General features: G+C 40.5%; 47 protein-coding genes (2 of these 47 cut by a window edge). 25 read left to right on the top strand and 22 right to left on the bottom strand.

The annotated features are described in order from the left end of the window. On the top strand, positions 1-93 hold the end of the coding sequence (locus AWW68_RS01755; RefSeq protein ID WP_068215942.1) for a hypothetical protein. Its footprint begins 483 nt before the window's first position; 93 of the gene's 576 nt are visible here — the last part of the coding sequence; the start codon falls outside the window, past its left edge; it ends in the stop codon at positions 91-93. Here AWW68_RS01755 and AWW68_RS01750 read toward each other — a convergent pair. After that, positions 90-1,034, bottom strand: coding sequence for a hypothetical protein (locus AWW68_RS01750; protein ID WP_068215940.1), 945 nt, complete (start codon positions 1,032-1,034; stop codon positions 90-92). The two genes, AWW68_RS01755 and AWW68_RS01750, sit on opposite strands and share 4 nt — an antisense overlap. Positions 1,035-1,190: 156 nt before the next feature. Continuing rightward, entirely contained in the window at positions 1,191-2,060 is an 870-nt protein-coding gene (locus tag AWW68_RS01745) for a hypothetical protein (protein ID WP_068215938.1), read from the bottom strand. Positions 2,061-2,168: 108 nt separating this feature from the next. Here AWW68_RS01745 and AWW68_RS01740 point away from each other — a divergent pair, with 108 nt between their 5' ends. Genes AWW68_RS01740 through AWW68_RS01730 form a run of 3 tightly spaced genes read left to right on the top strand, consistent with a single transcriptional unit; the run spans position 2,169 to position 3,240 of the window. Continuing rightward, the gene (locus tag AWW68_RS01740; RefSeq protein WP_068215936.1) at positions 2,169-2,402 is read left to right on the top strand and encodes a type II toxin-antitoxin system ParD family antitoxin; all 234 of its coding nucleotides are present in this window, start codon (positions 2,169-2,171) and stop codon (positions 2,400-2,402) included. Next, a complete protein-coding gene (locus tag AWW68_RS01735; RefSeq protein ID WP_068215934.1) occupies positions 2,402-2,713 on the top strand; it encodes a type II toxin-antitoxin system RelE/ParE family toxin in 312 nt (103 codons plus the stop codon). The genes AWW68_RS01740 and AWW68_RS01735 overlap by 1 nt, the downstream gene beginning before the upstream one ends. Then, positions 2,710-3,240 (top strand): hypothetical protein, encoded by a 531-nt coding sequence (locus tag AWW68_RS01730; protein WP_068215932.1) that lies wholly within the window; start codon positions 2,710-2,712, stop codon positions 3,238-3,240. Before AWW68_RS01735 ends, AWW68_RS01730 begins: the two co-directional genes overlap by 4 nt. A 254-nt stretch (positions 3,241-3,494) precedes the next feature. On the opposite strand, the gene AWW68_RS01725 is transcribed toward AWW68_RS01730, so the two are convergent. Next, a complete protein-coding gene (locus AWW68_RS01725; RefSeq protein ID WP_084375538.1) occupies positions 3,495-5,861 on the bottom strand; it encodes an ABC transporter permease in 2,367 nt (788 codons plus the stop codon). A 286-nt stretch (positions 5,862-6,147) separates the two neighbouring features. On the opposite strand from AWW68_RS01725, the gene AWW68_RS20385 reads away from it, so the two are divergent. Continuing rightward, positions 6,148-6,465, top strand: coding sequence for a DUF6660 family protein (locus AWW68_RS20385; RefSeq protein WP_317038743.1), 318 nt, complete (start codon positions 6,148-6,150; stop codon positions 6,463-6,465). 123 nt (positions 6,466-6,588) lie between these two features. Here the strand turns inward: AWW68_RS20385 and AWW68_RS20020 are convergent, their stop codons facing one another. After that, positions 6,589-6,765: a hypothetical protein gene (locus AWW68_RS20020; RefSeq protein WP_157717485.1), complete on the bottom strand. Its 177-nt coding sequence runs from the start codon at positions 6,763-6,765 to the stop codon at positions 6,589-6,591. A 21-nt stretch (positions 6,766-6,786) separates the two neighbouring features. On the opposite strand from AWW68_RS20020, the gene AWW68_RS01720 reads away from it, so the two are divergent. The 14 genes from AWW68_RS01720 (at position 6,787) to AWW68_RS01650 (ending at position 27,685) form a co-directional block, all read left to right on the top strand. Then, the gene (locus AWW68_RS01720) at positions 6,787-11,199 is read left to right on the top strand and encodes a CusA/CzcA family heavy metal efflux RND transporter (protein ID WP_068215928.1); all 4,413 of its coding nucleotides are present in this window, start codon (positions 6,787-6,789) and stop codon (positions 11,197-11,199) included. A 37-nt stretch (positions 11,200-11,236) separates the two neighbouring features. Continuing rightward, the gene (locus AWW68_RS01715; protein ID WP_068215925.1) at positions 11,237-12,442 is read left to right on the top strand and encodes an efflux RND transporter periplasmic adaptor subunit; all 1,206 of its coding nucleotides are present in this window, start codon (positions 11,237-11,239) and stop codon (positions 12,440-12,442) included. Positions 12,443-12,454: 12 nt separating this feature from the next. After that, positions 12,455-12,886 (top strand): Fur family transcriptional regulator, encoded by a 432-nt coding sequence (locus AWW68_RS01710; RefSeq protein ID WP_068215923.1) that lies wholly within the window; start codon positions 12,455-12,457, stop codon positions 12,884-12,886. 1 nt (position 12,887) lies between these two features. Continuing rightward, positions 12,888-15,386, top strand: a complete 2,499-nt coding sequence (locus tag AWW68_RS01705) for a heavy metal translocating P-type ATPase (protein ID WP_068215921.1) — start codon at positions 12,888-12,890, stop codon at positions 15,384-15,386. 5 nt (positions 15,387-15,391) lie between these two features. Continuing rightward, positions 15,392-16,183 (top strand): cation transporter, encoded by a 792-nt coding sequence (locus AWW68_RS01700; RefSeq protein ID WP_185101176.1) that lies wholly within the window; start codon positions 15,392-15,394, stop codon positions 16,181-16,183. A 487-nt stretch (positions 16,184-16,670) separates the two neighbouring features. Beyond that, the gene (locus tag AWW68_RS01695; RefSeq protein WP_157717483.1) at positions 16,671-17,132 is read left to right on the top strand and encodes a hypothetical protein; all 462 of its coding nucleotides are present in this window, start codon (positions 16,671-16,673) and stop codon (positions 17,130-17,132) included. Positions 17,133-17,356: 224 nt separating this feature from the next. Next, positions 17,357-17,815: a YybH family protein gene (locus tag AWW68_RS01690; RefSeq protein ID WP_068215916.1), complete on the top strand. Its 459-nt coding sequence runs from the start codon at positions 17,357-17,359 to the stop codon at positions 17,813-17,815. A 15-nt stretch (positions 17,816-17,830) separates the two neighbouring features. Then, a complete protein-coding gene (locus AWW68_RS01685; protein ID WP_084375537.1) occupies positions 17,831-18,283 on the top strand; it encodes a DUF2231 domain-containing protein in 453 nt (150 codons plus the stop codon). A gap of 28 nt (positions 18,284-18,311) precedes the next feature. Next, on the top strand, positions 18,312-19,070 hold the full coding sequence (locus AWW68_RS01680; RefSeq protein ID WP_068215913.1) for a hypothetical protein: 759 nt from the start codon (positions 18,312-18,314) through the stop codon (positions 19,068-19,070). A 91-nt stretch (positions 19,071-19,161) separates the two neighbouring features. Continuing rightward, positions 19,162-21,504 carry a multicopper oxidase domain-containing protein gene (locus AWW68_RS01675; RefSeq protein WP_084375536.1) on the top strand — a complete coding sequence of 781 codons (2,343 nt, stop codon included), beginning with the start codon at positions 19,162-19,164 and terminating at the stop codon, positions 21,502-21,504. A gap of 11 nt (positions 21,505-21,515) precedes the next feature. Beyond that, the gene (locus AWW68_RS01670; protein ID WP_068215909.1) at positions 21,516-22,817 is read left to right on the top strand and encodes an APC family permease; all 1,302 of its coding nucleotides are present in this window, start codon (positions 21,516-21,518) and stop codon (positions 22,815-22,817) included. Between the two features lie 16 nt (positions 22,818-22,833). Next, positions 22,834-25,332, top strand: coding sequence for a heavy metal translocating P-type ATPase (locus AWW68_RS01665; RefSeq protein WP_068215908.1), 2,499 nt, complete (start codon positions 22,834-22,836; stop codon positions 25,330-25,332). 991 nt (positions 25,333-26,323) lie between these two features. Then, the gene (locus AWW68_RS01655) at positions 26,324-26,980 is read left to right on the top strand and encodes a hypothetical protein (RefSeq protein WP_221405961.1); all 657 of its coding nucleotides are present in this window, start codon (positions 26,324-26,326) and stop codon (positions 26,978-26,980) included. A gap of 30 nt (positions 26,981-27,010) precedes the next feature. Next, positions 27,011-27,685 carry a hypothetical protein gene (locus tag AWW68_RS01650; protein WP_068215898.1) on the top strand — a complete coding sequence of 225 codons (675 nt, stop codon included), beginning with the start codon at positions 27,011-27,013 and terminating at the stop codon, positions 27,683-27,685. Between the two features lie 4 nt (positions 27,686-27,689). On the opposite strand, the gene AWW68_RS01645 is transcribed toward AWW68_RS01650, so the two are convergent. From AWW68_RS01645 to AWW68_RS01615, 7 genes are all read right to left on the bottom strand, one after another. Further along, positions 27,690-28,163: a hypothetical protein gene (locus tag AWW68_RS01645; protein ID WP_068215896.1), complete on the bottom strand. Its 474-nt coding sequence runs from the start codon at positions 28,161-28,163 to the stop codon at positions 27,690-27,692. A 20-nt stretch (positions 28,164-28,183) separates the two neighbouring features. Next, complete coding sequence (locus AWW68_RS01640; RefSeq protein ID WP_068215894.1) at positions 28,184-28,531, bottom strand: hypothetical protein; 348 nt, start codon at positions 28,529-28,531, stop codon at positions 28,184-28,186. Then, complete coding sequence (mobF, locus tag AWW68_RS01635; protein ID WP_068215892.1) at positions 28,524-31,283, bottom strand: MobF family relaxase; 2,760 nt, start codon at positions 31,281-31,283, stop codon at positions 28,524-28,526. The genes AWW68_RS01640 and mobF overlap by 8 nt, the downstream gene beginning before the upstream one ends. 112 nt (positions 31,284-31,395) lie before the next feature. Next, on the bottom strand, positions 31,396-32,157 hold the full coding sequence (locus tag AWW68_RS01630; protein WP_068215890.1) for a hypothetical protein: 762 nt from the start codon (positions 32,155-32,157) through the stop codon (positions 31,396-31,398). 93 nt (positions 32,158-32,250) lie between these two features. Continuing rightward, a complete protein-coding gene (locus AWW68_RS01625) occupies positions 32,251-33,009 on the bottom strand; it encodes a hypothetical protein (protein WP_068215888.1) in 759 nt (252 codons plus the stop codon). A gap of 27 nt (positions 33,010-33,036) precedes the next feature. Further along, positions 33,037-33,705 carry a hypothetical protein gene (locus AWW68_RS01620; protein WP_157717482.1) on the bottom strand — a complete coding sequence of 223 codons (669 nt, stop codon included), beginning with the start codon at positions 33,703-33,705 and terminating at the stop codon, positions 33,037-33,039. Continuing rightward, a complete protein-coding gene (locus AWW68_RS01615) occupies positions 33,695-34,156 on the bottom strand; it encodes a hypothetical protein (RefSeq protein WP_157717481.1) in 462 nt (153 codons plus the stop codon). The genes AWW68_RS01620 and AWW68_RS01615 overlap by 11 nt, the downstream gene beginning before the upstream one ends. A gap of 185 nt (positions 34,157-34,341) precedes the next feature. On the opposite strand from AWW68_RS01615, the gene AWW68_RS01610 reads away from it, so the two are divergent. Together AWW68_RS01610 and AWW68_RS01605 are read left to right on the top strand one after the other, a co-directional pair. Then, positions 34,342-35,691 (top strand): hypothetical protein, encoded by a 1,350-nt coding sequence (locus AWW68_RS01610; RefSeq protein WP_068215882.1) that lies wholly within the window; start codon positions 34,342-34,344, stop codon positions 35,689-35,691. Between the two features lie 32 nt (positions 35,692-35,723). Continuing rightward, positions 35,724-36,089 (top strand): hypothetical protein, encoded by a 366-nt coding sequence (locus AWW68_RS01605; RefSeq protein WP_068215880.1) that lies wholly within the window; start codon positions 35,724-35,726, stop codon positions 36,087-36,089. 5 nt (positions 36,090-36,094) lie between these two features. On the opposite strand, the gene AWW68_RS01600 is transcribed toward AWW68_RS01605, so the two are convergent. From AWW68_RS01600 to AWW68_RS01570, 7 genes are all read right to left on the bottom strand, one after another. Then, positions 36,095-37,621, bottom strand: coding sequence for a type IV secretory system conjugative DNA transfer family protein (locus tag AWW68_RS01600; protein ID WP_068215878.1), 1,527 nt, complete (start codon positions 37,619-37,621; stop codon positions 36,095-36,097). 14 nt (positions 37,622-37,635) lie between these two features. Further along, a complete protein-coding gene (locus AWW68_RS01595; protein ID WP_068215875.1) occupies positions 37,636-37,938 on the bottom strand; it encodes a hypothetical protein in 303 nt (100 codons plus the stop codon). Positions 37,939-37,940: 2 nt separating this feature from the next. Then, complete coding sequence (locus AWW68_RS01590) at positions 37,941-38,207, bottom strand: helix-turn-helix domain-containing protein (RefSeq protein ID WP_084375602.1); 267 nt, start codon at positions 38,205-38,207, stop codon at positions 37,941-37,943. Positions 38,208-38,341: 134 nt separating this feature from the next. Beyond that, entirely contained in the window at positions 38,342-40,531 is a 2,190-nt protein-coding gene (locus AWW68_RS01585; RefSeq protein WP_068215871.1) for a DEAD/DEAH box helicase, read from the bottom strand. Then, on the bottom strand, positions 40,528-41,838 hold the full coding sequence (locus AWW68_RS01580; RefSeq protein ID WP_221405960.1) for an ATP-binding protein: 1,311 nt from the start codon (positions 41,836-41,838) through the stop codon (positions 40,528-40,530). Before AWW68_RS01580 ends, AWW68_RS01585 begins: the two co-directional genes overlap by 4 nt. After that, positions 41,835-44,018 carry a tellurite resistance TerB family protein gene (locus AWW68_RS01575; protein ID WP_068215869.1) on the bottom strand — a complete coding sequence of 728 codons (2,184 nt, stop codon included), beginning with the start codon at positions 44,016-44,018 and terminating at the stop codon, positions 41,835-41,837. The genes AWW68_RS01580 and AWW68_RS01575 overlap by 4 nt, the downstream gene beginning before the upstream one ends. 207 nt (positions 44,019-44,225) lie before the next feature. After that, positions 44,226-45,566 carry a site-specific integrase gene (locus tag AWW68_RS01570; protein WP_068215867.1) on the bottom strand — a complete coding sequence of 447 codons (1,341 nt, stop codon included), beginning with the start codon at positions 45,564-45,566 and terminating at the stop codon, positions 44,226-44,228. A gap of 256 nt (positions 45,567-45,822) precedes the next feature. On the opposite strand from AWW68_RS01570, the gene AWW68_RS01565 reads away from it, so the two are divergent. Further along, the gene (locus AWW68_RS01565; RefSeq protein WP_068215865.1) at positions 45,823-46,077 is read left to right on the top strand and encodes a GIY-YIG nuclease family protein; all 255 of its coding nucleotides are present in this window, start codon (positions 45,823-45,825) and stop codon (positions 46,075-46,077) included. A gap of 367 nt (positions 46,078-46,444) precedes the next feature. Then, positions 46,445-47,653 (top strand): hypothetical protein, encoded by a 1,209-nt coding sequence (locus AWW68_RS01560; RefSeq protein WP_068215863.1) that lies wholly within the window; start codon positions 46,445-46,447, stop codon positions 47,651-47,653. Positions 47,654-47,705: 52 nt separating this feature from the next. Here AWW68_RS01560 and AWW68_RS01555 read toward each other — a convergent pair whose 3' ends face one another. The 3 genes from AWW68_RS01555 to AWW68_RS01545 all read right to left on the bottom strand — a co-directional run bounded on the left by AWW68_RS01555 (position 47,706) and on the right by AWW68_RS01545 (position 52,842). Further along, positions 47,706-48,431 carry a LytR/AlgR family response regulator transcription factor gene (locus tag AWW68_RS01555; protein WP_068215861.1) on the bottom strand — a complete coding sequence of 242 codons (726 nt, stop codon included), beginning with the start codon at positions 48,429-48,431 and terminating at the stop codon, positions 47,706-47,708. After that, positions 48,421-51,225, bottom strand: coding sequence for a sensor histidine kinase (locus tag AWW68_RS01550; RefSeq protein ID WP_068215859.1), 2,805 nt, complete (start codon positions 51,223-51,225; stop codon positions 48,421-48,423). The genes AWW68_RS01555 and AWW68_RS01550 overlap by 11 nt, the downstream gene beginning before the upstream one ends. Positions 51,226-51,660: 435 nt before the next feature. After that, positions 51,661-52,842, bottom strand: a complete 1,182-nt coding sequence (locus AWW68_RS01545; RefSeq protein ID WP_068215857.1) for a Pycsar system effector family protein — start codon at positions 52,840-52,842, stop codon at positions 51,661-51,663. Positions 52,843-53,012: 170 nt separating this feature from the next. Here AWW68_RS01545 and AWW68_RS01540 point away from each other — a divergent pair, with 170 nt between their 5' ends. Further along, a complete protein-coding gene (locus tag AWW68_RS01540) occupies positions 53,013-55,556 on the top strand; it encodes a BamA/TamA family outer membrane protein (RefSeq protein WP_157717479.1) in 2,544 nt (847 codons plus the stop codon). Between the two features lie 63 nt (positions 55,557-55,619). Continuing rightward, a complete protein-coding gene (locus AWW68_RS01535; RefSeq protein WP_068215853.1) occupies positions 55,620-57,152 on the top strand; it encodes a GH3 family domain-containing protein in 1,533 nt (510 codons plus the stop codon). On the opposite strand, the gene AWW68_RS01530 is transcribed toward AWW68_RS01535, so the two are convergent. Then, on the bottom strand, positions 57,145-57,671 hold the 3' portion of the coding sequence (locus AWW68_RS01530; protein ID WP_068215851.1) for a M48 family metalloprotease. 61 nt of this gene lie beyond the right edge of the window; 527 of the gene's 588 nt are visible here — the last part of the coding sequence; its start codon lies beyond the right edge, outside the window — the gene reads right to left on this strand; it ends in the stop codon at positions 57,145-57,147. The genes AWW68_RS01535 and AWW68_RS01530 overlap by 8 nt on opposite strands.

Below are 57,671 nucleotides of genomic sequence, written 5' to 3'. Positions count from 1 at the left end.
GAGAAAAACGGTCTTGTGGTGGTAAACCACATTCCAGATTCAGACAAATCCAATCAGGTTGTTGCTTCAAACAATCTAGAAAATAATCTTTAAAGCTTCATCCCTTTTGTCATGGACTGGCCGCTATATGTGGCGTCTTCCGACTGCTTTAATTCACCTGTGAGATCTACATCAGAAGTCATAGTGGTCATACCACCGGCCTGATTGAAAGATTGTGTAATGCTACCGGCAGAGGCGGCAAACTGATTTCCATCATCCAGCGTATCGGCAAAAGAAGATGAAGAGAATTCATCAAAAGCCGAAAAGTCTTCGAATTCAGCTTCAAACTCCTCACCTTCCGAGAGTGCCATTGAATCTGTTGCTTTACTAAGCACACTTGAATCCCAGCCCGTAACCTCTCTAGCATCAGCTTTGGCATTTTCTACATCCAGATGCCCCGCCTTAGCATCTATCCTTACAATCTCAGCCTGACTTGCGGTTTCATATTCCCTTTTCAGGCGCTCCTGATCCTCTTTTGAGAGCATTTGGAATGTGTCACTGTTCAACTTGTCCTGCAAGGCCTGATCAACCTTGATATATTCATTTTTCAACTGATCATATGTAAGCTTGTCTTCCTCAATGTGATTTTCGAGGGCTTCAGTCTTTTGATCGTCACTCATCCCATCAATCTTTTCCTGAGAGTAGTTGTGCTCACTCATCAGTTGGAAGGTAATGGCATCCATGCTGCCGCTCTCAAGGGCTGCTTTGCCCTTGTTAATACGGTTTCCGACCTTGTCCATTTCTTCGCGTATCTCTTTTAAACGATCGAGCATGTCGCCCACATCATTTTTGAAATCCTGAATGAGCTGAAGCAATTCCCAACTCATATCTTTCTTCTTCTCTTTTGAGTCCTGCTGATTATCCAAGTTGCCATCTGCGGCATTTACTTTGCGAACACCAGCGTTTTCAGCCTGACCGTTGACGGTGAGGTCAAACTGCTGCCGGCTCAAATGTTCGGCCTGTTTATGGACTTTATTTATCTCTACATCTGACACGGAATTTCCCCTTCATTTGCCCCATGACACGATAATTGTGACAGAAAAAGATGAATTCAGCGTAAATTATGTCAACCAGTTTTAGCTAAATTTTAAGGGTATTTATCTAAAATTTTATCTATCTGGCAAAATGGAAGTGTTAGCGAAGGAGTAGGGCTATCCATTGCTCAATTCATTTTGAACATTAGATAATAAATATTGCTTTCTTGCCCATTTTCGAATGTTTTCTGTTGAGAACATAATCTTCTTCGTAATGGGGTTTTGATATTTCGTACCAGCAAACCATGCAAAATCATTGTCGGTAAACCCCAAAAGTTGGGCAATTCGTTTGTGGCTGTCGTAATCGTCTAAAGGCGGATAATTCTCAACACCGACTTCATAATATCGTGCGAATAACTCCTTTCCTTCAGCTGTCTTGCTGCTCTGAGCATAGACCTGAACCAAGTCATGAGTTTGGAAATCACTAGCACCTAATTGACCACGCTTCACCGCTTGTTCCAACTCATCTTTCATGGGCATGCCTTCATCTATCCTTAAAGGCTCTAGCGATGGAATAGTGCCTTCAAGAACAGCTATCATGTTGGGACTTTTATATCGTTCATATAGTGCTGTTTTCATGACTGACATTCGGCTGTGTAATATTTGAGCCCAGTCCTTGGCAGTCTCATCAAGTTCTGAAAGCTTGTAGAATTTGACCAGCTTGTTTACATCCTCTGCGCCAGGCTCAATTTTTGAATTCATATAATCTTCAAGTATTCTTGAGATTTTTACGGCTTCCTCCTTTACAAGGGGTGTGTGATAAATTCTGTAAGTTTTCGTGAATTTCTCCTCACCGACTTTGACAATCATCCCTGAATCTATTTTTGTCTGTAATGTTGAATCAATGTCGTGAGGTGACATAATTGCTACTGGTTTTGCGCCTGCACACAGTAATTCGGCTTCATAAGGCGTATGCGGATTACCCAATCCGTGTTTTGATATGGCCTTAAAAATGGGTTTCAGGTATTTCCTTGCAAGCCGGTTCATTGTGATATTTTACCGTAATGATGATGTCGGGGTCTAGCTTAAAACTATATCCATATTTGCTAATTTTGGACATAGTTGATATATTGAAGTATAGACAAAGGAGTCGTTATGAATGTTAGCCTTACAGAGAAACAACAGGAATATATAGCCGCTCAGATCGGATCAGGAGATTATCAAAATGCCAGCGAATTGGTGCGTGATGCCCTTCGCTTGCATCAACTCTACCGCGATAAGGTCATCAGGGATTTGCGACTGGAGATTGAAAAGGGCTGGAACAGTCCTGACAGCAAAAGGGGCGTTCAGGATATTATTGCGGCAAAGAAATCGGAAGGGCAGTACTGATGGGGCAATTAAGGCACTATGTGCTTTCTCAACCGGCTGACCATGACCTTGAAGATATATTCGACTACACGGCACAAGAATTTGGAATGGATCAGGCTGTATCTTACCTGAACGGTCTTGATGAGCTTTTTCACATGCTTTTGGATAATCCGGAGTTAGGCCGGTTGCGGCCTGAACTTAAAGCGGATTTAAGAAGCATAGCCAAAGAAGCGCATGTCGTTTTCTACTCTGTCAACAATGATCATATACGTATTATCCGTGTTCTGCATGGCAGTCGAGATATGATCAACTTTCTGGGAGAGCATGAGTGAGGATCAAAAGAGGCTATGTCCTGATTACTTCTGATATTCGAGAGCAGATAAATGCTGAAAATGAGCGCACTGGAACAGGCCCACAAAGGGCTTTGAAGGGAAACAAAGAAGCTCGTCAAATTGGTTTAACATCGGGAATTATCTATCGGCTAACGGGTCAAAATGGCAAGTCAATTACAGCAAAGACTGAGCATGTAGAACTGGCTTTGAAACTGTGGAATGACCTTCCCGACAAAGACATCGAGCCTTCAAAACCAAAGCCCCATAACCCTGGGCCTATTATGATTTACAAGAATCCTCATTACGGCTATGAGCCGATTACACCCGAATTTTTAGAAAAGCTAGAGAGTGAAGAATTACGCACTGGAGTCAAAGCAGAAGACTTGGTCAAAGAAGCAGGAATTGATGTTAAACCGCATGTAATCAGGGCTTGGAAGAGCGGAAAAACCAAGAGTGGTGATCCTGACGTCATCGACTCGGTTTTGCAGGCTTTTAAGGGCCTTTTTAACATGAAAATCAGCATCTAGGATTGATAAAGACTACTCAACTCAAATAATTCACATCTCCCACTTTCTTTCCTTAGGCAGTCAATTGCTAAGCCCACGAAATAAGCTATGAGGAAACGGAATAAACATGCATAGCCTTTTTTGGCCCCTGATTTTATAAAGGAGTCTTGCTGTTAACTGACGGAGACTGCTTAATAATATGATTAAGCAAGGTTCGAACATTTTTTTGCAGGACAACCAAACATTTTCCGATAAAGGGATTGATTATCTATTGTCTATAGATCCCTTAAATACTTAATCGGATTGTTACCTGCTTGTCTGACCAACAAGGCTCCTACAATAACCAAAAACAAGACTGACACAATAATTACAGGAGCCACATAGACCCAAACATCAATTTCCGGTCGATAAGGGAAGTTCCGCAACCAAAACTCTATGGCCACAAAGCCTAACGAAGAAACCAACATGGCTCCAAAGAGCAAATATTTCCAGACAACTCCAGCGGTACTTCTTAAAACAAGAAGTGGGCTGGCTCCAAGGACCTTGCGTATACTGAATTCCCGTGCCTTGCTTTTTCTTAAAAGTGTTGCATGACCAATCAGTCCGATAACAGCAATAAACACGGCAACGCAGACCAAAATATTAATAGAATGTAAAACGCCCTTTTCATAGCTATAGAGCTTTAAATTGTCATCTTCCAGAAGACTGTATTCCATCGGATATTTTTCATACCTCTTTGACCAAACCTCGGCCAGGTTGTCGATTTTCTCCCTATTAAATCCGGTAGCGGAGCGTACCGACACATAACGGAGCGTAGGTAGAAAATTGTAGATGATGACCGGTTCAACCAAATTGTGCAAAGAATTAACCTGAAAATCTTCTACCACCCCCACAACTTCACCTGTTATTTTGCCACTCACCTGTTTGCCTATTGGTTCATCAAGCTCCAGAAAGTCGACTGCTGATTGGTTCAAAAGTATTCCCACATGTCCATCGCTTGATGAAAGGGAGTTTAAGCGTCCCCTGATCAGCTTAATATCATAGAGCTTACAAAAAGATTCATCTGCTATTACAGTTGTGAGGGCCACATCAGCCTTATTCGCACCAGAAATGGTGTAGGTATAGGTCAATGCATTACTGCTTCCCGGTGTGGAGGATGAGAATGAGGCACCGTCTATTCCTGAAACGGACTCAATCTCACTCAATATTGTCTTGTAGTCTGCATTATGAGTACGGTCTTTAATTGGTATCACCAAAATGGAAGCCCCGTTAAAGCCAAGAGAGGTCTCCTGTAGAAAGTTTAGCTGTTGGGTAACCGCCAGCATGGCCATAATGAGCAGAGAGGATATGCCCAATTGTGTGAAAATTAGCCAATGGGCACTTTTCGCCTTTGGTTTCAGTCCTTTATCAACCGCAAGGTTATTGTTTCGCAATAGCCTGAACGCTGGTGGAATACCCGAAAGCACCCCGGTACCCAGTGCTATTAAAATGGCAAGCAGCCAGAACCACGGCTCATAGAATTGAGTTAGGTTTTTACCCGTTAACTGGCCTATTTCTTCGATGGAAAGGCTAACTGTGGTCATCCCAATAACCAAAGCCAACATGCTCACCAAAACAGATTCGGCAACAAGGCTGATCAATAGTGCTGTCTTTTTAGACCCTAGAATCTGTCTAATTGCTATCTCCTTGATACGCGACATATATATGGCGTATGACAGGTTGATATAATTGAAAGAGGCGACAACCAAAATCAAAAGAGCGGCTGAAATAAAAACCAAATAATAGGTACTGTTGCTATTTGGTCTCAACTCACTTTGGCGGTTAGAGCCTAAATGGATGGATTCAATAGGTTGAAGTTTAAGTGTTATTTTCTCTGAGACCCATTCAGGTGCTTGTGAGCTTAAAAAGCCCGTCATTTTTGCTTCAACATCCATTTTTATGGAGCCATCAGCAATCTTGAGGTAGGTGTAATGATCGAATTGCCCCCAATGGTTTAGTCGTGAATCTGCAAAAATATCATCCAATAAATTGAACGAAACAAGCACATTGAATTGGATGTGAGATTGAGAAGGAGGGTTTTTCGCTATGCCAGTCACTTTAAGATCAAACCGATCATCGAAACGCACGATCTTTCCGATAGGATTTTCGTCACCAAAATACCTGCGGGAGATCTCTTGTGTTAAAACAATTCCGTTCTTTTCTGCCAATACATCATCAACATTACCCGCTATCAATTGAAATCCAAAGAGGTTAAAAAATTCTGGTTCAACCATCAGTAAATCTGGTTCATAGAAAGGAACCTTACCGATTGTAATCAGATCAGTACCGGGGTTCTTCCTTATTCTCACCCTTTCAGTAATTTCAGGAATTGCGCCATCTGCAACTCGGCCAACGGGAAAACTGGACCTCGCCCAGTTTCTTTGAACCCCATCGCCATCCCAGTCTACAACCAATCGGTATATTCTGTCGTGTGATGGATGGAACTTATCATAGGAAACTTCATCTATACTATATAGGGAGGCCACTAAAAAACTGGCAAGCCCCACGCTTAACCCTAAAATATGGATTGCGCTATACCCGAGTCTCTTACCAAAAATTTGCCTAATGGATGTGCGGATAAAATATCTTGCATTTGAAAGCATGATTTATTCTTAGAAGATATAAAAAATACTCCTTAAAACTTGAGATGATAATTTTTAGGCAGGTCAATTTAAGCAACTCTTTATTAACTGAAGCATCTACGTGTGACTTTTCAATTTCCCATTGATGTAATGAGTAATTTCACTCCCAGACGGAAAAACAGCTTAATCTGAAATGCAATATGATTCCAAAAGAAGATAGATCTAGAAAAAGTTTAGGTTAGAAATCAATGTCGAATCTAGACTTTGCAATGCCATTGCATTGTTTAGCCGCGTATATTTGCGTGAAATGAAAATAGGGTGCTTCATATTAAGTTTTTACTTTATGGCTCTCGCAGGGCTAGCATGTGCGGACACGCAACCCTTAGACACTAAAGAAGACACAGTTTCAATTTTTGAGGGCAATGATGGTGACCATAATAACCAGCAGAGTAGTTGGGATGGATGTTCTCCGATATGTGTATGTCACTGCTGCCACGCTCATTTTCTATCAATATCAGCATACAACTTCACGCTGCCTGTTAAATTACCTGTGACTTTCTCATCTTATTTTCAAGATTTCAGAAGTGTTGAAATCTCTGAATTCCTCAAGCCTCCAAGGTCATAATTTTCAGTGTTTAGGAGGAGAAGTATGTCTCATCGAAAAAGTCTTTAAACAAGATTTCAAGTCAGCAGTCATTCTGATAGCCTGTTAGCACTCCTTCAGATGTCTTTTCTCAAAGGCATCCTTTCATTCAATGTTCAATACTATTTGTACAGCTTGAAAAAACTGAATAGGAAAAAAAGAAAAAAGAGAAGGAATAAAATCACTGCCAAATGGGCAATCAAATGGTTTTTCATTGTGCTGTTCTGCCTCATCCTGCTCGCAGCGATGGTGGCTCGTGTCCATCACTTCTTTTCTGTCCATGTCAAATAATTAATAACTCGTATGATCAATAAAATCATTTCTTTTTCAATAAAGAATAAATTCATTGTGGGCTTGCTTACGCTGGCCCTCATCGGGGTAGGTATCTACTCCATGTCCACGGTCAACCTGGGCTCTGTTCCCGATATCACCAACAATCAAGTGCAAGTAATCACTGTCTCTCCTAACCTGGCCACCGAGGATATAGAGCAGTTTGTTACCTATCCTGTAGAGCTTGCAATGGGCAACCTACCGGGGGTAGATGAAATCCGGTCTATTTCCAGGTTTGGCCTATCGGTAGTGACCATTGTGTTTGAAGACGATATGGGTACCTATCTGCCTCGGCAACTGGTGCAGGAAAAACTGAACGAATTAAAAGAAACCATTCCAGAGAAATTCGGAAGCCCATCAATGGGTCCTATTTCTACTGGTTTAGGCCAAATCTACGAATACACCATTCAACCGCAAGAGGGTTTTGACTCACTGTATTCTCCTATGGAGTTACGGACCATTCAGGATTGGATTGTCAAGCGCCAATTGACATTGCTGGATGGAGTAGTTGAAGTCAATTCATTCGGGGGCTATATCAAGCAATATGAAGTGGCCATCAACCCGGAAAAACTCAATGCACAGAATGTGAGCATCTCTCAAGTGTATGAGGCACTGGCCAGAAACAATGTAAATACAGGTGGGGCTTACATTGAGAAGAACAGAATGTCCAATTTTATACGTGGAGAAGGCTTGGTGCGATCTCTGGATGATATCAGAAAAATCGTTATTAAAAATGAAAACGGTATTCCTGTAACCATAGGGGGCGTGGCTGAAAAAGTTCATTTTGGGAGTCAGGTACGTTACGGAGCTTTCACACAGGATGGAAAAGAAGCTGTCGGGGGCATTATTATGATGCTGAAAGGCTCTAATCCCAATGCGGTGATCCAAAATGTAAAAGAGCGAATGGTTGAGGTAGAAAAGTCACTTCCCGAAGGGCTAGCGATTAACTCAATCATAGACCGAAGTGACCTTATTTCCAGAACTACAGATACCGTAAAAACCAACCTATTGGAAGGCGCATTAATTGTGATTTTTGCTCTGGTAATACTTTTGGGTAGCGTCCGTGGTGGCATTATCACCGCCACCACTATTCCGCTTTCCTTGCTTTTTGCTTTTATCCTGATGAAACAGTTTAATGTCTGGGCCAACCTCATGAGCCTGGGGGCTATTGACTTTGGGATTATCATAGATGGGGCGGTGATCATTATTGAAGGTACGGTATACGAAATCCAGAAGCGCATCCGCTCCGGTAAAATCAAATTCAATCAGGGTGTGATGGATGAAGTGGCTTATGATGCAGGAAGTACCATGATGAGTTCGGCTTTCTTCGGCCAGATTATCATTCTTATTGTATTTGCCCCTATTTTATTCCTCACCGGTGTGGAGGGTAAAATGTTCCAGCCCATGGCCTACACCTTTGGGTTTGCCATGATTGGTGCCATTATCCTGTGCCTGACTTATGTGCCTATGATGTCGGCTTTATTCATGAAGCCCATTCAAAATAAAAAGAACTGGTTTGGCCGGTTTGAACGCTGGCTGGAAAGGGTAAGTGATAAAATCATTGGTGGTATTCAAAAAGCCTACCTGCCCCTGCTAAAAAGTGCCCTGCGTTTTAAAGCAATAGTGATTATCGTAGCTATAGTTCTGCTGGGAGTAGCCGGATTCATTTTTTCACGGATGGGAGGTGAGTTTGTTCCTCAGCTTGATGAGGGAGATATCGCCATGCAGGCACTCATCAGGCCCGGAAGTTCCCTTAGCGAATCAAAAGAAGTATCCATCAAGATTGAGAACCTGTTGCTGGAGAGTTTTCCCGAAATAAAAACAGTAACTGCCAGAATCGGAGTGGCGGATATTCCTACTGATCCCATGCCCATGGATATCGCGGATATGTACCTCATATTAGAAAAAGATAAAGACAAATGGGTTTCAGCAGAAAGCAAAGATGAACTGATTGAGGCCATCAAGAATAAGCTGGATGAGCAACTGACTGGTGTAAACCTGGTATTCACCCAGCCCGTAGAGCTGCGTTTTAACGAGTTGTTGGAAGGAGTACGGGAAGACATAGCTGTAAAACTCTATGGCGAAGACCTGGAAGTGCTTTCTGCAAAAGTGCAGGAAATGGCTGATATCATTTCTACCGTGCCCGGGGCTGGTGATGTGAACCCTGAACGGACATCAGGACTCCCCCAAATGACCGTTCGTTATAACCGAGATAAAATTGCACAATACGGCCTGGATATTCAAAAGCTCAATGAGTATGTAAGTTCTGCTTTTGCCGGTGGTGTTGCCGGAGTAATCTTTGAGGGAGAAAAAAGGTTTGATCTGGTCATCCGCTTTGATGAAAAACACCGGAAGAGCATTGACGACTTGCGTACACTTTATATTGATTTGCCGGATGGTACACAAGTTCCTATTAAAGAAGTTGCAGATATCAGCTATGTGCCGGGCCCCATGCAGATCTCCCGTGATAACACGTATAGACGAACCTATGTTGGAGTCAATACCAGAGGCCGTGATGTGGAATCAGTGGTCAATGATATACAGGACAAACTGGATGCACAACTAGACTTGCCTCCTGGCTATTACATCACTTATGGCGGTGAATTTGAAAACCTGGAGCGGGCGAAAAGCCGGTTGCAGATCGTAGTGCCTATTGCGCTCTTCCTGATTTTTGTGCTGCTGTACTTCGCCTTACAATCCTTTTCACAATCTATCATGATTTACATCGCCATTCCACTGGCAGCCATCGGTGGTGTATTTGCCTTATGGATTAGAGATATGCCATTTAGCATTTCAGCGGGTGTGGGCTTTATCGTTCTTTTCGGAGTAGCGGTGTTGAATGGTTTGGTCTTGATTAACCGATTCAATTCCCTGAAAGAAGAAGGGGTCACTAGCATCAGAGACCGCATTCTTACCGGTACCAAAGAAAGGATCAGGCCGATCATGCTTACAGCTACTACAGATATATTCGGCTTCTTACCGATGGCATTTTCAGGTTCTGCCGGAGCTGAGGTACAAAGGCCGTTAGCCACAGTGGTAATTGGCGGAATGCTTACAGCTACACTGCTCACATTGGTGGTGCTTCCGGTGCTTTACACTTTTGTGGAAAGCAGAAGTGACAAAAGAAAAAGCCTGAAAGGGCCAAATGCCAACGTGATTATTGTACTGCTGGTTTGTGGAGGTCTATTCGGGCTGCCTGCCTTGGCCAATGCCCAAAACCAACAACAACCACAAGACAGTTTGCCAACGATCACGCTGGATCAGGCCAGAAAACGAGCGGTAGAAAGCTATCCGAAAATCCAATCGGCAAGACTAGAGATAGAAAACCAGGAAGTGCTTAAGAAAACAGCCTGGGACTTTGGGAATACGCAGGTATTTACCGGAAAGGAAGAAGTGGGCAATGGCTCTGATGGAGTTTACACACAATTTGGAATTCAACAACAACAGATAGATGTGTTTGGAATAGCCCCAAAGCTGAAATTGCAAAAAGAACGGGTAGCACTTGCCGAGAAGGCACTTGACCTATCCGTCATTGAACTGGAGCGGGAAGTAAGCCAAGCCTGGGCTAGGGTTTATGCTACCAAAAACAACTACCAGGTTTATGAACAGTTGGATTCGGTATTTTCAGATATTGAAAGAGCGGCCAGGATTCGCTTGGAAACGGAAGCCACATCTAAACTGGAATATCTGGCTACTTCCAACCAGGCCAATCAGGTACAGATACAAAAAGAGCAGGCATATCGGGATTATCTGAGTGCCTTACAGCGCCTGAACCTTTGGTTTGCCAATGACACGCTGTATACCGTACCGGATGTCCCAACCAGTCAATTGGACGAACCGCTCAATTATGTAGCTGATTCATTGATGAACCATCCTTTGCTGAATGTATCAAAGCAACAGGTAGATGTAGCGGATGCCACCATAAAAGAGAGGCGTTCGCAGTTCTTGCCTCAATTACAGGGGCAGTATGGGCGACAGCAGATTGCCGGGCAATCTGGATTTTATCAGTACCAGGTAGGTGTCAGAATCCCTTTGTTTTTCGGACCTGAGCTGGGCAGGACACAGTCGGCCAAAATCCAACGGGATATTGCCGGTCAAAACCTGCGCCAAAACCAGTTGGAACTGAATGCCGCCTATCAGAACATGAGAGAACAATACCTGAAGTGGCTGAATTCATGGAACTACTACCGGGATGAAGCACTCCCGCTGGCTCAGGAGCAACGGGACGGAGCTATTTTGGCTTACCGGGAAGGGGCTATTGATTATGTGACCTTCCTGCAAAATATCCGGGATGCCATTCGCATAGAAGTTGATTCCTGGAATGCCTTTGGTAGTTACCTGGATAGCCGCTACCAATTGGAATACTACTTAAGAACATCAAACTAAAAGTAAACTGATCATCAGATATAAAAATAGAAGCACAATGAAAAAGCAAATCATATATATAGTGGCACTGGCACTTATGGTATCGGTATTTACGGGCTGCGGCAGCAAGTCGGCTGACACTGAGGATAAACAAGAAAGCCATACCGAAGAGGAAGGAGGTCATGGTGAAGAAGAAATGGGAGTGGTTCATTTGTCGGCTCTCAAGTTTAACAGCCTCAGGATGAAAGTGGACAGCTTGCCTACCCGGGCGCTGACCGGCACAGTAGAAGCCAACGGGCAACTGGAAGTCCCCCCTCAGTATGAGGCCACGGTAACGGCCATACTTGGTGCAAACGTGACTTCAATTAAAGTAATCGAAGGAGATAAGGTTAAAAGAGGGCAGGTATTGGCCTACATTTCTCATCCTAATATTACCCAGTTGCAAACCAATTATGTTAAAGCTTATAGTCGACTGCAATACCTTGAGAAGGAAATGCAGCGGCAAAAAAGGCTATATGAAGAAGAAGTAGGTTCGGGAAAAGCCTATCAGGAAACCCTGGCCGATTATCAGTCTATACAGGGTGAGGTAAAAGGACTAGAGGCTCAGTTAAAACAATTGAGTATCAATGTTAAAACAGTGAGAGAAGGTGACATTTACCAAAATGTGCCGGTAGTCAGCCCCATTGATGGCAACATTGAAAAAGTGCTGATACAGATAGGGCAGTTTGTAGAACCCCAAACCAAAATGTTCATGATTGTTAATACAGATCATGTGCATGCCGACCTTATGGTATTTGAGAAAGATGTATATAAAGTGAAAGAAGGACAGAAAATTTCCTTTACCATAGAATCTGTGCCGGACTCTCAGCTTTCGGCAGAAATTTATTCGGTAGGTAAAAAATTTGAGCAAAATCCCAAGGCGGTGCATGTGCATGCCGAAATAAAAAGCAAAGAAGATTTTCTAATACCGGGTATGTACATCAATGGAAAAATCCATACTGAAAGTAAAACAGTTAAGGCGCTACCGGAAGAAGCCATTATTGAAGAGGAAGGTAAGCCCTACATCTTTCTGGCTGAAGCACGAAAAGAAGAAGAAACAGAATGGGAATTTAGGGCGATAGAAATAAGAACTGGTGTTAGCAACGATGGTTGGGTAGAGATCAACCTGTTGGAACCTTTGCCGCAGGGAGCGAGGGTAGCCTGGAACAATGCTTATTATCTAATTGCAGAAATGAAAAAAGGCTCAACTGAGCATGGCCATTAATATAGAAAAATCATGATCAGAGCATTAGAAGAAAATTTAAAATCACACAGTATCAAGCCAACAGCCATGCGCCTGCTGGTTTTGGAATACTTGCTTGAAAGAGAAGCTGCCGTGAGCCTTACAGATATCTATGAGGCATTTGAGAAATCTGACCGGACAACCCTCTATAGAACATTGAAGGTGTTTGAAGAAAATGGGATGGTACATAGTATTGATGATGGTACCGGTGTGCCCAAGTATGCTTTGTGCGAAGATGGTTGTAAATGTGAAATAGAAAGGGATTTGCATTTGCATTTTCACTGTAGAATATGCGGACAAACCAAATGCCTGACCAGCTACAAAATACCCAATATAGAATTGCCTGAACGATATCAACCGGAGGAAGCCAACCTGGTAGTGAAAGGAGTTTGTGATGTCTGTTCAACCATTCCAAAAAACAACTAACATGAAAAAACTACAGATAAAAATACCACTCATCCTGCCCGAAGTGCCTGATGAAAAAGACCAATGCGTAGATAAACTGATCCGCCAGCTTCAGGACAAAGATGGGCTTGAAAAAGTACATGTGGCTGATGAAACCGACAATGGTGTGCCACAACTCTGCTTCCATTATGATCCTCAGGTAATATCCATTGACCGGATCCAAAAACTGGCGGAGCAAACCGGGGCTGAGATCACCGGGAAGTTTGGTCATAAACTCATAGAAGTAGAGGGAATAAGGCATACACGCCATGCCCGTAACATAGAGCGAAACCTTAGAAACAAAGCGGGCATTCTGGAAGCTTCCGTCTCGGGTTCCGGCATGGTGCGTTTGGAATTTGATACCACCGTAATAGTTGAAGCGGAGATACTTAAATCGTTAAGGAAAGAAGGTCTTGACATACCCGATACGCAGGTAAGTGCTGAGCGATTTCTTCAGCAAGCCAAGAAACCTGAACAAAAGGAAACCCAAGAAAAAGAGGATGAGCATTCACATGAGGAAGGTGAAGATCACGACCACTCACACGGTGGTATTTTTGGCAAAAATACCGAGCTGATCTTTTCCATCATCTGCGGGGCATTGCTCGGCATTGGTTTTGGGCTGTCCTTTGTTGAAGCTATACCTTCATGGGTAAGCTTGGCGCTCTACATCGCAGCGTATTTCTTTGGAGGCTTTTTTACGGCTAAAGAAGCCATTCAAACAGTTGCCAAAGGCGGTTTTGAGATAGATTTCCTAATGCTGGTAGCAGCCATCGGTGCGGCTATTCTGGGTGAATGGGCAGAAGGTGCCCTGTTACTGTTCCTCTTTAGCATGGGTCATGCTCTGGAGCATCATGCCATGAACAAGGCCCGTAAATCTATTGCTGCTTTGGCAGAACTGGCCCCTAAAACCGCCTTGCTCAAGAGAAATGGAAAAACAGAAGAAGTAGGTATAGAAGAACTGAGCATTGGAGACATCATCGTAGTGAAGCCTAATAGCAAAATTTCAGCCGATGGTGTGGTAGTAGATGGTCGGAGTAGCGTAAATCAAGCACCTATTACCGGGGAAAGTGTGCCCGTAGATAAAGAACCTGTGGATGATCCCAATAAAGACTGGTCACAGGAAAAAGACATCAAAGACGAGAACCGTGCCTTTTCCGGTACGATCAATGGCAATAATACACTGGAAATTAAAGTGATGAAAGTAGCGAAGGACTCTACGCTCTCCCGCCTTGTGAAACTGGTGAATGAAGCCCAGACCCAGAAATCGCCTACCCAACAGCTTACCGATAAGTTTGAGAAATATTTTGTGCCTGCTGTATTGGTTCTGGTGGTGTTGCTCAATTTCGCATTTCTAGTCCTTGACGAAACTTTTAGTGAAAGTTTCTACCGCGCCATGGCCGTGCTGGTAGCAGCCAGCCCATGTGCATTAGCCATTGCAACTCCAAGTGCTGTGCTCAGTGGAGTAGCCCGGGCAGCCAAAAGTGGGGTGCTTATCAAAGGTGGCCGTCCATTGGAAGATTTAGGCGTACTTACTGCCCTGGCTTTTGATAAGACCGGCACACTAACAGAAGGGAAGCCTAAGTTAACCGAAGTGGTAGTCCTGGGTGATGTGAAAGAAGAAGAATTACTGAAAATAGCAGTGGCAGTAGAGGGTCTTAGTGATCACCCACTGGCAAAGGCCGTAGTGCGTGACGGAAAAGAGCGACTGAAGGGTGCTGACATACCTGAGGCGAAAGACCTGGAGGCAGTGCTTGGGAAAGGGATCAAAGCCACATTGGGAAGTGACAAAGTCTACATTGGCAACCTGGATCTGTTTGAGTCACTGGACGACAAAAAGCCATCCAATGAAATAGAAGAAAAAGTAAAGTCACTTGAGTCAGATGGCAATACTACCATGCTGATCCGTCAAAATGACGATTACATAGGCATCATCGCCTTGATGGATACGCCAAGAGAAGAAGCGAAAAATACCTTAGCGCAACTGAAAAAGATTGGTATCAAACGCATGATCATGCTCACCGGTGATAACCAGAAAGTGGCCGATGCAGTGGCCAAAGAAATTGGCCTTACAGATGCCTGGGGCAGTTTGCTGCCGGAAGAAAAAGTAGAGGCCATTAAGGAGCTTAGAGAAAAGGAAGACAAAGTGGCGATGGTGGGTGATGGCGTAAATGATGCCCCGGCAATGGCCAACAGTACCGTAGGAATTGCTATGGGAGCGGCAGGAAGCGATGTAGCCCTGGAAACAGCCGACATTGCCCTGATGGCCGATAAGCTGGAAACCTTACCTTTTGCAATCGGTTTAAGTAGAAAGGCCAAAGGCATTATCAAGCAAAATCTCTGGGTGAGTTTGGGAATAGTGGCTTTGCTCATTCCTTCAACCATTTTTGGTTTGGCCAATATCGGTATTGCAGTGCTTATTCATGAAGGTTCAACCTTGGTTGTAGTCTTTAATGCGCTGAGATTGTTAGCTTATAAAGAATAAGAAAATTGAATAAAAGTACTTTCATAATAACCAAAATGGACTGCCCCTCTGAGGAGCAAATGATCCGCATGAAGCTGGAACCTCTCAGCCAGGTAAAACACCTGGAGTTTGACATTCCCGCACGTAAGCTGGAAGTCTTCCATCAGGATGAAGTACTGCCTATACAAAATGCCATCAGTGAATTAAACCTCAGTGATCAACTCCAAGGTACTTCTGAGGCAGAAATGCCCATTGCCGAAGACGAGACCAAACACAAGAAAATACTCTGGTGGGTGCTGGGCATCAATTTTGGATTTTTTGTAGCCGAAATGACCACCGGCTGGATATCCAGCTCCATGGGCCTGATAGCCGACTCGTTGGATATGCTGGCTGATTCTATTGTTTATGCTCTGAGTCTATTTGCGGTGGGGGCAGCTATTTCCCGTAAGAAAAAAGTAGCAAAGATCAGTGGTTATTTTCAGATGGGGCTGGCACTGCTTGGCTTTTCGGAAGTATTACGCAGATTTTTCACCCAAAGCGAAACGCCTCTATTCCAGTGGATGATCATTGTATCGCTGCTCGCTTTAGCAGGTAACCTTGTCTCGCTATGGCTGATCAACAAGGCAAAAAGTAAAGAGGCCCACATGCAGGCCAGTGCAATTTTCACTTCTAATGACATCATCGTCAACGGAGGGGTGATACTGGCCGGGGTACTAGTTTACTGGCTGGAAAGCAAATGGCCTGACTTGTTCGTAGGCGGGGTCGTTTTTGGTTTCGTGATGCGCGGAGCTATCAGAATATTAAAGTTAGCAAAGTGATGCTTATACTCTAAATAAGTGAATGGATGGTTATGGGTGGGAGGCTGCTCACTTTGAGATGGAAATTTAAAAATGGACTTATCCCATGCTGACGACTATGAAAAGATAGCCGCCTCGGCATCATTGCCCTGATGGCCGACAAACTTGAAACTTTGCTCTTTGCTATTGGGCTGGGCAAAAATCAAAAAGTAGAATCAGGCAAAATCTATGGACGAGTTTTGGTATTGTGGCCTTATCAATTCCTGCTACAGTTTTCAGGTTTGCCAACATCGGCACCGCGGTCTTAATCCATGAAGGCTCTACACTGGTGCTAGTCTTTAATGCTTTGAGCTTGCTGTAATAGACATAATCATAGAGTAAAACATGAGCATGGCAGAAGATATACCTCATGGCGATGGAATTCTACCAATGAGAAAAATTCTTCAGAAACTATATCTAAACTGTCGAAATTGTAAGATTGTAGGCATCCTTCTTTTAAAAGCCAGTTTTGCTCAATATATTTAACTGGATGATTAACCTGAATAGCAAATCGAAGACTGGAATATCCGCATTTCTGACCTTAACGGTGTCAGCAGTTTTTCTTTTGAATATTCTATGTGGTTTTGAGGTTGGCCTAACCCATCAGCACGAAGGTTCTCATCCTGCAAATAATCAAGAGGCACATAGCCATGAACATTCCGATCACTCAGATGGCCACAACCATGGTTCTGAGGATGATGACGACTGCTGTGAAGATGTAACCAAACAGTTCTTTGCTCAACTGTTCAAAGAGCAGGGCAAAACCTACACCTTTCTTCATATAGCAAAGGTGTTTTATACTGGGTTCCCTCCTTCAACTAAGGTAGTGGCCCCGGTAGAGCAAGGTAGGAACTTAGAACATTACTTTAATTTACCTCCACCATTTCAGGATCGAAGCAAACAAGTCCTGTTTCAAACTTTCATAATATAGAATCCCCTCCAAGAGTTTTTGGGTGAATAATATTATATCCACCATTTAAAAACCATTTTTTCCTGCATTTGCTCAATGCAATTAAATCTGCAGGACACAATCATCTATTCATCATTTGCTACAAGGATTTTGCATAGCGGCAATTCCTTGAAGCAGTTAGTCTGGGCGAGTGCTTTAACAAAGCGGTTATTCGACCTGGCCTATGAACCGTTAATTACAAAAACATGAAAACGAAAATATTGATACTAATAGCCTTATTTACATTAGGGGCCAGCATGCTCAATGCTCAAATTAGCAATGAAGTCAAAGCTGTAGAACAAGTATTGAAAGACTACAAAAAGGGGCTGGAAAGCCTAAAAATTACTGGCCTTTCTGACCTTTTTACCACCGACTCACAAATATTTGAATCGGGAGGTGTGGAAGGTACATTTGTCCACTACCTGGAGCATCATTTGGGGCCGGAACTTGGTCAATTCAAATCTTTCAAGTTCTCGGATTATAAAGTAGAGACAAAGCTGGATCTACCTTATGCTTTTACTACCGAAACCTACATCTACACCATAGTATTACCCGAAGGCGATAGAACAATAAAGAAATCAGGTGTGGCCACTTCTATTCTAAAGAAGGAAAATGGGGAATGGAAAATAATGATGACCCATACCTCTTCAAGAAATGCCAAATAATTAACCCAGATCGACATGGATTTTATACCAGATTGGGCTCCGAACTTGCATCCAATGATCATCCACTTTCCAATAGCATTATGGATGTTGGCGGTCCTGTTCGATTTTTCTTTGGTTTTCAGAACTAAAGAATGGCTTAGAAGGGCTGCTATATGGATGTATGTTATAGGAGCCATTTCAGCTTTGGCAGCTTTTCTAAGTGGTAGCCAGGCCATTGACTTGGTTTCTGTACCCATGCAAGGGGAGGTAACAGCCAGCAAGCATTCTGACTGGGCACATTATACGCTGTATTACCTGGGTGGCTATGCCCTGCTGCGATTATTTATCTTTTGGCAGCGACTCGATAAGAAAAAATGGGTGCTGATCCTTCTGTTCATACTTGGTGCAACGGGCATGGTGCTGGTTGCCAAAACAGCCGATCTGGGAGGAAAGCTGGTCTATAAGTATGGAGTGGGTACAGCAAAATAATTTTAACGAAAATCTAATTACATCAACGATGAAAAAAGGAACAACAATAGTTTATACAGTACTGTTTTTAGCGGGCATTTTGAGTTTGAGCTCCTGTAACGGTAAAAAGAAGACCGATAGCTCATCTATGCCTGAACATGAGGAAGCTTCGGCTCACCATCAACCCGAGAATGAGACTGCCGAGCATGCACATGGTGAAGAAATGGGTGGACATGCACATGGCGAGGAAGCACCGGACAATGGAGGTTCCAGTATTTGGACTCCTAGCGGTGATGCTGTTGCCTTGCTGGCCTCAGACTTTCACTACATAACAGGAGCAACGCAGAACATTGCACCTAAAATGGTGCAAACCGAAGGTGTTAGTACACTGGAACTTACGGCAGATGGAACTCCAACAGCCTTTGTATTCCACAAAACCTACGGCAACATTGGTATGATTGCCGCTGTTGATCCCAGCAATTTTAATGGAACATTGAAACTGATACACCATGCCAAAAGCACTGAGAATTATGAGTTTGTATCAATAAATGGTAACCACCTGAAGTTGGGGAGAATTGTAAATGGAAAGGAAACCATTTTTGATGAGGGTGATTTTGAAAGCACATCCGGCTGGATAAACCTTCGTGCATCTGCCGCTGGGACACACTTTAAAGGTTACCTCAACGATAAGATGGTTACGCATGGTCATGGCGACAAAATGCCAAACGGATTTGTTGGGATCATGCTAGAGGGTACCGGAAAACTAATGTTGCGTTCAATTGAAATTGCGCAGTTAGAAGACGAATAACCCTTGAGTAAAGGTGAGGTTGCAAAGTGCAGCCTTGCCTCTCATAATCAATATCCATAGTTGAACAGTTACCAATTAAAGACATTGAAGAATGAAAACATTACAAATATACGCCAGCCATTTGAAAGCCATTCGCTATATCTGCTTCCTATATATCCTATCGCTTGGCTACGTTTCCATCGCCCACGCCCAAACAGATACTGTCACATATCATTTGACCATTCGGAAAGAAATGGTGGACAAAGCCGGTAAGCAGGTTATGGGGATGACTTTGAATGGTGGAATCCCTGGTCCAACGCTTACTTTTAAAGAAGGGGGCTACGCTGTGATCTATGTGAAGAATGAAATGGATGTGGAGACTTCAATACACTGGCACGGGCTCTTACTTCCTAATTTTTATGATGGTGTTCCTTATCTTACCACACCTCCCATAGAGCCCGGGCATACCCAAAAGTATGAGTTTCCCCTGAGGCAGTCTGGTACATATTGGTACCACTCCCATACCATGCTCCAGGAACAGAGCGGGGTATATGGTTCTATCGTTATTCAGCCTAAGGAAAAAAGCCTTCAATATGAAAAAGAACTTGTGGTCGTTCTGTCTGACTGGACAAATGAAAAACCTCATAACATTCTACGCTTTTTAAGGGGCGGGACCGAGTGGTACAACATAAAAAAAGGCACGGCAACCCCGCTCAATCAAGTAATAGCAAGAGGGGGGCTGAAAGCCCAATTGAATTTTTGGAAACAACGGATGGAAGGAGCTGACATTGCAGACATTTACTACCCTGCTTTTTTAACCAACGGAGCCACAACCCAAGAATACCCGGATTTTAAGCCGGGAGAAAAAGTCAGGCTCAGGGTGATTAATGGTGCTGCCTCAACGTCATTCTGGATGACATTTGGAGGAGAATCCCCAACCTTGGTCTCTGCGGATGGTCTTGATGTTGTGCCGGTAAAACATGATAAAACCTTTATAGGAGTAGCCGAAACCTACGATTTTATCGTCACCATACCTGAGCAAGGAAAAATTGAGTTCCGGGCTACCGCTCAAGACGGTTCCGGCCAAACCTCTGCATTCCTTGGACAGGGAAATGTAATTCTTGCGCCAGACGTACCCAGGCCTGATAAAATAGGAATGATGATGAAAATGGCCGAAATGGACATGAAAATGGGTGCGCCTGCACTCAAGTTTAATCCCAAAAAAGACGAACCCTACAAAATGATGGAAAAGTGGGGAATGCAAATGAAAGACGAAATGGGGGCCATGCAGGAAATGGATCATGGCATGCATGGTGCTCATTCAAAAAACCAGATGGGCAGCATGAATATGGCTAAAGATACAACCATGGCACATCATAACATGGATGAGATGGATATGGCAGATGAAGAAGGAAAAATGCAGAACATGGAAGGTATGTCTATGTTTTCAGAATATAATTACGATTATCTAAAAGCGCCTGAAAAGACCACTTACTCTCCCGATTTACCAGTAAAAGAGATTCTACTCAATCTAACAGGAAACATGCAAAGGTACATTTGGAGTTTGAACGGCATTCCTCTGTCCGAAACCGACAAAATAAAAATCAATGGTGGGGAAGTGACCAGAATTACCTTTAACAACCTCACCATGATGCATCACCCTATGCACTTGCATGGCCATTTCTTTAGGGTAATCAATGAAAATGGCGAATACTCACCGTTAAAACACACAGTAAATGTGCCCCCAATGCAAAAAATAACCATTGAGTTTTATGGTAGTGAAGAAACAGGGGACTGGTTCTTTCACTGTCATATCCTTTACCATATGATGTCGGGAATGGCGCGCATTGTCAGTTACGATACTCCAAGAGATCCAAGGATGGATGAGTATCCGGTGTCTAAGTTGATTGATGAAACCGATCAATACTATTCTTTCAATATGCTCGATATGGCCTCTCATATGACGGCAATCAATTTAAGCACTGCTAATATTCGAAATCAATTTAACCTCTCTGCAGAATATGGTTGGAACAACAATTTTGAAGCAGAGTTCACCTATGAGCGGTATTTATATGACTACCTTACTGTATTTGCTGGTATTAATGTTGAAAACACTGTTCCTGAAAGCTTGGACGACACCAATACCACGGCTGTAGCTGGTATACGCTACTTAACCCCCTACCTGTTCAGCCTGGACGCACGTCTGGACAATGAGCTCAGGCCTAGAATAAGTTTGGCCAGATCAGTCATGGTTTTTCCAAAGGTCTCCCTATTTGGCTATTATGAATATCAGGCCGATTTTGGTTTAGTGAACGACTTCGAGAATGGTGCCAACTATTCCGATGAAGTGGTTTGGAGCGCAGGGGCTGAGTATATGCTTTCCAAGAATGTTTCGCTTGTAGGTAGCTATGATAATCGCTTCGGTATGGGGGCTGGTCTATCAATAAGATTTTAAATCAGAGTAGAATGGATCAATACAACAAAAATAGCCTCTCGCTTACTGGGGCAGTTGCTTTGGGAACTGGCGTTATGATTGGGGCCGGTATATTCGCTTTGTTAGGTCAGGTGGCAGAACTATCGGGAACATTCTTCCCTGTCGCTTTTATATTTGGCTCGATCATTTCTGGTTTCAGTGCCTACTCCTACATCAAAGTATCCAATAAATATCCTTCGGCTGGAGGAATAGCAATGATCCTGAAAAAATCATATGGTAAAACCACCATAACAGCCGCTGCTTCTTTGCTCATGGCATTTTCAATGATCATCAACGAAAGCCTTGTCGCCAGAACTTTCGGTACATATGTACTACAATTGTTTGATGTGGACAATTCGGAACTCCTTGTACCGATTCTCGCAGTTGCTTTAATCGTAATTGCCTTTTTGGTCAATATTTCAGGCAATAACTTTATCGGGAAAAGTTCACTCGTAATGGCCATTCTAAAGATTGGCGGTATAGTAATTTTTGCTTTAGGAGGCCTTTGGGCAACCGGGTTTTCATTGGATGATGTGGTAGAGGCCCAAAAGTCAGAAAATTATTCCGCTGTTAGTTATCTTGGTGCTTTGGCACTTTCTATTCTTGCCTTCAAAGGATTTACGACAATTACCAATAGTGGGGGAGAAATAACCAAGCCGAACAAAAATGTTGGGCGGGCCATTATCATTTCATTGGCCATCTGCTTGGTCACCTACATGCTTGTTGCACTTGCAGTTTCAGCCAATTTAACTATCCCTGAAATAATAGAAGCAAAAGATTATGCGTTGGCCGAGGCAGCACGCCCGGCATTTGGTAAATACGGGGTATGGTTTACAGTCGGCATTGCAATTATTGCTACAGTTTCAGGCATTATAGCCAGTATTTTTGCAGTTTCAAGAATGACGGCAATGCTTACAGATATGGGTTTGATTCCTCATAGCCACTTTGGAATGCCTGGAGGAATTCAAAAACACATGTTGGTTTATATTGCTGTAATCGCGATTGTTCTTGCCATATTTTTTGACCTTAGCAGAATAGCCAGCCTTGGAGCTATTTTTTACCTAACCATGGACATTATTATTCATTGGGGAGTGTTGAGATACCTTCGCAAGGAAGTAAATGCTAAAGCTCCAATTGTCGTAACCGCAATAATACTGGATAGTGTAGTCCTTGGAGCATTTTTGTGGTTAAAGGCAACATCCGACCAACTTATCATTTATGTGGGGCTTATTTCAATGATCCTTATCTTCATAGGAGAAAAATGGTTTCTGAAAACCAAGAATATTTCCTTCTAATTATGAAAGCAAAAACATGAAACATACCTACCAAATTACCGGAATGACCTGCAGCGGTTGCAGAAATCATGTAGAGCAAACCCTCAAAGAAGTGCAGGGTATTTCTGATGTTTCTGTGGATTTGGAACAACAAGAAGCCACAGTTTACATGAAAGAGCATGTTTCGATTGAAACATTAAAAGAAGCACTCAAAAATGACGGTGGCCGCTATGGCATCCACCTTCCCGGAACTTACAAAAAAGAATCTAAACCTATGCCCGAAATCAAAAAACGGGATAGGGGTGAGAAGGGAAAGTATTATTGTCCTATGCTCTGTGAAGGAGATAAAAAATATGACAAGCCGGGTGACTGCCCTAAGTGCGGTATGGATTTGGAAAAGGAAAAATCAGTATCGGAAACGGTAGAATACACATGCCCTATGCACCCAGAGGTTGTTCAAAGTGGCCCGGGGAGCTGTCCTAAATGCGGTATGGATCTTGAGCCGAGAAAAACAACCGGCAATGATGAACAGGAAGAGTTTAGAGCCTATAAAGTCATGCTTAACAAGTTCTGGGTTTCCGTCATATTTACATTACCTGTACTATTTATTGCCATGAGTGAAATGGTTGGTATTTCACTATCAGGTATTGCCAGCCATAAAACCTGGGGCTGGGTTCAGTTTGTACTCAGTACTCCTGTCATTTTTTATGCCTGCCGAAGCTTCTTTATTAGAGGTTTTAAATCAATCATCCACCGTTCTCCAAACATGTGGACACTCATAACGCTGGGAGCTGGTTCGGCTTACATTTTCAGTATTGTCGCCTTACTCTTTCCTGAGATATTCCCCGACCAGTTTAAATCAGAAGGTGGTGCCGTTCATCTCTATTTTGAGGCAGCAGTGGTCATTCTTACCTTGATTTTATTGGGTCAACTAATGGAAGCAAAAGCGAGGAGCCAAACGAACTCGGCCATTAAAGAGTTACTCAATCTGGTACCACCTGAGGCTACAGTCATTCGCAATGGCGAAGAAGTTACCATCCCCCTCGAACACGTCAAGCTGAATGACATTATTAAAATCAAACCGGGGGAAAAGATCCCTGTTGATGGGGAAATTACACAGGGCAATAGCGCCATTGATGAGTCCATGCTCACGGGGGAGCCCGTTCCCGTAGAGAAGAAAGTTGGAGATGGTGTGATTGGAGGCACAATAAATGGCACTAGCGCTTTTCAAATGAAAGCCCTGAAAGTGGGAAGTGATACGCTGCTTTCGCAAATCATTGAGATGGTAAATAAGGCCAGCCGGACCAAAGCACCAATTCAAAATTTGGCCGATAGAGTGTCAGGCTACTTTGTGCCTATTGTGGTGGTAATTGCCCTCGTTTGCTTTACTGTTTGGGCCATTTGGGGACCAGATCCAAGATTTGTGTACGCCTTTACCAGTGCCGTCACAGTTTTAATAATTGCTTGCCCCTGTGCTCTAGGCCTTGCCACACCAATGTCTATTATGGTTGGAACAGGGAAGGGGGCCAAACAGGGCATATTGGTCAAAGATGCCAAAGCAATTGAGGAAATGCACAAGGTCACTACCTTGGTGGTTGACAAAACGGGCACCATTACACAGGGCAAGCCATCCTTGCAAAATGTGCAATCCATTTCGGAGAATTATGGCGAAGACGATATACTGAGAATAGCAGCTTCTTTAGAATCTAGCAGTGAGCATCCTTTGGCACATGCCATTGTTGTTGCCGCAGAGAAAAAAGGATTTAAACCTCAAAAAATAGACAATTTCAACTCCATTACCGGTAAGGGAATAATGGCAATTACAGAAGGAAAAGAGGTGGCCATAGGGAATAAAAAATTGCTGGAAGAATTTGACATTAAGCTGGAAACTGAACAAGACAAAGATGTAGAGAAAAGACAGCTAGAGGGCGAAACCGTGATGTTTGTGGTAATTGATAAGAAAATTACCGGGTTTATTGGTGTATCGGACCCAATCAAAGAAACATCTGCATCTGCCATTAAACATTTACAAGATCAGGGGCTTGAGGTGATCATGTTGACCGGTGACAATAAAAATACAGCCAAAGCAGTAGCCGATAAACTAGGGTTGGATGGATATGAAGCAGATTTGTTGCCAGAAAATAAATACGAAAAAGTCAAGGCATTGCAAGAAGCTGGAAAAATAGTGGCGATGGCTGGCGATGGGATCAATGATGCTCCAGCATTGGCACAAGCTAATGTGGGAATTGCCATGGGCACCGGAACAGATGTTGCCATTGAAAGTTCCAGCCTGACTTTAGTAAAAGGGGAACTCGATGGCATAGCAAGGGCTAGAAAGCTGAGCACAGACGTTATGCGAAACATCAAGCAGAATTTATTCTTCGCCTTTGTTTATAACGTGCTGGGAGTACCCATTGCCGCAGGTATTCTATTCCCTGTATTTGGCCTTCTGTTAAGCCCGATGCTTGCTGCTTTAGCAATGAGTCTAAGTTCTGTAAGTGTCATAGGTAATAGTTTGAGGCTTAGAGGAAAATAAATTAGATAAACTCTACTGATAGATTAAGCCAAGCTTTTTATCAAAAATAAAAGTTTATCGCAAAACTGTACTGGATCACTGACGCCCTAAGTATTTCACACCTCCCCATTTTCTTTCCTTAGGCCGTCAATTGCTAAGCCCAAGAAATAAGCCAAGAGGAAACGGAATAAACAGGCATGGCCTTTTTTGAGCGTTGGCTTTATGCCGTAGTCTCTTGGTGTTTACTTGGGTGGGGCTAACTTAGCCTATTCGGAAAGAAGGATGCTGGTTTGAAGAGATAGATTGAGTAGTGCCGTATGGAAAGGATTGAGCTTGTATAAATTGGACAATTAGTCCTTAAACTGCTATTTATAACTAATCTAAATTATCTTGTTAGATACCGGTGTCAACCTTTAAAACAGTATTGATGAGCTTAAAATTGAACCAAATTAGCCCAAAGTGGTCTTTTCGAAATAAGATTCAAGATAATTGTTGTTAAAAAGCTCTTATAGAAGAGGCTAAGGTCTTGTATATCTGTAGATTACTGCTTAATATCAGGCATTGGAGTTTAAAACACCCTATTATGTGGGTAACTTTGTGGATAAGTATGCCTTAAATGTGGATAATTTCAGGAAGAAGAATATCAGATTATGAATCCATTTCCTTACTTTTTCCGTATATTTCAATACATTCTCTATAGAAATACTGGGAATTGTAGGTTATATATAGAAAAATGTTAGGCGTTTCGGCTCAAATTTGTAATTTCGGCACAAATTTGAATTGAGGCACCTGACAATGGGGAATAAGAAAGAAAAAAAGATAACGTTTAACGTAACCAGTGATCTCTTAAAGCTTGTAGATAATATCATTAATGATAAGGCTACAAAGCCAAATTCAAAATCGCAATTCTGTACGGAAGCGATTATGGAATACGCTCAAAGGAGTCATAAAGAGCATTGGGAAGAATACGTTAATGGCTATGACAAAAAGAAATCGTAACACACATCATAAAATGAATTTGATAGAAGACATAAAGAGCATATTTCAGGTGGTTAGCGAAAGGCCAAAGGAAGTAATTATAGATGATGTTTATAAGATATTGCTTCTTAATTTGGCTAATAATCAGATAGATCAGCCCTTTGCCAATGGAAACGGAAAGCATGCAGAATTTGCGCTAACTCAGATTTTTGAAAAGGCAAAAGATGAGGTATACATTTTTGCTGATAGTTTACATAGTGAAACTGGAGAACGGTCGTATGCATATTTGAATTCAATCAAGCAGTTTTTAGTAAAAAACCCCATGTCCCGTTTGAGCATTGTGCTTGAAAATGATGTTGATATTTCCGAATCCCTGAATTTCATCAAGGCTCTGAAATCGAGATTTCAGGACAGAATTAGTATTTCTAAATTGCCTCTTAATTATAATAGCTTCAGTTTAACTACGGATAATCAAAAATTCCATTTCACCATTGCCGACGATAGAATGGTAAGATTTGAATATGACATACAGAAAAGAAAGGCTACGTTAAATTTTAACGATCCAGATTTTTATGCTTCTTTAAAGCAATGTTTTGATAAATATCAATATGATTCAGTGCCTATTGCTGAAGATTATGATCAATATGTTTTGAAGTCTATGGACAATCTGAGAAAAGAATTTTCAATCTAGTTCTTCCTTTCGTCACGCACATTTCATTAAATGGATTTTTCGTATGAAAAGTATAGTACTCTTTTCAGCATATTATGTGTTGTAAATGTAGGTTTAGCTATACCAAGATTATTAACAGACTTAATTAGAGCATCCTCAAAAAGGTTCTCTGATGAGGATCTCAAAACAATCGTTAAATCATTGAACCTTGGCGATGAGCTTGTTGAGGATTTAAATGATTATTTCAAGGCTGAATCAGATCGACATATTAAAAGCTTTTGCTACTGTGCAATCGGTGCCTTTGTTGCTCTTTTTTTACTTTTAAGTCAATTAGGTCAAATTCCATTTATGGCTATATCCTTGGCGACCATAAATTATTTGGTGGTCTCATCAATGTTATCAAAAAAGAAACTGGGAAGAAAAAAGGGTTTTCGGAGATTTTACTATTTGGTTCTTCTAATTCTAATAATAAGAGGCCTATTTCCTCCGCTCAGATTGGATAATTATCTAAATAATATCTTTGAGGGACTAGCCATAAATTTACATTACCTCGTACTTCTTTTTTGGGTTAGCTCACTACTCTATCCAACAATACGCTTATTGCTTAAGACCCAGCATATCACTATTCGCCTATCAAAGCATGAAAGGGAGCCCAAAATCAAAGAATATTATGACGTCGGTAAGTATGCTAGAAAGGAAGCTATTAAAGGAGATGGCTCAAAATAGAACCTTAATCGCGGTTTTCTTTACTGTTACATCTGGCCTTATCAAAATTGTGCTTGAATAGACTTGGTTCAGGCTGTTTGGATTCTTTAAAGTCTTTAGAAAGACTATTATTGGCATTGTAGTGAGCTTTCGCCTTTTCTATAATGTCATCCCTTAATTCCTGATCCTGGCTTTCATAACCAAGTTTGATTTGCTCATAAGGTGCTTGTTGTAGCCCTGCCTGAACACCCATCGAGTAGTTTAAGGATGCCTTTTCACGAACCTCTTCGCGTTTTCTAAGTTCCTCTATGTACTCCTTTTCAATCTTCTGTATGCCGAATGATTCTTCAGGTGTTCTGCTGTACTTATTTATCATATCCAGCCTGTTTCTTAATTCATGATCTGTTAAACCTGCCTTTTCAACTTTCTTGCTGTCATTCGCGGAGGGGATTTGAGTTGGTGCTAAATGGTCTTCCTTTTGATCTGGAGTCTTTTTCATGTTCAGTGGGTTAAAATGATTTAATGCATAAGATTTTCTCCTTCGAGTGTGATTTTTTCAATAAAAACGGATGACTCTCCATCATCCTTTCCGCAAGGGTGGGTTTTGATGTAGGTTAGAACCTCCTTGGATAGAGCATCCTCAATGGCAGATAATCCTCTACCGAAAATTGTGATTTGAACCTCATAGGCTTTAATGATCAGCTCCTGATTGCCCTTAAGGATAAAAATGGGAAGAAGAGAGTAGGGAATGCTATATCGTTCGCCACTTCTCATATGAATATGGAAACGCTTCACTGCCTCGTCAGAATGTGCCACTGCATAGGGCTGATAATCCTGCAATGAAACCGAATGCCCATTATTATTCATGTCCCTTTGGTTTTGGCTGGTTTGAAATACCTGGTGAAGCCCGTTGTGTTCTTCTTCTGGTCTGCTCATGTTCCCTTATCTTCTCATTGAGAGAACGATGGTGATTTCTTTGATTTCTCACCAAAGTTTGTTGCTGCTGTCGCTGTGCTATTTCATGCGCACTTATTCGTTGCTCACTTTTGGCTATTGCTTTTTTCAATTCTGCCTTTTCAGGAGTAAAGAGCTTTGCGGAATGCTTTCCTCTACTTACTGAAACATAGAGACCTTCTCTTGATAAATTTCCATTGGAAGGATCAACTGAAATAAGGACATGATCGGCATCTTTTCCTTGGCTTGCATGTGATGTATCACATGCGGAATAACGGATATGTCCTATGTCTTTGGATAATGTTTTTCCATTGGAAAGCTTAATATCACCTGCTTTGGTGAAGCCAGTTACAGAATAAGATGTGCCGTTTAAAGCTTTCGAGCCTTGCTGTGTTTTGGTGTTTATCGTGAGCCTGATCTGATCGCCTTTGGCTAAATGGATTTTTGATTGCTGGTAGACTTCAAATCTATCGGCATGTTCCAAAGGTAATTTCTTGACAGTGCCGGTCTTCTTATCCTTTACCTTTAGTTCATCGGGTTTCTTACCTGGTATGACTTCAAATTCAACACCGGCACGATAATCACCTTTGCTATTGGAAATAAACCTCAGAACCATACCTGGCTCGTAATTGGCCTTCAGTTTTTTCTCGTCTTCTGTGTAGGATAAAGTCTGTAATCTGTTGAATTCACGTTCTTTTCCTTTTATCATCCCTTCGTGCTTTTGCTTCTGACGAATTATGTTATTCACCTGATTGAGCTCTTTATGAGTTGGGCTAATTACAAGGCAGGATTTCTTGGATTTAATGGTGTCTAGATACATATCTGCCAGCTTATCCAGCCTTTTATCCTTATCAGGCTCTTCAATAATACCTCCTAATTTGTCCAGCTTTTTGAAGCCCTCGTATGTTCTATGCTTGGCCAGTGATTGGACAACTGAGCGATAGGGCTCGTTTTGCTGTCGAACTACTTTATTGACCGTAACGGTTTGGACCTGTGATTTCTCAATCAGATGCCTCAAAGAGTCGCCATATTGTGCTGGTGGAGCATGTTGAGAGGTGTCGCCCGACATAATTAACCGGGCATTCTTTTCTTTGGCAATTGTCAGAATTTGATTGGTAACCTTGGTACCGCACATCCCTGCTTCGTCAACCAGTATTACCTGTCCAAATACTTTCTCTTGAAGAGTTTTGTTCTGAAGAAATCCGGCAATGGTCTCTGCTTTGAAGCCTTTACTTCTAAGTACGGAAACGGCTTGAGAGGAGGGCGCAAGACTGAATAGTTGCTTGCCCGTTAGAGCTACTGCATCCCTTACCTCAGTTAACAATGATGTTTTTCCTACACCGGCACTCCCTTTCAAGACCGTTATAAAATCTCTTGAATTGAGTATTTGCTTAATCGCATTTTTCTGCTGATCGTTCAATAGGTGTTGCTTAGGCGAGTAGTTCTGAAAGATTGGAGCGAAAGCACCTTTTCCTTCATTGGCTCGCATGACAAGTTCAGACTCTTGCCTGATCATGTCCTTTGTTGTTAGAAAGGGGACTGTGTCAATTTCAGCTTTGATAATGTCATCTCTTCTGGTTAGAGCCGCTTTGACATCTTCGGGTAGTAAAGTGCCGTAGCCCAATTTGAGGGCGTATGCCAGGACATCACTTTGCTTAAATGCGGAGTTCCTTTCACAATGGTGTTGAATTGATTTTTCAATAGCTAAGTCAGCTGAAATACTATCTCTTTTATCAATCGTCTGATTCTTCAATTTGAATAGAGCTTCAAATTCCTTTTCGCTCAGTCGGCTCTTCCAGTGCTCGTATTGCTCTTCTTCTCCGACTACTTTGGCTTTCGCATTTCTGGTGAGAAGGGCGAGTTTGGACTTGCTGGACTTATTCGAGATACCTTTTTCCAAGGCAACCTGATCGATTGTCTTTGTTCTATTTGAAAAAAGCATGATTTGTTCGCGACTGATGCCAACAAGCTCGAAACGATCACGGGTTATCCTTGTCCTAAAGCCTAATTTTTCAAGATTCTTGGCTAAGTATGAGTGGTAGGCAGCTTCGAAATATTTGGCCTGTCGATGAACTGAATTGCCTAGCTCAAGGGCCTGAAACCGGTTATTGATATGGCTAAATGTTACGTTCGGGATTAGACAGTGTGTATGTATCTGAGGATCTGATACATATATAATTTCCCCATCCTTTTTGACCTCACACGGTCTGCTTAAAAAATGGTCAAAATTTGCAATTAGGAGTTCTCCACATGTCTCCCATCCTCTTTGAGTCGCTGAATTATGCTGACTCTGGGCGTTTGCCTCGATCTCCACTAAAACAGTTTTATATGCCTGAATATGACATTGATGGATGGCTTCATTCCTGGTCAATCCATAAAGCAATGATACGCTCTTGGGAACGGAGAAAGTGAAATCATAATAGCTTCTGGCGTTATCCACCTTTCTTACTTTGAACCTGATATCTGAATTTGGAACCTGTCCTCTACCAAAGCTGATAAAATCTGATCTTTTGACCTGGACACCGTCATAGCCAATCCGCTTACTGATTTTTCCAAACCAGGTCGCCTTGACCACATGCTCTAAATAATAAGCACTTTCATGGGAAAGGTTGATATAGTAATCGGATGCAGATTTCACATCCTTGAAAACATTAATTCCAAGCATCGTTCTTCTGTTTGTATGTGGGTGATTTGTACTGAGTCGCTGGATAGAGTCCGGCTGTTGATAGAAAGTTTGTATCTGTTTTTGACTTACACGTCAAGGTTGTAAAAAGACCTCATGATGCATTCAAATAAGCCTGTCGATTAAGTTGAGCTGTTTTGGATTTGATCTGGTTAAAGAATTCGGCAGATGACATCAAAAAGCAGAATAACCCAAAAGTATGGTCTTGTACTTCCGTCCAAAAGTAGTATCCAATGGATACCGTGATCCCACATTCAACAAAAGCGTTAACTACAAACTCGTTGGCTTTCAGCTTTAGACGTCCTTTTGTTAATCTTTTGATTTTTGAAAAAAGTTTGTTTAACCCTAAGAGGATCCAGCTTTCACCAGATTTGCTCATGTCATCCGGATTGCCTTTTCCGATGTAAATCATGGTTGTGTTCACTAGGCCAGTCAAAAGCATTATACCTGAGTACACAAGAAGTGGCAGACTGCGTATGTCAAGAAAGGCCCACGAATAGAGAGTATCCCAATCATAAAAAAATGGCAGAATTGGCAACATCAGTAGTGAAATGGAGCCTAAGGCCAGATATGAATGTTCCGAGTTTGCGATTAGAGCAAGTCCCACTGAACTGAATGTGAGAATTATACCTTGGTTCAATAATCCAAATTGATTGCGGTACACGGTGTTTTGGCAATTAGCAAGCGCGGCTGTAGTAAACTCTATCCATTGACCCAAAAGCCTTAAAAGAGCCAGGGATGGGTTGCTGAATAGAAGTTTGTAAACCTCAGTCTTCGTGGCTCCGAAAATGATTGAACTATCACCGAAACATTTCTTTCGGGGTTTGATGTCTTGATTTGATTTTTTGGTGATCATAGCTGTGAAGGTTTGATTTTGAGAAGACAAAGCGATCCAAGGCAAGGCCTTTACCAAGCCTTGGAAAGTACTTTGAATAGATAGTGAGGGGGGTTAGTAGCTAGGTCGTATCGAAACGATCAGGCCATGCTCCTCAAAGAAGCGTCTCCAGAATTTAGCGGCTTCATAGCTGACCAGATAGTATTCCGGGCATATTAAGATAATCTCAGTACCCTTGAATTCATCTGAAATAGGTTCTGATGCGACCAGTAAGCTTTTGAGTTTCTCATAGTCAGTTTGAAGTTTCTCGGGTTGCTTTAAATAGTCTCCCATTTCCAGAATTACTGAAGATTCTAAATAATCAGCCATTACTATCATTTTTCGATGCTGGGCAGAATGATCCATTTGGGATAAACCATTCAGCATTCCTCTATAGAGGTTACTTATTTGATCATTGGCATTACGGGATAGTAGATCATTGGTTTGCTGCTTGGATAGATTGTAAAAGGTATTAACCTCGTTAATTCTATCCTTTCTAGGGTTCAGCATCCATATCTTAGATTCTAACTCCGCTTTACTCACAATAGGTAGATATGACTTGCCCATGTAAGAGAAATAAATTCTGGCGCCAATATTGGTTGGTGAGTTCTCCTCAATTCCCATCTCTTTCATAAGTGCAGAATGTAAGATATCCCCGATCAAACTACTTTTTGAATCTTCGTATGATTTTGATACATCAATGAGCAGAACATACTCATAACTGTCTCCTATTAAAGGGTCTCTGTCCTGGCAAGAGGTTGCTATGATTGATATTAGTAGCATTGCCCCGATCAGGGACAATGCATTGAAAAGGTTTTCATTTGATAGTTTCATGGATATAAAGTTTTAAGGATTGAATAGTTAGGCTACTTCATCAAAGTCATAATAGCCTCTTTTAATTTCAGCAATTACCTCTCTTTCGAGATGTTCAACTGACTTTAACTCAGCCTCTTTCTCTTTTGACAATTTTTCAATTCTGTTTGAGGTGGAAGCAATGCTTTTGTTGAGTGATTCAACTTTGTTATTCATAATTACCTGGGCTTTAATGACCAATTGATCTTGCGCTCTGGTTAGGTCGTTTTTTAACTGGACTTTACTTCCTTTGAGGGTATTAATTTTATTAGTCAGAAAGGCTATGAGTCTGGGGATTCTGAATTTCTCTTCATCAATGGCATAACCATACGAGAAAAGAATGCCGACCATAAAAACGAGAAGAATGATCAGGCCGAAACCAAAGTCGACTTGTTTACTTACAAGGTATAGCACCATACCCAAGCCAACCATGAATGATACAATTGCTCTTTTCCATCTTTTGAGAGCCAAAGACTTCCCTATGAACTGTGCCAGCTTCATTTCTACAATGCTCATGCACAATGAAAGGATCAAACCGAAGAGGTAGATCCCTCCTGAAAATTCCTCGAATGTGGGGCGATTCAAGACAGTGCATAAAATGACATACACTATCACAACAAACCAGTATGACTTTCTGTACACACTGCTGTTTCCGGTGGTTTCTAATTCATTTATCATTATTGTATTCGTTTTGGAGTTCTAATAATCTTACTGTAGTATTTTGAAGGTCATCCTGAACCTTAGTCAGCTCCACCATTAATTTTGTGACATTTTGATGGTCTGCCTCTGGGAGGGTATTAATGATCATTTGGAGGTAAGCATTAGGGTCGGCATTGATTTTTTCTAACTCTTGTTCGTCTGCCTTTAAGGAGTTTTTGCTTTCAATTATTTGCTGGTCATAAATTGAAGAGGTAGTAATCTTCAATTCAGACATGGCAGTTTGGGCCTGGGAGATAACTTCTTTGTCTGCTATATTTTTTGAGGCACTATCAAAAGACTTTCTCCGCCATTCGGCAATCACTTTGGACTTGGATAGCCTCTGATACTTATCTCTTTTTTTGGACTCCTCTTCATTACCACCTTGCAGTATGAGAAGTAGCCACTGTTTCAATGTTAGTCTTAGTTTCATATCCTTTTTCAAGATTGGTTTTGACAAATATGGTTTGTTTGAATCAATAAAAACAATTCTAAATAACTGATTTACAGTCATTTAGAGTTTTTAAATGGATTTATCGAGTACTATTGGATTTTTAAAATCCAATCTGGATTTTTTGGATTTAATTGGATAGTTTTCGAAAAACTAAGTGCACACATATGAAAAATGAGCAGCTATTAGACTCTATCTTAGAATACAGTGAAATCGTAGGAAAACAGGAAGGTGGATGGTGGAAATATGAAGAATGGTATAGGAAATCTAATTTTAAGTCATGGTCACGGACCTATTGTTATTATCTCGTCCGGGCCGCACGCTCTCACAAGGGTGAAATATCATTTTCCAAATTAAATGCTCGAGAAAAAGGCTTCTATGAGAAGATATCCGTAGAGGGGCCGAAATTCATTGAAGTAGCAAAGACATTTATTGCAGAGAGTGGAAGGGATAATTTCGTTGATAAAAAATGGTTTTTTTATTTTCTATCTGTAGCGGAAAGAAAAAGTAAACACCTGAAAATAGCTAGGGCTTTATTGGAAACTTCAATTGGAAATGTAGCAGAGTTGGAAAACGTTGTTGATGGTTTCAGCAAAGACTATTCTGGGACTTATGAAATAATCAAAGGGAATAGGAAGGTTATATATTTTGATTTAAAAGATGATCCAGTTAACACTACACGTGAACTTCATATAAAGGCAGTATATATGAATCCTAATGATGAGATAATGTTAGGGACTTATACAACTTATGATGAACAGTTTGTTTACTCAGGTCTAATAGTACTTCACCAGATTACGAATGAAAAATTCAGTGAAGATGAGATGAAACCAATTCTTTGTTCCTATAGGTTAAACTCAAAGGCGTTTATAGCTATTCCTGAAGCGATCAAACAATATCTTTCATTAAAGAAAAGGAACTATAGAAGCGTTCCCAGAACCGTGCCTAGCCTTGATGAGTTACAAGTATACTTAGATGAGTATGTGCCTTTAAAGAATAAGAAAAATAGGTTTCTTGAGCTGGAAATACCTAGAGTATATTTGGCAACACCTCAAGGTTCATCTAAACAAAATGGTTCTTCAGAAAAGGTCGGCCAACCCCAAAATGTAGATAAACTGATTTTGGAAATTGAAGGTGCGTTGAAAAATGAAAAAGTGCAGCTTATTAGTAAGCAGACTGATTCCAATATGCCTGCCAGTGATTTAAAATCAATAGATAGCCTAAAATTGTTAAAGAGAACAAGGTTTTTTATTCTGGTAATTACTAATGTTAATAAGGCATCATATTCTCTAGTTCAACTAGGTTGGGCATTGGCACACTGCAAGTATATAATGCTTATATATAATGATTTATATGTCTCAGACAGGATCAAATCAATAAGTACTAATGTAATCAATAAGCATATCTATAAATCTTTGTCTTCCGAGAAAGAAAGAAGAGAAATTGCAAACGCAATTAGAACATTCGTTCACGACAATATGGAAAAATTTGTTGACAGCAATTTGGAAAAGGATTAGACTAAATTTGTACTAATTTTTGGAGCGACTTGATGTTACAGTTAACAGAGTTATTGAACTCTTTCAGAAATGCCTCGGATAAGAAGGAAGAAGATTTAGACCTAATTTCAATAGCCATTGAAACTTTAGAACAACATAATTGGGACCCTGATTTGTCAGCAATAAGTTTGATGATCTGTGCAGGTGGTACCGAGTTAACTGATGCTCAAAATCAAATGTTGCTGGAGCTAATTAAGGAAAAGGCACATTCTCAATCTCCAAGAGTGAAATTGAATGATGACCAAAAAATTGATGCACTTGTTAAGTGTTTAGAAAGGGGTAACCCTGATCAAATTGATCTGAAATACATTAGAGACTGGCAAATCAGGAATATTCAACAAGTGAGTGTGCTTGGATAATAGTCCTACTGTTTGAACTCCACTATGGCAAAATTGGAATCCTTATCATCCCAAAGCTTTCCAGGCTTGAATACCAGTGCTTGAACTTTGTGACCATTCTCTTTTCGACCCGTTTTTAGGGTAGTAAAATGATCTGGGGTAACCTTGTAGTGAAACTGCATTGATTTGGACTTGGTTAAATCACTGTCTTTGTTGTAGCTAGACGAATAAACATCAATCCAATGTTTTCCAATAAGATTGGAAGCCCACTCGTTTGTGGTGATATCAGCATTGTTAGCGAAGTATTTGAGGTTCAAATTCCCAAGAAGACTATATGCCCGGGCTTGAGGCTGGCTATCCCCCATTACAAAGAAGAGGTTGTTGATGTTCTGTGTAATGTACACGCATGCAACCCAGGAACTTCGCGCGGTAGCCTGGAAGAGACTGTCTGAAACAGGATTGCAAAAACTTTGGTATTCATCGATGAATAGCCCAATTGGTTTGGGGTCTGTCTCATCTGTTAAATTCCGTCTTTCGCATGCGTTTTGGAATGCAGTTTTATAAATAGTTGCGGCATAGATAGCACTCAAACCAAACTCTTTTACAGGGAAGTCAATGATGAGAATCTTCTTCCCCTTGATTATTGATTCAGGGGCTAACTCTTTACTTAAACCTTGTGAAAATTGATCTTTTAGAATGCCATTTCCGATAAAAGCTTCCACACACCCCATGTAGCTCTCAATTATTATTGAGGCTGTTTTATCCGAAATATTGGCAAATTCTTTTAACCAATAGTCAAGGATAACATCTGTTTCTTCAGAACCGTAATATGGGCCACTTATGATCATATCGATGACCTCGACAAAATAGTTAGATGACTTCCACTCGGTTAAATCCTGAAAGGCTTGGTCTTTTACCCGTTTATCTATTTGTTCATTACTAAAAGCGAGTTTCGTAAGATTGAAATAACGCTTGGCATCTTCGTCTCGAAAACAGTTAACAACGATTTTTCGCATGTTGTAGATGCTCACCTCTTCACCTGCAAGACGGAGTAAGGCAATTGTCCGGGAAATTAATCTCCTTAATGACTCATCCCAGAAGCGTTCATCTTTGTTACCAGAATTACCACTCTGGTATATGCGGCTTTGTTCATTGAGATTCATCAAAATGTTCAGGGCATTTAGGACATCACCTGAACCATCCCCGTCTCGGTCCAACTCATACTTAAGAAAGTTGAATTTTAATCCGCTTGCTTTGTTAAATACGATCTTATCTTCAGTGCGGCCGCAATCTTCTATATAAGCCTCCCATCTTTCTCTTTCTTCCTTCTTTGCACAGAAAATAACCATGCCAAATCCCTTGTTAAGCATGGCTTGCCCCACATATTTTCCAATTGCTGAAGTCTTACCACTGCCGGTGGCTCCGGTTATTAATGTTCCTTCAAGACTGTCAGCCCAAGAAATTGAGGTGTCCGTGGTTGGAACCCTGTATAATTCCTGATCGAGAATTTTTTCGAGGTTAGGTTGTTTACTGATTTTTCCAAAGAGACCCATAGAAGTACGATCAGCTAATTATTTCGATCATCTTTTCCGAGATCCTTGGGCTTTTCGGAGTTGTCCCTTTCAATTCCATATCGCTGGTTCATACGTTGGTATGGATTATCTTTCATTGCTTCCAGAACTTTTTTGTGTTCGTTTATTCGATCCTCGAATCCTTTGGTATACTCGCTTGGTTCTCCTTTTGGTCTTTCCAGTTTGTCGATGAGCTGAGGGAACTGGCTGATGACCAATTCGGCATCATTATATGCTCTTTTGTATAAGGCAGATAATTCAAGCTGTTCTTTATCGGCCTTGTTTTCCTTATCTCCCATGATCAAAAAGTTTTAGATTTTTTGCTCTCAATGAATTCTTCAATAGAGAACCTATTATAGAGTATTGTTCGATCGTTTATTTTGGAGAATTCGATTTCCCCATTGTCTCTCATTTTTTGGAGGGTACTTTTGGAATTTATGTGCAGGATTTCCATAACTTCTTTGCCATCAATCCATTTGTTCAATTCCTTTTCTGTTGGCTGGAGTCTTTCAACCAATTGATTAAGTAGTTCTTGAAAGGCTTTACTCTCTATAACTATAACCTCCATATCTCCTCCATTGGTACTGTGTTGAAATCCAATTCTAACATTTTTGATTATCAAATACGAATTTGGGACAGATAAATAAACACATTCTATTTTGTGGAGTGAAGTTCAATTTTAATGAGGCTGCAACTAGAGTTTTAAACTAGGTGTAATTTAATCCATTCTCTAGCTCGCTCTACATCAAAGTAATTCTGGCCATAGCCTATATTGAGCAAAGATTCGGGTAAAAAATCGTCATACTTTTCAATCCTTTTTTCTCTGACAGACAAGGCAAGATCTGAATTGGTGAGCTGCTTGTTTGAGCATGATTCAAACAGTGAATTTGAAACAGATTCCAAATTCGTTTTTTCAATTTCTATGATGCCTGAGAATATAGAGACCTTATAATTAAGCTTAATCAACATTGTGGCAATCGTATTTACAATTTTATCACCCATCCAGGGGACTATATATACGTAATCGTTATTTTGAAAAATTCTCCGCTCATGAAGTAATGCTTCCTGGAAGAATTCGAGTCCCTCGTTGAAAAGAGATTTGGCGGTTGAGTCTAAGTAATCTACCTCAGACGTGCCAACTGGAATTTTGTAGTTTCCACTTTTATAGATGTTAAACATTTCTTGTCTGACAATATCGTGAACTATCATTCCATGGCCATTGAATTGCGGAGGATCCCCTCCTTTAGAAGGAGATACAATTATGGTTTTATTATCAGTATTAATGTTTTCAACCCTCCATCGTTTGCCAGAAAAAATAATGTGTTGTCCTTCCAATATTAGGGTGTCAACAGGCAAAGTTCCCAATGTCTTATCTCCAGCAATTACTCGAAATTCTTGAGGGGTCTTAAAAACCGTATAGAAATTATAGCTATTTGTTAAATATTCACCTTTAAGCCCTAAAACCAGTTGTCCTCCAGATATTTGTGTAAGCAGGTCTTGTTGCCCCATATGGTGTAGGAGTTCTTTAAACTGCTCGACCGTTACATTATTGAAGCATCCCTCTTTACAGAGAGAGTTGTAAATTTGATCTGCCCTAATGCCACCCCATTGGGCAATTAGCGCCAAAATTTGATGCAGAAGTGTAGAAAAGTGAAAGCTTCCTAAATCAGCTGGTTCATACCATTTTTGAATAATAAGAAGCCGGGTCATCGCTATTGATTGAAGTAACTCTATTCTCAACTTGTCTCCGATGCTAGAATCTACGTTTATTTCCTTTTCAGAAATAAGCATTCGGAGCGTAGAGGGGGTGTTTCTTCGTCCAGAACGACCTAACCTTTGACGTAAACTGGCTACAGAATGAGGTGCAGTTACCTGTATAACAGAATCCACTTTTCCTATATCAATCCCAAGTTCCAGAGTCATTGTGCAAACTGCCGTAGTGGGGAGATTATCTTTTTGAAGTCTGGCTTCTAAAGCTTCTCTAAGGCTTTTATCAAGCGATCCATGATGTGGAAAAAACTCATTAGGAACAACTTCTTGTTCACACATATCACTTAATTGAGCGCTAATACTTTCAGTTCTTTTTCGGCTATTCGCAAATATCAAATGTGAACCTCCTCTACAGAGAGAAAAGAGATCAGTACATATTCGATGAAATGCTGGTATCTTCTGGTCGTTGTCTATAGGGTCAATATAGCCTTGAATGCCAAACCTAATCTGAGAGTTGGATTTACTCTCCTTAATTATGGAACAGGGCATTTGGGCGTTTTGTCTTAATACCCCAGGGATTTCATCTAAGTTGCCTAAGGTTGCACTTAAAGCTACCCTTGGAATAGGCTCTTCAATCTCTTGGAGTAGGGCTTCTAGTCTATTTAAAAGTGATAAGAGGTGTTGACCTCGTTCAGTACCGATGAAGGCATGAAATTCATCTATTACAATGTACTTTAAGGATGAAAAGGACCTTTGAACCCAGCCAGAATTCCTGATCAATAATGATTCTAACGACTCAGGTGTTATAAGTACAATGCCAGAAGGGTTGCGTTTTGATTTGGTCTTTAGGCTTTGTGCTACATCACCGTGCCAGGGAGTAACATTAATGTCGGTAATGATACTTAGACTTTCAAGCCTTCTATATTGATCATTGATGAGAGCTTTTAAGGGGCTAATGTAAAGTATTGAATAGCCATCCTTTTCATCTATTGTTGAAGAACAAGCTGGTAGAAAAAATGCCTCTGTTTTACCAGCTGCTGTAGAGGCGCTGATGATCACATCCTGATTTCCAGCCAGTATTGGAGGAATAGCGTCATTTTGAATTTGTCTCAAACCGGTCCAGCCCTGTTTGAAAATCCATTTTTGTATACGCCTATCTAAACTATGAAATGGCTCTGTCATAATTTGAAAGAAACCAACTCATCGTCAGAATTCAGTGGCCCATCATCAATATCACTTGGTGTTTCTATAGCAATTGTTGTGTCCTCAATTAAGTTCTGCCAATCAAGTTGTGGGTTTTGTTCTAAGACACTCAATAGGTCTATGAATGCCTTTATAGTGTTTCTAGGTGTAGTGAAATAGGCATTGCCTATGGTTTTGTTACAATGATCTAGGAATGATTTTAGAGCACTGTCGTCAACTAGGTATTTAGTAGAATCTCCACCGGCAAAAACATTTCTCAAATTCTTAAGCAAAATGAACAACTCTTCAGGAGTAAGGCTTGCGAGGTGAAGGGCAGGGGAGGAATAATCAATGACACCTGCTCTATTGGCAAAACTGTTTTCAGCCAATCTTGTCTGAAGAGCATCATAACTGTAAAGACCTTTCCTTGGATCAAGTAAGAATTCCGGTGTGCCACCCAATAGAAACCCAAGATTCTCAGCACTTCCCTGAAGACAATCATTCAAAATGCGAAGAATTTGCTCATAATTAGACGTTCTGGCTTGAGTGCTATGAAGTTTATACAGGTTAACCATTTCATCTAAATTGACCAGAAGCCCATTGTAGCCCGCTTGTTGCACAAACAAACTCATTAACTTTAAAGCGTCATAGAAATGATCATCTGAAATAATTGTCCTCACGCCCAGATCATTTTTTGCATCTGTTTTTGTAGTGTACTCAGCTCTAAGCCATCGAATAGCATTAGATTTAAGATGTTCATCACCCGCTTCATGCCCTTGCCAATATGCCTCAATGACTTTTGCAAAATCATACCCGCCCACCAATTCAGTTAGCGCCTGAAGTCTTGTTTGGATAGATTCCGTAACATCAATACCTTTTTGATCAGCCTCCTGACGGGCCAGTGTGATGAATTTTTCCACTATGGTTGTTAGTGCATTGCCATCTGGCTTGGTTCTGGTTGAAATATTCCTCATCAATTCAGAATATAAATTTCGAGCCTGCCCTCCTGAAGCATGAATTCTTCTATCAGGGGATAAGTCTGCATTTACAGTCACGAGCATTTTTTCTAGTGCGATTGATCTCACTACACTCAAGAAGAATGTTTTTCCAGAGCCGTAGTCTCCGATAATTAAGCGGAATGCTGAGCCACCATCACAAACCCTTTCAATATCCTTGTGTAGAGCTTGAAGCTCTTTACTTCGACCTACCTGAATATGCTGTATTCCAATTTTTGGAGTAACTCCAGACTTTAGTGACTGAATGATTGCATCCTTTTCCTTTGTTCTAATTTTGATTCCACTCATCATGTTTCCTCGTATTCTTTTAATTCTTCCGCAATTTCTCGATCGACAATTACATCAACATCCTCTTCAAGTACCGGTGCGTTTACTTTTTCAAAAGCCCATTCATTTATGCTATCAATAGCAGATTGAACAAAAAAGCCATATTCAGAACAAATTCTTTCGAATTCATCTTTTTCTATTCGGTCTCGATGAGAAATAATTTGATAGATAGACAATGCTTTATTTTCAAGTGTTTGTTCAGGAATGGCTTGGATCATTTCTTCTTCCTCATCTTCATTCTTGAAAATATTATTCAAAATGTCCTGAGCTTGTTTGGTTTCTGTTTCATGAAAACTTAAAACACTCTCGTCTAGAGAGAAGGATTTGTTTTGATTAGTTTTTGGAACGGCATCTTTTCTAGTAGAGACATGTTCGACTTTGCGTGAAGATAACGCGTGTATGTCTGCAGGTACTGCTGATTTATCAAATCCCAGACTGGTATATAGTTTTTCTATTTCTTTGACTTCATTAGGGTCAATTTTGCCATCAGAAAGAGCTACATGAATGATCATTTTCCTGACCAATTCTTTGTTGTGCTCACTGAGTTTTGACAAAGAATTTTTTAGACCTGAAAAATCAGAGGGTGAAATTAACAGCCATTTAAGATAGGCTTCTAATGACAATTTCTCTTCGGAAGACAGATTGTCATTGGTGTTGATAAGTTCCTGAAGATAGGTTTTTTCATTACTATGAATATGCAAATCAGCGTTCGCAATAATTGATCCTAACCGTAACTTTATAGCCACATCACGAAAGACTTTTTGTTTCTTGAATTCTATTGGTTCATGCCTATGGTAAATCACAATTGGGTCATCAATGTTGAGTTTACTACTGTGTAAGTTTAGATCTGGTGCAGCTGAGTAGCCAATTTTCTCAATGAGGTTGCAAGCTAATTCCTGCTCTTTTTTATTCAGTTTTGAAGGGAGGGGTAGTTTAGTTTGTCGCCAAAAATCTTTAAACTCACAGATGCCATCATTGGTAGTTATAATATTTTCGGCCCATAGCCTCAGGTCTTTGATCAATTGGAATTCATTAATCAACTCATTCGGTAAAAGGGCGACAGCTTCAATACTTTCTTTGTTTGAATTTTTTCTCCCGAGATATCTGCTATAAGCATCTAGGTCATCAACGCATTGATAGGCAATTTTAGCCAATTTATTGGTGGGGCCTGATAGCACTGTTACATCACTCAAGTCATGCGGACCGTATCTAAAATAGCTTAAACTTCTACTTGCGGGACGATAATGAAGGTTGAGCTTTGTTTTGTTCGGCTTTATGACAATGCCATCATTGTAGGTTTCTTTATACCTATATAAAAACAATGTTCTAAACTCTTCTGGGCAACGTCTCGCAGGTGTTCTGAAAGAGTGTTCTGGATGATTGGATATCCAGGAGAACGCAAGCTCTGGATTCAAAGGCTCACTATTTTGAGCAATTCGAGCAAGTTTTACTTTAAATACATTCGAATTTATCGAATTTTCTATTTGATCATCCTGAATGGAAAGAATATGGGGCAGGGTGATGGAAATGTATTCTAGAAGATTAGAGGAGTAGCTATTAAATGAATAATTATCTCTGAAAACTGATCTGAGACGAATTATTTCATTGCAAATCTGAAGACATTCTTCATCTCCTACCAGGCCATCTTTATAGTCCTTGATGATGCGCCTTTCCAGTCCATAAAAATATATGAATAGATATCCGATCGGGGTGTCAGACATATCACGATCACTGGCAAGCCAGTCAATATACGCACCTCTGCAACTGGGCGATAAATCAATGAAACTTGGCCAATATCCAAGGCTACTATCAGTGTAAGTATATTGGCTCTCCTTTATTTGAAGAGTCTCATCGACCAAAGAGCTTTCGGTTTCGTTATAATTTTCACCTTTTAGAACTCCGCCAAAATAAAATAGTCCTTTTGAGATGGTTTTGCTTTTTATTGAAACCTCCTCACCGGGCATGATCCATTTGCCTTTTGAGGTATTTTTAGATTTTTCTTTTTCAAAGTAAGAATAAGAGTGGATATAGTCAGTGTCACTCCTAAAATTCACTTCTGCACTCCTTGAAGGTACTTTCTTCTCTTTCTTACGAGTGAATGAATACAATACATAAATGATAAATATGAATATGATCCATCCCATGTGTCACCTTGATTAAATGCTAAAAGCGTGTATCTGTTTATTTAAAATTCTATGACCGAAATTGATTTTAAATTAAAGAAAATGATTGAATCAGAGTATTTGAAGCGCAATTAATTGTCCACAAGATGATTTAATCTATACTTTAAGCACCTTATTCAGTTTAGTCGTGTGAAGTTGACTAAAATGAAGGTCATAAGGCTTTAATCCTTAGGAGTTTAGCACTTTTTCTAATGCTTCATCCGCTTCCTTATGAATGAAGTTGGCCTGATAATTTATAGTGGTTTTTAGGTCGGTATGCCGGTAGAGTTTTTGTAGCATTAATGGGTGTATATTGTCTCCTGCAATATTTCCGAAACTATGGCGAGCGATATGATTGGATAAGTTTTTATCAATGTCGCACATATCAGCTATTCTCTTTAGGTATTTGTTTAGGAGTTTGGTTGCGTTACGAGTTTTCGTGAACAAGTCTACTTTACTTTTGGGGTCAGCTTTTTTTAAAAAGGGGAAAACGTAGTCCATTTGAGATTTTTTGCCTTTGGAATATAAGCTCAAGACCTGCGAAGCATTATTTGGAACTTTCAGACTTACGGGTTTTTCATTTTTGTTCATCTGATAATAAAGACGACCATCAACAAAATCAGACCACTTCATTTCAAGAACATCCGAAATTCTCACTCCCGCAAAATAATATGAGAATAACCAGACATTTCTGGTATGCCAAATAGAGCTTCCTTTTTCTAATTTTAGTTTCTCTATACGTTCGATCTCAGGTTTAGTAAGACCAATTTTGTTTCCAGACTTAATTCTAATTTTTTCATTTTCTCCAGCAAATGGGTAATACTTTCGATCAATGATTCCTTCATTTATTGCAAGGTTATACATTGTGCGAATGAAGATTAGCTGATTGGTTATTGTTCTGGGCTTCTGTTCTAGATAGGATGTACTGAAACTTTTAAAGTTATTAATGAAGCCCATGTCAATGTCAGAGAAACTAAGGGAGCTGTTTTTTGCAAATTCTTTAAGTTCATCATCGACACTATAAAGCCCTTTTCTAGCCTTTGAAATTCGCTCTAACCTTCGATTTTTTATCTCTTCAACCACTTTTTGTCTCGGTTTAGAATGGTTGAGGTTAATGAATTCCATTATGTTATAGAGAATTGAAATTTCAGGCTTAACAACCGAGAATTTGCCTTCATTATATTTTCTACCAATTCTTTCACTTGCCAATTGAAAGAATGAAACATTCTTTCCAGTTCGTTTTACCTTCTTTTGTATCTGCTTTGCCGACAATTCTTCTGTACTTGCTTCAGCTTCTAGTATGGCAGCGTGAGCCTCAGAAAGTTTCTTTTGGAGCAAGTTATTTAAGCGAACGGAGTTCACGTGTGACTTTTTGACTTTTGATTGCTTGAAGTCCCAGTCTTTTTCTTGTGCATATTCTCCAGTGAAAATATACCTTGTCTTACGGTCTTTTGTAATTCTGATGGCAATAGGTGAGGTGCCGTCTTTCTTCTTGTCGTGTTTCCAGAAAACCAGTTTAACAGATGCCATCTTGTTTGATTATGAACTCTGTAAAGATAATTATTGGGCAACATTATACCTAAAACATACCTAAAACAATTTGTAGTTTTGAGCAGTTCTCAACGGTTTCCAACGTACCATAAATGACCTATAATGAGTGATTAGGAGCTTTTATTGACTACACAAAACCAATAAAGACAAGGCTCATAACCCAAAGGTCGCAGGTTCGAGTCCTGCTCCCGCTACAGCGTAAAAGCCGATCATTTTGATCGGCTTTTTTTGTTTTATGACATACACAGTTTACGTTCTCTATTCTTCGAAATTCGATAAGATTTATATCGGCTACTCTAGCAATCTGGAGCAGCGAGTGCTTTCCCATAATAAACTAGCAACAAAAGGCTGGACAATAAAATTTCGTCCTTGGGAGGTTGTTTACACAGAGGATTATGTTGATAAGCCAAGTGCAATGAAAAGGGAAAAGGAGTTAAAATCTAGTAGGGGAAGAGATTTTATATGCTCAAAAATATTGAAGAAAGGCTAGTTGGGCTCATATCCGTCAGGTGACGGACGCAGGTTCGATCCCCGCTACAGCGTAAAAGCCGATCAAATTGATCGGCTTTTTTTGTTTCAATACTTTTCTCTGGTTCAACTTGCAGTGCGGATCATTCTTACTCCCATTCCAACTGAAATTAGCATAACATGTACTTTGAATGATATGTACCCGCCATAGGCAAGCTCCAGTTACTAGGGCAGACTAGTTAGCGTTAGTAGATTTAGCCGTTTTCAACGCTTCTTTTACCATTGTTTTACAAATCTTTTTACACTTTAGCAATTGACATAAACAGCTTAGCAGTTAAGTATTGTCATGGCTCATGTTGTGTCATTTTTTTGCGCAAAAATTAATCAACATGAGAAAAATCACAGCCCTAGCATTATTGCTTTCTATGTTTCTCTATCAATGCGATAGCGAAGACAAAGAACCGGTGCCAGTTCCTGAAATTACCATTACTGCACCAACACTTAGCATTGATGAAAACCCTGAACAAGGTGCCGTTATCGGTACTATTCCGGTAGATGTAGTAAACGGAACGGATGTAACTTTAGCCATTACTAGTCAAACTCCTGCAGACGCAGTATCACTAAACGCCAATAATGAATTAGTTGTGAACGATGCCAGCATTTTCGATTTTGAAGTGAACGAAAGTATTTCAGTAACACTTGAGGCTACTGTAGACGAAGTAACCGAAAGTGCTACACTTAATATTGCCATTAACAACTTGGCAGACTATGTGGGCTTTAACAGCGATTCTCACACTTATACCATCAAGGAAAATACACTTTCTGGGGAATTTGAAGAGACGCTAAGTGACTTACTCACTGCAGAGCAAGGCCTAAATTATAGCTTTGACTACGATGAGAACTTGAGTCCGCTGTTAAAAGGTGATGCTCGAGTATTCGATTTTAATAACCTAACAGGATTACTGGAATTCTGGAATTCTGGAAATTGGGATTTTGAAGAAATCACTGGTTTTACTTCAGAAGGAGATGGTCTTAAAACTTGGTCTGACACAATTTATATTCTTGATGTTGAAGGCGAGGTTCTAGATCAAATGACCTTAAATATTCAAATTGAAGATGTTGAGGGTGAAAATGAATTCGATGAGCGCGTAAACCATCAAGGTCAAACCATTAGCCAGATTAGAAATTTAATTGGCTCTGATATTTATGGACAAACCTATAAAGGTGGAAGAATTATTCGAGTTAATGCGGACTACAGTGTTGTACTAGTGGCTCCTGAAAAGATTGAGGCAGGTACGTACTCTGAACTTGTAGAGGCTGTGGAGAGCTATAGCAATGATGGCAATGACGAATGGTACATTCCGCCAACAGCTGAGTACCGCGGTGGCTTGACTTATAGAATAGCACCTCTTTTTATCTCAGTGGGGCAGCACGAAACAATTGTGACTTCTAAGGAAAATGGCGAGCACGAATTATTCTTAAGATACTATTTAGGAAAAAGTTCTTCTGGCGCAATTGTGATTTCTCATGCGCAGTTTGGCATAAGCGCTAACTTCCCTTTCATATCAAGACCGATTAGCTTGGTAGATAAGCCATAAAGAGTAATCATAGTTTTTGATTTGTAATAGCCCGGCATATTGTTGGGCTTTTTTATTTCCATTTACTTTTAAACTCATTCATTTTTGAGCGTGCAATTGGTATTGACTGCCCATTTACAAGCTTCAATTCTTGTCCTTTGGCTTCTTCTACCAGTTTCATGTTCACCAGATAACCGCGGTGAGAACGGAAGAAGGTTTCTGGTAGCATTTGTTCAAACTCCTTCACTGGCTTCGAAGCTACTACTTGGCGCTCTTGCAAATGGAAAACTGTATACATACCCGAAGCTTCTAGAAATAAAAGATCGCTGATAGGAACGTATTCTATACCGGTTCTTGAGGCAACGGCTACTTTTTCAACCTTGTGTAAATTAGATTTTAAGGCATCAAATTTTGGTTTAAAGTTATCCTCTAGTTTTTCATTTAAGCGTTTTATACAGTCGCTTAGCTCATCTAGGTCCACAGGTTTTAATATGTAATCGAAAGCAGAAAGTTTTATGGCTCGGATAGCGTAATGATCATGCGCTGTAACAAACACCACAAGCTTATTTTCTAAGTCAGGGTAAACCTCAAAAAGCTCGAAACTCAATTGACCATCGAGTTGAATATCTAGAAAGACAACATCTGGATTGTTCTTTTCAATGCTTTGAGCGGCATCCATTATAGTGGCTACCTCGTCAACCACTTCAACAGAGTCGCTAATGAACTGCAATAACCTGCGAAGCGATTCTCGCGCCTGTCCCTCGTCATCTACTATTATTGCTGTTATTTTATTGCTCATGCTCAAATGTTAATGTTACGGTTGTGCCTTCACTGGCCGAAGAAATAGTACTGCCTACTTTTAGCTTGCTAAGCTTATTCACTCTGCTAATTCTATTTTCAATGGCTTTTAAAGCAAAAGATCCTTTTTCTTCATTATACCAAGTGGTGGGGTCGCTGCCTAAGCCGTTGTCTTTGATTATTACTTGATACCCCTTAATTACCTTGCTGAAAGCAATAGATATGTGTTTTGCCCCTTTTCGCTTAGATACGCCATGTTCTATCGCGTTTTCTACAAAAGGTTGAGTAATAAGAGTAGGTATTTTTTCGAATGCAGTGTCTATTTCCTTCTCACAAGCAATTTCGTATTCGAATTCTTCGCCAAAGCGTTTTTTAGAGAGTTTGAGGTAGTTGTGTAAGAAGTCTATTTCCGCCTGAACCGAATGCACTTCCATAGAAGACTTATGTAATACATCGCGAAGCAGTTTGGAAAGACTCGAAAGCCCGTCTAATGAATCTTTCAAATCTTTTTTTAGAATGGCATTTTGAATGGTGGCCATGGCATTGAACAAAAAGTGCGGGTTCATTTGCGATCTGATGGCCTTTAACTCGGCAGCAGCCAATTGGTTGTTCAGTCTTACCTTTTCTAACTCTACCTTGTTTTTTCTCACAAGTCTCAATCTATTCAGGTAAAACGAAGTCCAAAAGATGCCGCCCAGTATTACTATATAGAGTAGTAACATGCTATTCTGACGCCACAATGGAGGTTTGATGGAGAAGGGGAGGAGGAAAGCCTCCGATGTTACCCCGTCTTCATTTTCTGCCATCAATTCCAACTCATATTGGCCATTGGCAAGGTTGAGTAGGTCTATATTGTAGCTACCATTGGTGGCGTACAGCGGCAACCAGTCTTGGCTGAGCCCTTTAATTCTATACATTACACTGGTTTTTCCTTGAGCGCTAATGTTAGGATATACCCCGAACGCGAACCTCAAATCGTTTGATGAGTAGTCTATCGATGTGAGTTTTTCTGGCAGTAGTTCTCTGTTGAGCAGTTTAATGGTTGGTTTAACTAGGTTGCGCTCTGGAAAACTAGAAAAAGCACTCATAAATTGTTGATGCAAGAACAGCAGTTGACCATCGAACTCTACAACAGCAACTAACTTGTTGGTGTCAATTCCTTTTGAGTTGAAGAAGGAGTTTCGCTTTTCAAAAGTCTTGAGATCGAAAACATCGGCTCTTTCAGAATTGATCACGAATAGGTAGTTGTCGGTCAGGAAAATGTCCGAGTAGTCTTCTCCTGACTGAATGATAGGTTCGAGCTTATTTTCCTTTAGTTCGGAAACACCTCCAGTGGTGGTAAGTATGAAAGTTCGGCTTCCGCTATAAACTACTTTTTCAATATTCTGATTATCGAGAATAAGCTTTAAGCTTTCATCTTCAGCTATTTCCCAGAGCTTATTTGCTGAGTAACAATATTGTTGACCTTTTTGCCGAAAAAGACCTCTTAACCTATGTTTTGGTAGAATCAATTCCGCTAACTTTCCTTCTAAGTGGTATACATAAAGTCCGCTAGAAGTAGCCATAAAGAGCTTTTCTCTACTGGGTAAGAAGCCTTTTATTGCACTTAGTTTAAATGATTCTAGCGTTACTAAGCTTTTGGCGTCTAGCAATTCGGCAAGGTTGCTGCCTAAGTATATCGTTTTGGTTGTGCTATCGGCCAAAAAACCTTCTATCCTATTGGGAGAAGGAACTTCTCTTTTGAAGGTTAAAGAGTAATCTCTATAGTCCAATTCATATAGTTTAGAGTCATTGGTGAGTAAAAGCGCATTGCTTGGGCCATTTTGTTGACTTTGTAAAATGAGACTTTCGTCTAGCTTATCTTCAAATTTGATAACCCTTCGGGTAAGGGAAGGAATCATAAACACACCATGAAGCAAGCTAGAGCACCAGAGGTTTCCTTCTACATCAAACATGGTGTCAGAAATTTGAATATCGGATAAGTAGTGTTCAGCTTTTTCCGAAGCCAGATTGAAAACCCACAGGCCGTTGAGGGTAGAGAAATACAGCGTGTTTTCATGGATGTAAAGGTTGTTCACCTTTTCAGGAGAAAAGGGTAAGGATTGAATAAGTTGCCCACTTACATTAGTAATGCCCCCTACCGATGGCCTGTAGAAAAGAATGCCTTCATTGTAAGTAAAAGGGATATCTTCTTTAGTCATGGAAAATCCTAAGCTTATGGTGCTTAATCTATCATTGGTTTCTAGTTTATAGAGAGTGTTTTCTTGAGTGTCACCAGCAGTAAACCAAGTTGTGTTGCCATGCTGTACTAAGTGGTACAAGAAATCGAAAGAATTTTTGAAGTGAATGGTGTCTTGTTGATCAGGAGAAATAAGGCCGGTTTTTACATAAAGTAGTTTCCGATCCCCAAGTGGGATTACCCTAGGAAAGTCTAGGCCAGACTTGTTTATGGCCAGAACCTGGGTTGTGTCTTTTTTAAAAAAGACATACTCCCAATCGAAGTTAGTACCAATATAGGCCCCTTCTCCTATTTGGTATACATCGTTTAGCGCATTGCTAGCACCAACATAAGTTCTGTTGTTAAACGTGAGACCATTGTAGATGCTTAACCCTCTATCCGTTCCGAAGATGATTTCACCGTTTTCGTTCAGGTTGATATCATAAACAGTGTTCGAAAGCAGCCCATCACTCTTTTCAAATTGATGATAAAACACCTCTTGTTGCTGAGGGGTAACTCCCAAAACAGCAAGGGATTGTATGATCAAAATGAAGAAAATAAATGCGCGCAACGCCATACCCACTTAGTCCTTTTGAATGGTGTCCAAGAGTCTGATTTCTCTAAAAAAATAAGCTTGTTGTGCATTGGAATGCACAGTCTAACAGATTTACGATTTAATGAAAAATCCAGATTGGTTCAATATGCCTTTAATTGAAGAGGGTTGCCATGGAATCTAAAGGGCTCTAAAAGAGCTAACTAATTCAGTGAAAAAAGTAGAATTTATTCTCAATCTATTTAACCATGGCGGGTCAGTAAGTTGAATTCCAATGGAGACATCCGTCCGAAAATTCTACCATGAGACTAGAGAATGCACCTGGCTGAAATAAAAAATAAGCGCCATTTGCGTGGCGCTTATCATATTGAAAACAGTGTTCATTTTGAGAAAATCCTTTTCATTAAAAGAATTTAGGAGAGGGTAATTGGTCTCTTAAATCAACTTCAAATACTTTTTTTAGGAGAATTGAGTGATAGAAAATATGGTAATAAAAGACAGTACACTTAGTGCTATGGCCACCATAAATATGTTGTATGAGATGGTTACTAACCTATACTTTCTATCCAATACTAAACCTAGGTAGTAGATGTCTACAGACATTTGGTCATATACTCTCTTCTTATCTTGTCTAAACAGGCTCATTTCTCTTATAAAGTCCTTTTTATCTAAGTTTATGTAGTTTCCGAAGAAGAGTAAACTAGAGTCGTTGCCTCTTATTTTTTGCTTGGTTAGGTTAATTCTGGTAACCTTTGGGCGAGCAGATAATACTGCGAATATTACTGCTGCTAGAGAGCCTAATAGAAGTACTAAAACGGGAGCTGTAAATCTAGAATACTTGTAAAAACCACCATCGAAGAAAGTGTATCCAGTACCCGCTAAAGTAACAATAATGGACATTATAATGGTATTTACGCGGATTATGAGGTTAGCTTTTGCATCTGCAATGGCGCTTAAATTCACGTGATTTTTATAAATAGAGCGATACATTGTTTCAATGCCTCTGCCTAGTTTATGCGATCTTCTAAGCTGCTTTTTTCTCTTTTTTTCTTCCTTTTCAATGGCAGATAAAACCTTTCTAGTATTGAGCGATTTTCGCTCAGAATACTCCTTTATAGCCCATTTGGTTCTGTATCTGAAAGCAGAAATTACTTCTATATATTCCTTAAGCGTTTCCTTCTTATGACTAGCATCTCCAAGGTGCTCAATGGCAAGCAATTCTAAGTTTCTGACCAATTTCTTTTTACCCAGAAAAGACCAGTAAATATCGTAGACAATAGCCTCAGAGGTAGTTTTTTTGGTATTATGATCGTTTATGGATAGTGATAGTTTAGTAATGGAATCCACATCTTTTTCACCTAGATATTCACTGAAATTTTCTTCCAGAAATGTCTTGGCAGACTCATCTTTATCTTCTCCTTTAAACCAGAATGTAGAATAGTAGGTAGCTATTGCTAACTCAATTTGATTTCTAGTGTTTTCGCTCTCAAAGAGCTCTTCAGCATCTTCTTTTAAGGTGACCAATATTTGGTTGAGCCTATTAAGATGGTGGAAGGTTATGTTTTCTTCTGTTCGATGCTCGTAAGCAGAGGCTACTCGCTTACGGATGATGCTTTGGTCGATGTTTTCTGTGGTTTCCATTGGCTTAAGTAGTTCAAATCCGATACCATGATTTTTTGGAAAGCGAAAATGAAGAAACCGAAACGCCTAGCGACCATAATTATTTTGTCACGGTTTTTGAAAGTTAGAATGGCATGTTCACTAAAATCATTTTTAAAACCCTCATCGCGACAGCACTTGTACTGTCATCTATGCCGCACACGCAGGCTCAACAGAATGTAAAAGATTCAACCGTAACCATTAGTGCCAACCCGAACTTTGAAAAAGGTAGAGTAGGCAGATTCTTTTTCGGGAATCACTATAGGGAAACCTGGACAACTCCAGTAAGCGCTCCTATTTTCGATTTAGATAAATACAAAGGTGGGTTGGAAATACTCAAGCTTGGCGGAGGTAACCAAACCAAAACACTTAGGCTTACTTCTGAAGACAACATTCAGTATAATCTAAGAACAATAGATAAGTTCCCGGCCAAGACCTTACCTAGCATGTTAAGAGGAACATGGGTAAATAACATTCTCAAAGATCAGATTAGTACAGCGCATCCATACAGTTTTCTGACAATCCCTCCAATGTCTGATGCCCTAGGTATCTATTACACCAATCCAAAATTGTTTTATGTGCCAGCCAATGACCAACTCGGTGAATATTCTCAAGAATATGGCGATAAGCTTTTTATGATTGAAATAAGACCCGATGAGGATCTGTCCGAATTCGACAGGTTCGGCAATACAGAAAACGCTGTGGGTACAGAGAAGCTTTATGAAGAGCTTCGAGAAGATAACGACAACAGCGTAGACCAGCTCTTTTTAGCCAAAGCCAGAATTTTTGATATGATTATTGGCGACTGGGATAGACATGAAGACCAGTGGAGATGGGCTGAGTTTGAAAAAGATGGTAAGGGTGTACTTTACAAAGCTATTCCAAGAGATAGAGACCAAGTGTTCGCAAAGATGGACGGATTCATTCCTTCCATTGGTACTTCTAGGTACTTTATGAGAAGAATCGGCCATTTCGATTACGATTTTAATGACATCAATGGATTTAACTGGTCGGCAAGAAATATAGATAGAAACCTGCTTAATGAACTTCAACTGAGCGATTGGCAAAGAATGGTGAAGGAAGTACAGACCCAGTTAACAGACAGCGTAATTGACTATGCCATAAAGCAGATACCAGAAGAAGTTTATGAGCTTTCTGGGCCTGAAATAGCTGCCAAGATTAAGTCTAGAAGAGACCTAATGGACGAAGAAATTGTGAAATACTATGAGTTCTTGAGCAGAGAAGTGAGAGTAGCTTTTAGTGATAAGCACGAACTTTTTGAGGTGTATAATCAGACCGATAACACCGTAAAGGTAGTTGTGCATAAGGTAGAAGAAGACGGAAAAGAGGAAGATTTACTATATGAAAGAACCTTCCACCCGGATACTACAAAACGAATTATCCTTCACGGATTGAGAGGAATCGATAGATTTAAAGTCTACGGAGAGCAGAAATTCCCAATAGAAGTTCAGATGTATGGTGGTGAAGGTAAAGACAGTATAATTAGTGCCAGAACTGAAGAAGGACGCTTTAGAGGAGTTAAGTTCTATGATAAAGATGAAGAGTTTACCGAAGTGTTTGGTGAAAAATACGCTTCAGTTCCTGTAAGAGATACGGAGTCATCGGCTGTCTACGATTTTGAGAGAAAGTATTTCAAATACGATATAGTTACGCCAAGAGCCTCTTTCGATTATACCCCAGATGACGGTTTGTTTTTAGGTGCTGGCTTGTACATTGAGCGTCAGCAGTATAAAGAAGACCCTAAAGCAACTCATCTAATCAAAGCCAATTGGGCTACAAGAACTAATGGTTTCAATGCTGCTTACAATGGGCGTTACAATTCATTCATTGCCAAGCATTGGGATGTTGAAATCGATACCTGGGGACACAACAGTAAATATGCTTTCAACTATTTCGGCCAAGGAGGTAACACTACTTTCGATCAGCCTATTGACTATTACAGAGTAGGTTTAGAGCGTTTCAATTTTTCTCCGAGCATTATCAGAAAGTCTAGTAAGTACTTCGAAATGGGCTTTGGGCCAACTTTTGAACACGTGAATGTGACAGAAACAGATGGAGTAATTTCTGACCTCATGGGGCCAAATAATACAGTTACTACTGGTTCTACCTCATTTTTAGGAGCTTCTTTCTTTACCAGACTAAGATATTATGACCACCCGAATCACCCTTCTATGGGTATCAAGTGGCAGGCACAAATGGATTATTGGAATGATATAGGTGGAGACAAAGTGAATATGACAAGCCTAAAAACTGATGTGAGCTTGTATTATACTTTCAAACTACCTTTCAGACTTACAGTGGCTACTCGTTTCGGAGTAGAAAATAACTCAGGGCCTTACTTATTCTATCACTCTAACTTCTTGGGAGGACAAACCAACCTAAGAGGTTTCAGAAGAACACGTTTTGCAGGACAAGGTATTTTCTATAATAACACTGAATTTAGGTTGTCTCTCTTCCAGATGAATAATGTAGTGATGACCGGAGACTTCGGGCTTATCGGCTTTGTAGATCATGGTAAAGTTTGGACTGAAGACGGAGAAACTAGCGGTTTCAAAAGAACCTACGGTCCAGGTGCTTTTGCTGCCCTTTACAATTACATAGTTGTATCGCTGCATTATGGAATAACGGAAGAAGAAAGTGGCTCATTTATGCTAAGAGCTGGCTTCTTGTTCTAATGCAGCAGTCTTATTTAAACAAGATTGAAATTGATTAGTATTTAAACTGTAACCCAATCAACTATGCCATTACTCGGGAAAATTATAAAAAGAGCTATAGATCTTGGTGAACAAATCACCGATAACAGTAAAACACCTCAAGAACATCAGGAGGAGGTGCTAAAGAAATTACTAAAGAAGGCTAAAGATACGGCTTTCGGTAAGTTCTATCAGTTTGAGCAATTGCTGGAGAGCGATTCGCCCATAGAAGAATTTAGGAAGAAGGTTCCCGCTTTCGACTATCACAGAATGCACGATGCATGGTGGTTCAAAACGGTAGAAGGAGAGGTAGACATTACTTGGCCAGGCCAGCCAGAGTATTTCGCCTTAAGCTCGGGCACTACGGGTAATAAGAGCAAGCGCATACCAGTTACACAAGAAATGATTGAAGCCATTAGAGAAACTGGTGTAAAGCAAGTGCTTAGCCTTTCTGAACACGATTTGCCAGATAGCTTCTTCGAAAAACAAATATTGATGTTGGGTAGCAGTACCGATTTAGAAGAGGTTAACGGTCACTACGAGGGAGAAATTAGTGGTATTAGCGCTAGTAATATCCCATTCTGGTTTAAAGGGTATTACAAGCCTGGTGAAGACATTGCCTCTATTGAAGATTGGGACGAAAGAGTATTAGCTATTGCCAAACAAGCCCCCAGTTGGGATATTGGTGCTATTTCTGGAATTCCGTCATGGATTGAATTAATGCTGCAAAAGGTAGTAGAGCACAACAAGGCAGAAACTATTCATGATATATGGCCAAACCTGATGGTTTATAATTCAGGAGGAGTAGCTTTTGAGCCATACAGAGCCAGTTTTGATGCGCTAACTTCTAAGCCAATGCTTTATTTAGATACCTATTTGGCTTCTGAAGGATTCTTGGCTTATCAGGCGAGGCCAAATGATCAAATGGCTATGCAGTTATCTATTGATTCAGGAATCTATTTTGAATTTATTCCTTTTAAAGAAGAGTATTTCGATGAAAACGGAAGTCCTATAGAAGATGCACCCGCCCTATCACTTAGCGAAGTAAATGAAGGAGAAGACTATGCCATGCTCATTAGTACGGTAAGCGGTGCTTGGCGCTATAGTATTGGCGATACTATTGCGTTTACTAATCTTGAGAGAGCTGAAATTAAAATAACTGGTAGAACGAAGCACTACTTGAATGTGGTGGGTTCTCAATTATCGGTTTCAAAAATGAATGAGGCTGTTCAAGAACTGGAAGAAGCTTTCGGTCTGCAGATTCCTGAGTTTACTGTAGGTGCTGTTAAGAAAGATGGCGAATTCATTCACCAATGGTTCCTAGGTTTGGCTGGAGACCAGAAAGCCAGTGAGTCTGAAGTAAGTCAGAAGCTTGATGAAGTGCTTAAATCCAAAAACAAGAACTACAAAGTAGCCAGATCTAAAGCTCTAAAAGGCATTGATGTAAAGCTCATTAAGGCTGACGATTTCCACGATTGGAATGGAAAGAACAAAAAGAAGGGTGGACAAGTAAAAACTCCCCGAATGATGAATGAAGAAACACTTCTAGAGTTCGAGGAGTTTGTCAGGACTAAATAGCAGGGCTTACTGTGCCCTGCTGGTCAGTATCTACCATCTGCATAATCTCTTCTGGAGAAAGGTATAACTTCTTCATTTTCTCTTTATAGCTCAACGGTATTTCAGCATGGTTTAGAATGTAATTTTTAGTTTTCACTATATAATCTCCTAAACCGTGCTGAACTGCATATTCATCTGCTTTCCGTTCGGCTCCCTTTACAAAGTTTGGAAAGAGCAGGTAGCCAATTCCAAACTTTATCATGCCCCAAGCAGACCTGTCCTTATAATCCATCAGATGACCTAATTCATGGCCTAACCATCCTATCAAAACATCTTTTGGCAAATCTTCAATTTTCATACTATCAGAACCAAGCTTAATAGTTCTGCTAATGTTTACATAATAGGCTCGTTCGTCTAAAACCCTAAATAGAGTTTTAAAAACAGGCTGAGCACTCATAATAATGTGCTCCTGCGGATTTTTGAACCTAAATGTGATGGGAGTATTTTTTAATTCGGGGTAATAGGAAAGCGTTTCCAGTA

It is taken from the genome of Roseivirga spongicola (assembly GCF_001592965.1).
Classification (GTDB): domain Bacteria; phylum Bacteroidota; class Bacteroidia; order Cytophagales; family Cyclobacteriaceae; genus Roseivirga; species Roseivirga spongicola.
The sequence above is the reverse complement of the archived record's forward strand: the minus strand, read 5'-3'. Positions and strand labels throughout refer to the sequence as shown.

Bases quoted from the DNA above. Each gene is read 5' to 3' on its own strand.
- AWW68_RS01745 (WP_068215938.1), bottom strand. From the start codon at position 2,060: ATGAACCGGCTTGCAAGGAAATACCTGAAACCCATTTTTAAGGCCATA.
- AWW68_RS01740 (WP_068215936.1), top strand. From the start codon at position 2,169: ATGAATGTTAGCCTTACAGAGAAACAACAGGAATATATAGCCGCTCAG.
- AWW68_RS01735 (WP_068215934.1), top strand. From the start codon at position 2,402: ATGGGGCAATTAAGGCACTATGTGCTTTCTCAACCGGCTGACCATGAC.
- AWW68_RS01725 (WP_084375538.1), bottom strand. From the start codon at position 5,861: ATGCTTTCAAATGCAAGATATTTTATCCGCACATCCATTAGGCAAATT.
- AWW68_RS20385 (WP_317038743.1), top strand. From the start codon at position 6,148: ATGAAAATAGGGTGCTTCATATTAAGTTTTTACTTTATGGCTCTCGCA.
- AWW68_RS20020 (WP_157717485.1), bottom strand. From the start codon at position 6,765: ATGGACAGAAAAGAAGTGATGGACACGAGCCACCATCGCTGCGAGCAG.
- AWW68_RS01720 (WP_068215928.1), top strand. From the start codon at position 6,787: ATGATCAATAAAATCATTTCTTTTTCAATAAAGAATAAATTCATTGTG.
- AWW68_RS01715 (WP_068215925.1), top strand. From the start codon at position 11,237: ATGAAAAAGCAAATCATATATATAGTGGCACTGGCACTTATGGTATCG.
- AWW68_RS01710 (WP_068215923.1), top strand. From the start codon at position 12,455: ATGATCAGAGCATTAGAAGAAAATTTAAAATCACACAGTATCAAGCCA.
- AWW68_RS01705 (WP_068215921.1), top strand. From the start codon at position 12,888: ATGAAAAAACTACAGATAAAAATACCACTCATCCTGCCCGAAGTGCCT.
- AWW68_RS01690 (WP_068215916.1), top strand. From the start codon at position 17,357: ATGAAAACGAAAATATTGATACTAATAGCCTTATTTACATTAGGGGCC.
- AWW68_RS01685 (WP_084375537.1), top strand. From the start codon at position 17,831: ATGGATTTTATACCAGATTGGGCTCCGAACTTGCATCCAATGATCATC.
- AWW68_RS01680 (WP_068215913.1), top strand. From the start codon at position 18,312: ATGAAAAAAGGAACAACAATAGTTTATACAGTACTGTTTTTAGCGGGC.
- AWW68_RS01675 (WP_084375536.1), top strand. From the start codon at position 19,162: ATGAAAACATTACAAATATACGCCAGCCATTTGAAAGCCATTCGCTAT.
- AWW68_RS01670 (WP_068215909.1), top strand. From the start codon at position 21,516: ATGGATCAATACAACAAAAATAGCCTCTCGCTTACTGGGGCAGTTGCT.
- AWW68_RS01665 (WP_068215908.1), top strand. From the start codon at position 22,834: ATGAAACATACCTACCAAATTACCGGAATGACCTGCAGCGGTTGCAGA.
- AWW68_RS01655 (WP_221405961.1), top strand. From the start codon at position 26,324: ATGAATTTGATAGAAGACATAAAGAGCATATTTCAGGTGGTTAGCGAA.
- AWW68_RS01650 (WP_068215898.1), top strand. From the start codon at position 27,011: ATGGATTTTTCGTATGAAAAGTATAGTACTCTTTTCAGCATATTATGT.
- AWW68_RS01645 (WP_068215896.1), bottom strand. From the start codon at position 28,163: ATGAAAAAGACTCCAGATCAAAAGGAAGACCATTTAGCACCAACTCAA.
- AWW68_RS01640 (WP_068215894.1), bottom strand. From the start codon at position 28,531: ATGAATAATAATGGGCATTCGGTTTCATTGCAGGATTATCAGCCCTAT.
- mobF (WP_068215892.1), bottom strand. From the start codon at position 31,283: ATGCTTGGAATTAATGTTTTCAAGGATGTGAAATCTGCATCCGATTAC.
- AWW68_RS01630 (WP_068215890.1), bottom strand. From the start codon at position 32,157: ATGATCACCAAAAAATCAAATCAAGACATCAAACCCCGAAAGAAATGT.
- AWW68_RS01625 (WP_068215888.1), bottom strand. From the start codon at position 33,009: ATGAAACTATCAAATGAAAACCTTTTCAATGCATTGTCCCTGATCGGG.
- AWW68_RS01620 (WP_157717482.1), bottom strand. From the start codon at position 33,705: ATGATAAATGAATTAGAAACCACCGGAAACAGCAGTGTGTACAGAAAG.
- AWW68_RS01615 (WP_157717481.1), bottom strand. From the start codon at position 34,156: ATGAAACTAAGACTAACATTGAAACAGTGGCTACTTCTCATACTGCAA.
- AWW68_RS01610 (WP_068215882.1), top strand. From the start codon at position 34,342: ATGAAAAATGAGCAGCTATTAGACTCTATCTTAGAATACAGTGAAATC.
- AWW68_RS01605 (WP_068215880.1), top strand. From the start codon at position 35,724: ATGTTACAGTTAACAGAGTTATTGAACTCTTTCAGAAATGCCTCGGAT.
- AWW68_RS01600 (WP_068215878.1), bottom strand. From the start codon at position 37,621: ATGGGTCTCTTTGGAAAAATCAGTAAACAACCTAACCTCGAAAAAATT.
- AWW68_RS01595 (WP_068215875.1), bottom strand. From the start codon at position 37,938: ATGGGAGATAAGGAAAACAAGGCCGATAAAGAACAGCTTGAATTATCT.
- AWW68_RS01590 (WP_084375602.1), bottom strand. From the start codon at position 38,207: ATGGAGGTTATAGTTATAGAGAGTAAAGCCTTTCAAGAACTACTTAAT.
- AWW68_RS01585 (WP_068215871.1), bottom strand. From the start codon at position 40,531: ATGACAGAGCCATTTCATAGTTTAGATAGGCGTATACAAAAATGGATT.
- AWW68_RS01580 (WP_221405960.1), bottom strand. From the start codon at position 41,838: ATGATGAGTGGAATCAAAATTAGAACAAAGGAAAAGGATGCAATCATT.
- AWW68_RS01575 (WP_068215869.1), bottom strand. From the start codon at position 44,018: ATGGGATGGATCATATTCATATTTATCATTTATGTATTGTATTCATTC.
- AWW68_RS01570 (WP_068215867.1), bottom strand. From the start codon at position 45,566: ATGGCATCTGTTAAACTGGTTTTCTGGAAACACGACAAGAAGAAAGAC.
- AWW68_RS01565 (WP_068215865.1), top strand. From the start codon at position 45,823: ATGACATACACAGTTTACGTTCTCTATTCTTCGAAATTCGATAAGATT.
- AWW68_RS01560 (WP_068215863.1), top strand. From the start codon at position 46,445: ATGAGAAAAATCACAGCCCTAGCATTATTGCTTTCTATGTTTCTCTAT.
- AWW68_RS01555 (WP_068215861.1), bottom strand. From the start codon at position 48,431: ATGAGCAATAAAATAACAGCAATAATAGTAGATGACGAGGGACAGGCG.
- AWW68_RS01550 (WP_068215859.1), bottom strand. From the start codon at position 51,225: ATGGCGTTGCGCGCATTTATTTTCTTCATTTTGATCATACAATCCCTT.
- AWW68_RS01545 (WP_068215857.1), bottom strand. From the start codon at position 52,842: ATGGAAACCACAGAAAACATCGACCAAAGCATCATCCGTAAGCGAGTA.
- AWW68_RS01540 (WP_157717479.1), top strand. From the start codon at position 53,013: ATGCCGCACACGCAGGCTCAACAGAATGTAAAAGATTCAACCGTAACC.
- AWW68_RS01535 (WP_068215853.1), top strand. From the start codon at position 55,620: ATGCCATTACTCGGGAAAATTATAAAAAGAGCTATAGATCTTGGTGAA.